The organism is Pseudomonas sp. zfem005 (assembly GCF_032621735.1).
Taxonomy (GTDB): Bacteria; Pseudomonadota; Gammaproteobacteria; order Pseudomonadales; family Pseudomonadaceae; genus Metapseudomonas; species Metapseudomonas solani.
Genome location: NZ_JAVYJE010000012.1, coordinates 165952 through 215416, shown reverse-complemented (window position 1 = coordinate 215416; position 49465 = coordinate 165952). Strand labels below are relative to the sequence as shown.

Sequence of the window (49465 nt, the reverse complement as noted above, 5' to 3'; positions counted from 1 at the left end):
ATGCCGCTCGTCCCCCGGCGCAACGACTGCGTTCGGCCTCCTGGAGGGGCGTTGGCGGCTGCTCCAACTTTCTTCGTCCAGCGCATCGCCACGTGGTGCGCACAGGCTTTCGTAGGATGGTGTAGAGCGAAGCGAAACCCATGGGGTGGCGGTGGCACGAACCCTTGGGCGCCCGGAAAGGGTCGTGCTTGAGCGCCTGCATTAAAACCACAACAGCTAACGCCGACAGAGCCAATGAATTCGCTCCCACAACCCAGGGTGGGCTTCAGCCCACCAGGCCGTCCGCAAAAGAAAACGCCCGCATCTGCGGGCGTTCTCGTTACGGGTGGAGCCGCTTAATCATCACGGTTGGTGTCGTTGTCGCTGTCATGGTCACTGCCACCGAACTGGGCGTCACGGTAACCATCGTTGTCCAGATCATGGTCACTGCCGCCGAACTGCGCATCGCGATAACCATCGTTGTCCTGGTCATGGTCGCTGCCACCGAACTCGGCATCGCGATAGCCGTCGTTGTCCAGGTCATGGTCACTGCCGCCGAACTGGGCATCGCGGTAGCCGTCGTTGTCCAGGTCGTGGTCGCTGCCACCGAACTGGGCATCACGATAGCCATCGTTATCCAGGTCGTAATCCACCGCATGGGCCGTCACCGCCCCAAGCGCCACCACAGTCAAAAGCACGCCCAACACTCGTCTGGTGAAGACACCCGCTTTTGTCGCCATCTCGCGTATCGCTCCTGAAGAGGACATGACGGCCGCAACCCGGGTCACCCTCGGTGAACCGAGGAGCCGTCGCGCAATAGAACGCAACGGCAGGCGCCGGTTCTGTCGCCTCCGGGGCATTATCTTTTGCCATTCATTTCACCCGTGGGAGCGGTTTCAACCGCGATGGGCCAGGCACCCGCCCGCCCCCTTTCGCGCAGGACTCCGCCCCTGGCGAGCAGGCCTCAATACGGCAAACGCCCCTCGTCCTGCACCAGGCTGCCGAGCCCCTCCACCTGGGCGCGAGCCTGGGCACGGTGCTGGAGCTTGTTGCGTGCGGCTTCGGGCAGGTCGGTGTAGCGCATCACGCCACGGTCGACGAGGACACTGACAAGGTCCTCGATCACCCGCACCAGCTCCAGGTCGGAATGCTGCAGCGACATCAGGTGCTCGTGCAGCGAACGGCTGGCCAGCCAGCTCTGCACCTCCGGATCTGCGGCCGGCATGCTGTGGGTCATGTGCTCGAAAGGCTCCGACTCGACCCGCAGCACCCGGCCCCGCTCATCTCGCTGTACGTACACCATGGACTGCTCTCCCCAATCCGCATAAAAAAGGCCCGCCACCCGGAGAGGTGGCGGGCCGCTTCGTTTACAGAGCTTAGACGTCAACCTTCAACGTGCCATCGCCCAGCATGCCGGAGATCACACCGCCAGCATCCGCCACCCCGTAGGAGGTTTGCAGGTTGATGCCGTCGAGCACGATGGTCGGCCCCGTGGCCCCGGCACCGGCGCCATTGGAGTCCACCGTGATGGTGGTGCTGGCCCCGAAGCTGAAGGTCAGGTACTGGCTCAGGCTGCCCAGGTTGGCATGTTCGCCGGAGAGCAGCTGGGACAGGTCCAGCGAATCCACACCCTTGGTGAAGTCGGTGATATGGGTCAGTCCCGTCTCGCCCGCCTGCCACTTGAAGGTGTCGGCCCCGTCGCCGCCACTGAGGATGTCGTTGCCACCGTTGCCGATCAGGGTGTCGTTGCCCGCCAACCCGCTCAGCGTGTTGTCACCTGAGTTGCCGGTGAGCACATCGCCGAAGTTGGAGCCGATCAGGTTCTCGATCCCCGACAGGGTGTCGGTGCCCGCACCGCCGGTGTTCTGCGCAGCAGCCGATGCCAGGCTCACCGTCACGCCGGAGGTGGCGTCGACGTAGCTGGCGGTGTCGATCCCGCCGCCGCCGTTGAGCGCGTCGTCACCGGCGCCCCCTACCAGCAGGTCGTTGCCGTTGTTGCCGTTGAGGGTGTCATTGCCGACCCCGCCGATCAGCACGTCATTGCCACTGCCACCGGCCAGCGTGTTCCCGAGCGCACTGTTGTCGATGACGATCTGGTCGCTGCTGTCACCCGAACTGCCGATCGTGCCGCTGTTGTCCCGGTCGACCTCGACCGCACCGGAGCTGCTGACCGCCCCCTGCTCATCCTTGGTGGTGTAGGTGAACGAGCCACCCACCGAGCCGCTGTCGGTGAAGCTGGTGGTGCCCGCCAGCCCGCTGCCGCTGTGGGAGACCGAACCACCGCTGGCACCGCCGACGCTGTTCAGCGAAAGGACATTGCTGTCTGCATCGCTGTCGTTCCACAGCAGCGCCCAGTCCGGCACCACCACCGAGGCGTTGTAGGCCACCACGTGGTCGGCGTTGGCGACCGGTGCATCGTTCACGGCATTGAGGTGCACGTAGGCGATGGCCGAGGCGCTGTCGACGCCGCCGTTGGCGGTGCCGTCGCCATCCTTGACGGTGAAGCTCAGGGTACGGTCCAGGGTGGACGGGTTGTCGGAGGTGTTGGCGTAGGCGATCTGCTGGATCAGCGCCTGGACCACGGCGAGGGTCGCCAGGTTGTTGGTGAAGCTGATCGTCAGGCTGCTGCCGTTGGTGCCGCCGGCGATGGTGCCGATGTTGGTGGAGCCGAGGCGCAGGTTGCTGCCGCTCACGTTGAGCTGGCCACTACCGGTGCCCTGGTTGACCACCGACAGCTGGTCGGCTGCCGTGCCGTTGGCGGTGAAGGCCACCACCAGCGAGCCACCGTTGAAGTTCGGCGAGTCGACATCGCTCAGCGTGACGCTGCTGTCGATGATCTTCACGCCGGCGTTCTCGGTGTAGTTCAGCGTACCGCCCATGCCACCCAGCACCGGCGCATCGTTCACCGCGGTGACGTTGAAGGTGATGGTGTTGGGGTTCGGGTCGAGGTTGACCCCGCCGTTGGCCGTGCCGCCGTCGTCCTGCACCTGGAAGGTGAACTTGGCGTAGCCGGTGCCGCTGGCATTCGCCGCCGGGGTGAAGACCAGCTTGCCGGCGTTGATATCAGCCACCGAGACGGTGGTCCCGGCACTGATGGCGCTGCCGTTCAGGGTGAGCTGACCGGCGGTGGGCAGGGTGGTGATCTTCACGGCAGCCAAGCTGTCGCCCTCAGCATCGGAGAAGCCGAAGCTGCTCGCACTGAGCACGTGGCTGGCATCTTCCAGCAGGCTGAGGGTCGCGTCCGCACCGGCCGGTGGACTGTTGGCGTCGGTCACGTTGACCGTCAGGGTCGCGGTGTCGGTGGTGCCATCGGAATCCACCAGGCTGTAGCCAAACTGCTCGGTGAGGTTGCTGGTGAGCCCGTCGGGCGCCACGTAGCTCCACGCACCGGTGGCGAAGTTGAAGGTCAGCTTGCCGTGTTCCGGCGTCTCGATACCGGTCAGCACACTGCCGGAAATCGGCGAGCCGCTGCTCGGGGTGATGGTCGAGGTGCCGTTCCAGGTGTAGGTGACGCTGCCGATGGTGACCGACTTGATGTAGCCGGCCCCGTCAACGCCGTAGCTGTCGTCGTCCGCGGTACCGCTGACGCCATCGCTGCCCCAGAGCACGTTGCCGGAGACATCGCCACCGACCACCTGGCCGAGCAGCGCGTCCACCAGCTGGCCGAAGCCGGCCACGTTGAGCGGCGAACCCTGGCCGTCGAGGTCGACGTCCTGCAGGCGGGCATTGTTGATGCCGTCGCCGATGCCCACGGTGGTGACGTTGATGCCATTGCTGTCGACGAAGGTGTTCCAGGCCGTCGAGGTGGCATCCGTCAGCGAGTTGCCACCGGTACCGGTCTGCTCGTTGGGGTTGCCGTCGCTGATGAACACGACCTGGTTGCTCCAGCCCGAGATCGGGGTGTAGGCACTCATGGTCTGCTGGATACCTGCGGTGAAGTCGGTGTTGCCGTCGAACGGACGGACCCCACCGGCATTCGGGTTGAGGCTGTCGATCAGCGAGCTGAAGGCCTCGACGCTGGTGACCGGCACATAAGAGGTGGCGGTCGAGGAGAACGCCACGATCTGCAGCTGCACATGCCCCGAGGTGCCGTCGAACAGCTCGGCGCCCGCCTGCTTGACCGCCGTCAGCATCTGGTTCAGCTCGGTGTTGTCGATGCTGCCGCTGAAGTCGAGGACGAAGACCACATTGAAGTCCTGGCCATGGCCTTCGACCACGTTGGCGACATCGTTCTTGGCATCCGGCCCGTTGTCCACCGCCACCACCTTGATGGTGGTCTGCGCGGTGTTGGAGTCGGTCGCACCGTCGTTGACCACCACCGTCACGTTGCGCGGCGTGGTGCTCGGGTTGGTGCTGGTGCTGGAGTAGCGGATGGTCTCGATCGCCGTCTCGTAGGCCGCCTTGGTGGCGACACCGGTGAGGGTGACGGTGATCTTGCCGGCGACGCTGGTGTCCACCACACCGGTGATGCCGCTCGGCAGGCCGGTGGCGGTCAGCACATCCCCTGCCTGGGCGTTGGTCAGCACGACCTTGGCCGAGGCGATGGTGCTGTTGTCGATATCGGTCACCAGGGTGTCGATATCGGCGATGGCCACCGCGGCAGTGCCTTCGGTGTAGGTGGTCTGGTAACCCGTACCCACCACACCGGCGCTGTCGTTGCCGTCCAGGTCGAGCAGCGGCGCGTCGTTCACCGCCGTGACGTTGATGGTCACCGTGGCCGTATTGCTGTAGAGGCTGCCGTCGCTCACCTGGTACTGGAAGGTGGCATAGGGCGCGCCGTTCTCGTTGCCGTCCGGCACGAACACCAGCTTGCCGGCGTTGATGTCGGCGATGCTGATCACCTGGTTCAGGGTCACCGCCACGCCGTTGAGCTTGAGCACGCCGTCGGTAGCCAGCTGGGTCACCTTGATGTCGGTGAAGGCGCCGGAGTCGACGTCGCTGTCGTTCAGCGGCCCGGTGCCATCGGTACCGAACAGCCCGGTGCTGGTAATGGTCACCGCGTTGTCTTCGGTGGTGGTGAAGGTGTCGTTGACCGCCACCGGCGCATCGTTCACCGCCGAGACATTGATGGTGACGGTCGCCGTGTTGCTGTAGAGGCTGCCGTCGCTCACCTGGTACTGGAAGGTGGCATAGGGCGAGCCGTTCTCGTTGCTATCCGGCACGAACACCAGCTTGTTGGCGTTGATGTCAGCGGCGCTGATCACCTGGCCGAGGGTCACGGCCACGCCGTTCAACTGCAGTACGCCGTTGCTGGCCAGCTGGGTCACCTTGATGTTGGCGAAGCTGCTGGAGTCTACGTCGCTGTCGTTGTCCGGCCCGGTGCCATCGGCGCCGAACAGCCCGGCGGCGGTGATGGTCACCGAGGTGTCCTCGGTGGTGCTGAAGGTATCGTTGACCGCCACCGGCGCATCGTTCACCGGGTTGACGGTGATGGTCACGGTGGCCGTGTTGCTATAGAGGCTGCCGTCGCTCACCTGGTACTGGAAGGTGGCATAGGGCGAGCCGTTCTCGTTGCCATCGGGCACGAACACCAGCTTGCCGGCGTTGATATCGGCGAGGGTGATCACCTGGTTCAAGGTCACGGCCACGCCGTTGAGCTTGAGCACACCGTCGGTGGCCAGCTGGGTCACCTTGATGTTGTCGAAGGCACCCGAATCGACATCACTGTCGTTGTTCGGCCCGGTGCCATCGGCGCCGAACAGCCCGTTGGCGGTGATGGTGACGGCCGTGTCCTCGTTGGTGCTGAAGCTGTCGTCAACCGCCACCGGCGCATCGTTGACCGCCTCGACGTTGATGGTCACCGTGGCCACGTTGCTGTAGGTGCTGCCGTCGCTGACCTGGTACTTGAAGGTCGCATAGGGCGCGCCGTTCTCGTTGCCGTCCGGCACGAACACCAGCTTGCCGGCGTTGATGTCGGCGATGCTGATCACCTGGTTCAGGGTCACCACGGCGCCGTTGAACTGCAGCACGCCGTTGCTCGCCAGCTGGGTCACCTTGATGGTGGTGAAGGCGCTGGAGTCCGCGTCGTGGTCGTTCACCGGCCCGGTGCCATCGGCGCCGAACAGGCCTGCGCTGGTGATGGTCACCGAGGTGTCTTCGTTGGTGCTGAAGGTGTCGTTGACCGCCACCGGCGCGTCGTTCGCGGCGGTGATGTTGATGGTCAGCGTGGCACTGGACGGGTCACCGTCGGAGTCGACGATGGTGTAGCCGATCTGCTCGGCGGTATTGCCGGTCAACCCGCTCGGCGCGGTGTAGCTCCAGGCGCCGGTGGCGAAGTTGAAGGCCAGCTTGCCACCCAGGTCGGTGGTGATGTTCAACTGGGCGGTAGCATTGCTGCCGTTCCAGGTATACACGTCGCCATCGACGGTCAGGGACTTGATACCGCCCTTGCCGTCGGCGCCGAAGCCGTCGTCGTCGGCGGTGCCGGCGACGCCATCGCTGCCATTGAGCACGTTGCCGGAAACCATGCCGGTGCTGACCTGGTCGAGCAGGGTGTCCACCAGGTCGGAGAAGTCCCCGATCAGGATGGGCGAGCCGCTGCCGTCGAGATCGACGTCCTGCAGGTTGTCGTTGTCGATGCCGTCACCGATACCGATGGTGGTGACGTTGATGCCGTTGTCGTTGATGAACTGCTGCCAGTCGGTGGCCGTCTGGTTGAGCAGCGCATTGCCGCTCTGGGTCTGCTCGTTGGGGTTGCCGTCGCTGATGAACACGACCTGGTTGTTCCAGCCCGGAAGCGGGTTGAAGGCATCCATGGTCTTCTCGATGGCCGCAGTGAAGTCGGTGTTGCCGTCATAGGGGCGCACGCCACCGGGCTCGTTCGGGTCGAGGGAGTTGATCAGGCTTTCGAAGGCCGCATAGCTGGTCACCGGCGCGTAGGACTTGGCGTCTCCCGAGAAGGCCACCACCTGCATCTGCACATCACCGGTGTTACCGGTGAACAGCGCCTGGGCAGCAGCCTTCACGGCATCGAGCATCTGCCCGAGTTCGGACTTGCTGATGCTGCCGCTGAAGTCCAGCACGAACACCATGTTGATGTCCGGCGCCACGCTTTCGCCCACGGTCGCCACGTCGTTCTTCGCCACCGGGGTGTCGTCGTCGACGTTGATGTTCAGGGTGCCGTTGGCGCTGTCACCGTCCTTGTCGGTGACCTTGTAGGTGAGCTGGAAGGCCTGGTTGTTCTCGTTGTCGCCATCGGCGTGGTGGATCGGCGCGTTCTGCACCACCGAGTAGGCACCGGTCTGGCTATTGGTCAGGGTCACCGTCAGTACGGTGGTGGTGCCCTGCTTGATCACCAGGTTGTTGCCCGAGGTCTCGTAGGTGAAGCCTGCCGGTGCGCCGGTGTTGACCCAGCTGATGCTGCCCGCACCGTCGTTGCCATAGCTATGGCTGAGGGTGCCGGTGGCATTCTGCGAGTCGGCGTCGTCGCCGGTACCGCCGGGGATGCCGTTGGGCCGTGCGTCGTCGTCCAGCTGCACCGTCTGGTTGGTGCCGGTGGCCGGGGCGTCGTCCTTGAAGCTGATGACCTTGCCGATGTCCAGGTTGCCGGTGGCCGTATCGCCGTCCTTATCGGTGGCGGTGGCACTCAGGCTGATATGGCCCGAGCCAAGGAACTTGGCCTCGTCCGGATCAGAGGTCGGATGGACGATGGAGCGGAGCTGGTCAAGGGTGACCTTGCCGTCCGCACCCACGGTGAGGGTGAACACCAGGTCGTTGCCGGTGGCGGTACGCCCTTCGACCACGCCTGCGCCGTTGACGCTGAGCACCACGTTCTGCCCGCTGGCGGTATCCACCAGGCCGGAGTTGGCGTCCTGCACGGTCAGTTTGTAGGCCAGGCTCTGCAGGCCGTCGGCACCCGGTTGCACGTTGAACAGGCCGCTGAAATCAGCGGTGGCGTTCAGCGCCAGGTTCGACTCGTCCACCTGCAACTGCTGGGTGGCGCCCCAGGTCACGCTGGTGCTGACGTCGTTGTAGTCGTAGTCGGACGAGTTGGTCTGGTCCTCCCAGTTCTGGTTGCCGGCGCTGCCGGTGTCCTGCAGGTGCGAGCCGCCGGGGTTCAGCGTGGCGTCGCTGAACAGCACGTTGGCACCGTCGGCGCCGGTCAGCGGGGTGCTGCCGACGAAGGCCTGCCACTTGCCGCCCACCAGTTGGAAGGTAATTTCCGCACCATTGGCCAGCCCGGCGTTGGCGCCGCCGTTGGGGATGATGAAGAAGCCGGTGTGCGCCGGGTCCAGGCCACTGATGTCGGAGGTGTCGCCAGCGGTCTGGCTGTGCACGTTGGCCCAGATCACCTTGCCGCTGACCGGGGTGCCGTCGTCGCCCTTGATGTAGTAGCCATAGCTGTTGCTGTAGCCGGCCGAGCTGCCGACGAAGGTCACCGAGGAGTTGAGGTCCAGGGCGCCGACCTGGATGGTCGGGGTGTCGTCGTTGATGGTCACGGCCAGGCTGCCGGTGGCCGAGTCATCGTCCTTGTCGGTGACCTTGTAGCCGACGTTGAGGGTGATGTTGTCCTCGGTGCCGTTCACCGTGTGCATCAGCGGTTTCAGCAGGTTGACGGTGTAGGCGCCACTGGCCAGGTCGGTCAGCACCACGGTCATCAGGGCGCCGCGGGCGCTGCTGATGGTCAGGGTGTTGGTCGAGGCGTTCCAGGTGGAGGTCACGCTCTCGCTGCCCAGGCTGGTGGGCCCGGTCAGTTCGATGGACTTCAGCCCGTCGGCGCCGGCGCTGTAGTTCAGCGTGCCGCTGGTGCTGGTGCTGGCGCCGGCCACATCGCCGGGCCCGCCGTTGATGCCGCCGGACAGGCCTTCGTCGTCCAGCACGTTCGGAGCGGTGCTGTTGCCGGCGGTGGGCGCGTCGTCACGGAAGCTGATGGCATTGCCCAGGTTGAGGGTGGCGCTGCTGGCGTCACCGTCCTTGTCGGTGATGGTCGCGGTCAGTTTCACCAGGTCGGCGGCGGAGAGGCCGGTAGGCTGATCCGGGCCGCTGTTGGGGGTGTGCAGCACGGCCAGTTTCTGGTCGAGGGTGACCTTGCCGTCGGCATCCACCGTGACCCTGAAGGCGACGGCACCGGTGTCGCTGCCGACACGGCCGACCACGGCATTGCCTTCCAGGTACAGCTTGATGTCGCTGCCAGTGGCGGAGTCTTTAAGGCCGCTGTCGGCGCCTGCGGCCTTGACGTCCAGGGCGTAGGTGGTGGTACCGGCACCGTCGGCGCCGTAGTTGCGGGTGAAGGAACCGCTGAAGTCACGGGTGGCATCGGTGCCGAGAACGGTTTCGTCCACCTGCAGGCTGCCGGCTTCGACCTGGCCGGCGCTGATGGTCGGGGCGTCGTCCTTGAAGCTGATGGCATTGCCGAGGTTGAGGCTGGCGCTGTTGGCGTCACCGTCCTTGTCGGTGATGGTGGCCACCAGTTTTACCAGGTCGGCCGCAGAGAGGCCGGTGGCCTGGTCCGGCCCGGTGTTGGGCGAGTGGACGATGGCACGCACCTGGTCGAGGGTGACGTTGCCCGAGGCATCCACCGTGACCCTGAAAGCGACGGCGCCGGTGTCGCTGCCGACACGGCCCACCACTTCGCCCCCTTCCAGGTACAGCTTGATGTCGCCGCCGGTGGCGGTGTCCTTCAGGCCGCTGTCGGCGCCGCTGGATTTGACCTCCAGGGTGTAGCCGATGTTGCCGGCRCCGTCGGCGCCGTAGTTCTTGATGAAGGCGGAGCTGAAGTCCGTGGTGCTGTTGCTGTTGAGGAAGGTTTCATCCACCTGCAGGCTGTCCGCCGGAATTTCGGCCGCACGGATGCTGGGCGCGTCATCCTTGAAGCTGATGGCATTGCCCAGGTTCACCGTGGCGCTGTCGGTGTCACCGTCCTTGTCGGTGATGGTCGCCGTCAGTTTCACCAGATCAGCCGCAGACAGACCGGTGGCCTGGTCCGGGCCGGTGTTGGGCGAATGGACGATGGCCAGTTTCTGATCGAGGGTGACCTTGCCGTCGGCGTCCACCGTGACCTTGAAGGAAATGGCGCCGCTCTGGTCGCCGACGCGGCCGACCACCTCCCCGTTCTCCAGGTACAGCTTGATGTCGCTGCCGCTGGCCGTGTCCTTCAGTCCGGTATCGGCACCCGGTGCGCTGATGGTCAACGCATAGGTGATGGTGCCGGCGCCATCGTTGCCGAAGGCGTGGGTAAACGAGCCGCTGAAGTCACGGGTGGCATCGGTGCCGAGGACGGTTTCATCCACCTGCAGGCTGCCGCTGGCGACCTGGCCCGGGTCGATGTTCGGGCCGTCGTCCTTGAAGCTGATGGCGTTGCCCAGGTTGAGGGTGGCATTGCTGGAGTCACCGTCCTTGTCGGTGATGGTCGCCACCAGTTTCACCAGGTCGGCAGAAAGACCGGTGGCCTCGTCCGGGTCGCTGGTGGGGTGGACGATGGCCAGTTTCTGGTCGAGGGTGACCTTGCCGTCGGCGTCCACCGTGACGGTGAAGGAAATCGCCCCGGCCGGGCCGCCCACGCGGCCGACCACTTGCCCGCCCTCCAGGTACAGCTTGATGTCACTGCCGCTGGCGGTGTCCTTCAGGCCGCTGTCGGCACCCGTGGCACTGATGGCCAGCGTGTAGCTGATGCTGCCGGCACCGTCGGCGCCGTAGCTGGAGGTGAAGGCGGTGCTGTAGTCGACGGTCTTGTCCACCAGCAGGTTGGTTTCATCCACCTGCAGCTCGCCGCTGGCGATCTCGCCGGCGCTGATGCTCGGGGCATCGTCGCGGAAGCTGATGACCTTGCCGATGTCCAGGCCGCCGCTGGCGGTGTCGCCGTCGCCGTCGGTCACCGTCAGGTTGAGCTTGACGTGGCCGGAGCCGAGGAAGGCCGCTTCGTCCGGATCGGAGGTCGGGTGCTCGATGGCACGCAGCTGCTCGAGGGTGACCTTGCCGTCCGCGCCCACGGTCAGGGTGAAGACCACTTCGCCGCTGGCGTCGCCGACGCGGCCCACGACCTGGCCGTTCTCCAGGAACAGCACCACGTCATCGCCGGTCTCGGTGTCCACCAGCCCGGAGGCCGGGTTGGTGACTTCCAGCCCGTAGTCCAGGCTGCCCAGGCCATCGGCACCGGGCTGCACGTTGAACAGGCCGCTGAAATCAGCGCTGGCGGTGGCCGTGGCACCCAGCCCGAGGTTGGTCTCATCCACCTGCAGTTGCAGGGTCGAGCCCCAGGTGACGCTGGTGCTGACGTCGTTGTAGTCGTAATCGGAGGTGGCGGTCTTGTCTTCCCAGTTCTGGTTGCCGGCGTTGCCGGTGTCCTGCAGGTGCGAGCCGCCGGGGTTGAGGGTGGCGTCGCTGAACAGCACGTTGGCACCGTCGGCGCCGGTCAGCGGGGTGCTGCCGATGAAAGCCTGCCACTTGCCGCCCACCAGCTGGAAGGTGATGTCGGCGCCGTTGGCCAGGCCGCCATTGGCCCCGCCGTCGGGGATGATGAAGAAGCCGGTGCTGGCCGGGTCCAGGTTGCCCAGGTCGAAGGTGTCGCCGTTGCCCTGGTCATGGACGTTGGCCCAGATCACCTTGCCGCTGAGCGGGGTGCCGTCGTCGCCCTTGATGTAGTAGCCATAGCTGTTGCTGTAGCCGGCATCGGTGCCGACGAAGGTCACCGAGGAGTTCAGGTCCAGAGCGCCCACCTGCAAGGTCGGGGTGTCGTCGTTGATGGTCACCGCCAGGGAACCGTCGGCGGTGTCGCCATCGCCGTCGGTGACCTTGTAGCCGACGTTGAGGGTGATGTTGTCCTCGGTGCCGCTCACCGTGTGCATCAGCGGTTTCAGCAGGTTGACGGTGTAGGCGCCGGTGGCCAGGTCGGTCAGCACCACGGTCATCAGGTCGCCACGGGCGCTGCTGATGGTCAGGGTGTTGGTCGAGGCGTTCCAGGTTGAGGTCACGCTCTCGCTGCCCAGGCTGGTGGGCCCGGTGAGCTCGATGGATTTCAGGCCATCGGCGCCGGCGTCGTAGCCCAGGCTGCCGCTGGTGCTGGTGTGGGCGTCCGCGACATCGCCGGGGCCGCCGTTGATGCCGCCGTTCAGGCCTTCGTCGTCCAGCACGCTGGTGGCGGTCACCTGGGTGGCGGTGGGGCCGTCGTCCTCGAAGCGCACGGCGCCACCGATGCCGACGGAGTCCGTCGACACGTCGCCATCGCCGTCGGTGACGGTGACCACGGCGCGGATCTTGCCGGAGAGGTTCAGGGCGTCGTCATGGCTGGCGGTATCCGGGTGCTGCAGCGGAATGTACTGGGCGACGCTGATGCTGCCGTCCTGGCCGATGGCCACGGCGAACGCGGCCTGGCCGTTGTAGGTGCCGCCGTCCACGCGGCCGACGATCAGCCCGTTCTCCACGGTGAGCACGATGGACGAGCCGTCCAGGGTGGTGAGGCCCGAGTCGGCGTCCTGCACTTCCAGGCTGAGCACGGTGGTCGCGCCCTCCTGGTCTTCACCGGTGCTGCTGCCGGAGGCGTCGACCACCGGGCCGTTGCTGGTGGCATAGCCGGCCGCCAGCGCGGTGCCGGCATCGGCCACGCTGCTGAACAGCGCGATCACGCTGGGGTTGTTGGTGTCGTTGTCATTGGCGTCGTTGCCCGGGGTCGGGGTGGCGGTGCCGTTCTGCAGGCCGGGGGTCTCGTCGTGGGTGACGCGCGCACCTTCGACCGCCTGGATGCTGGCGGTGGGGGCGTCGTCCTCGAAGCGGATGGCTCCGCCGATGTTGACCGTGGCCACGTCCACATCGCCATCGCCGTCGGTGACGGTGACCACGGCCCTGACCAGGCCGCCGAGGTCGACGCCCTCATCGCGGCTGCCGGTGTCCGGGTGGTTCAGCGACATGTACTGGGCAACGCTGATAGTGCCGTCCTGGCCCATGGCCACGGCGAACACCGCGGCGCCGGGGCCCTGGTCGCCACCGTCGACGCGGCCGACGATCAGGCCGTTCTCCATATAAAGGCGGATGACCTGGCCATCGGTGGTGGTGAGGCCCGAATCGGTGCCGTCGCCGCCAGTGATCTCCAGGCTCAATACGGTGGTGGCGCCTTCGTTGTCCTCGCCTGTGCTGGTGCCGGCGGTGCTGACCACGGGGCCGGCACTGGTGGCATAGCCCGACAGGTCGGTACCGACATTGCTCACGCCGGCGAACAGGGCGATCACATCCGGGTTGCTGGTGTCGTCATCCAGGGCATCGCCCTGGGGCGTCGGGGTCGCGGTGCCGTTCTGCAGCCCGGCACTCTCGTCATGGGTGACGCGCACGCCTTCCAGCCGCTCGATCACGGCGGTGGGGCCGTCGTCCTCGAAGCGGATGGCGCCGCCGATGCCCACCTGGGCGGTGTCCACATCGCCGTCGCCGTCGGTCACGGTGACCACCGCGCGGACCTTGCCGGACAGGGTCACGGCATCATCGGCGCTGCCGGTGTCGGGGTGGTTGAGGGAGATGTACTGGGCCACGCTGACGCTGCCGTCCTGGCCGATGGCGATGGCGAAGGCCGCCGCGCCGGGGCCGGTGTCACCACCGTCCACGCGGCCGACGATCAGGCCGTTCTCCAGGTACAGGCGAATGGTCTGGCCATCGGTGGTGGTGAGGCCGGAGTCACTGCCGTTGCCGTCGACGATGGACAGGCTGAGCACGGTGGTGGCGCCTTCGTTGTCCTCACCCGTGCTGCTGCCGGAGATATCCACCACCGCGCCATTGCTGGTGGCGTAACCGGTGCTGGACAGGTCGGTGCCGGTATTGCTCACGCCGCTGAACAGGCTGACCACCGATGGGGCATTGGTGTCGTTGTCGTTGGCGTCGCCGCCGGGGGTGGGCGTGACGGTGCCGTTCTGCAGGCCGGCGCTTTCGTCATGGCTGACGCGCCCGCCTTCGTTGGTCTGGATGCTGGCGGTGGGGCCGTCATCGACGAAGCGGATCAGCTGGCCGATGTCGGCACTGGCCACGGCCTTGTCGCCGTCGCCGTCGGTGACGGTCAGCACCGCGCGGATCAGGCCGCTGAGGTCGATGCTGTCATTGGCATCGCTGCCGTCGGGGTGATGCAGGGACTGGTACTGGGCAACGCTGATGACACCGGTATCCGGGTCGATGGAAATGGCGAACGCGGCGTTGCCGTCGGCGTCGCGGCCGACCACCAGGCCACCTTCCACACTCAGGGTGATGGGGCTGCCGCTGGTGGTGGTGAGGCCGGTGGCCTGCGCCTGCGGGCCCTGCTCGCCTTCACCGCCCTCGCCTTCGATCAGGGCCAGGGAATAGACGGCGGTGGCGCCACCTTCGTCGGCGCCGAATTCATAGGTGGCCACCACCGCAGGCGCGTTGCCCTGGGCATAGGCGCGCATGTCGGAGGAGGGATTGGCAACGCCATCGAACACCGCCAGCGGGCCGCTGACGTCATTGCTGCCCGGCTGCAGGCCGGCGCTCTCGTCGATGATCACCTCGCCGCCTTCGCGGGAGAAGTCCAGGCCGGCGCTGGGGCCGTCGTCGTTGATGGCGATGGTCAGCGGCACGGTGGGCGACACATCGCCGTCGAGGTCGAATACGCGCACGCTGAAGTTATCGAACAGCTGGTCCTCGGCCCCGGTGGCGTTGGGGTTGCTGTGATCCAGGCTGTTGTCGGTGAGGGTGTAGGTCCAGTTGCCGGCGGCATCGAACACCAGCACGCCATAGGTGCCCTGCACGGTGCCCCCACCGGCGACATTGATCCAGTTGCCGGCGGCGTCCAGTACTTCGATGCGGCCGATGCCGTCGGGGGAATTGATGATCAGGGTGCCCGAGGTCCTCTCGGCGTTGCTGCCGGGGTTGCTGCCCGGGTTGCCGCCACCGCTCTCGCCGCCATCCAGTGCTTCTTCGTCCACCACACCGGGGCCGGTGACGACGCTGCCTTCTTCATCGAGGAAGACCACGGTCAGATCAGGGCCGAAGTCGGTGGGCGCGAGAATCTCGGCCTCAGGGAACAGCGGGCCCGCCGTAATGGGGCCGGTGGGGAAGCCGATGGTCGGGTCGAGCGCACCGGCGGTTTCCGACAGCAGCACGAAGGAGTGGCCACCGCCAACCCCCCCTGCACCGCCTGCACCACCGGCACCGGGGCCTGCTGCGGTCGCTTCACCGGTCTGGGTCGGGTCGGCGCCGGCCTCGATCGCGGCCTGCAGTTGCTGCACGTCGGTCAGGTCCTGCTGGCTCGGCGGCTGCGGCTGCTGCGCGTCAGCGGTGGGGTCGACCGGGGCATCGCCGTTGCCGGTAGCCAGCAACTGGGTACTCAGGTTCATGCTGCTGTCGCGTCCCAGGGTCAGCTCGCCGCCATTGGCCAGCGCCACCGAAATCGCACCTTCAGCACCGGTGAGCAATTGCTCGCCGGCGAACAGCCTGTCGCCTTCTACCAGGGGCCGGCGCGTTCCGTCGCCTGCTACCGCGAACACCTCGCCTACTACCCGACTGACGACACCGATTACCGTAGCCATGAATCCTTCCTCCACCACGCTGCCGACCACTGCCGACACCTATCGCAATAGGGCCAAGACCGTTCTGCACCGGGGACTGGAAAAAGGAAAAACTGAAGCGGAATGGAACGACAGTATTCAGGTCAAAAAATTCGCGACAAAAAATCGTCACTCATTCTCCGTGTCGTACTACTCCATCAGAACATCCCCGCCCCTTTGGCTCTGAAACTGGTTTGACCACCCAAGCCGTTCGCCGAAAAGGCCCTGCAGGCCTCAATAAACGCGGCTGACAGGGAAAGAAGATGTGCTCGATTCGGAGGAGTGCATAAGATTTTTTCGGCATAAACCATGTGAAAAAAATTTCTTAGGTTCTCCAAAAGATGTTCTTAGCTCTGATGTTACAAGCCTGAAACGGTTGAACAGGCGATTTCGCCAAAAAAATGGCGATCCGTAAAAAGAGCATCGAACAAGGAGACACCCTCTCATGCGAGCAATGACCCCACTCTGGAGCAGCATGCTGTTGGCACTCGCCAGCGCCCAGGTCCAGGCGATGAACCTCACCGAGGCCATCCAGAGCACTCTCGACAACCACCCGGAGATCCGGGCAGCAGCCAACGCACGGCTCGTCGCCGACGAGGAGAAGAAGGTCGCCAAGGGCGGCTATCTACCGACCGTCGATCTGATAGCCGGCGTGGGCCGTGAAAACACCGATAGTCCGAGCACGCGCGCGCTGGGCGATCACAACACGGAGACGATGAACTACCGCAACGCCGAGTTGCGCCTGCGGCAAATGCTCTTCGACGGCTTCAACACCCCTAACGAGGTGGGCCGTACCGAGGCGGTGATCAACTCCCGCGCCTACTACACCCTGGGCACATCCGAGAGCCTGGCGCTGCGCACCATCGAGGTGTACCTCGAAGTGCTCAAGCGTCGTGAAATGGTGGCCCTGGCCCGCAACAACCTGCAGTCGCACCAGCGCGTGGGCGACCAGATCAACCTGCGCAGCCAGCGCGGCGTCGGCAGCATGGCCGACTCCGACCAGTCCGCCGCCCGTCTGGCCCTGGCCGAGAACAACCTCTACACCGAGGAAGTGAACCTGGCCGACGCCGAGGCCAACTTCCTGAGCGCTGTCGGTCGTCCGGCCGACGAGCTGGAAACCCCGGCGACCATCCGCGGCGAAATGCCGGCGGACCTGCTCGCCGCCCGCCAGACCATGATGGACAACAACCCCTTCCTGAAATCGGCCCAGGCCGACGTGCAGGCGGCGGAGAAGCAATACGAGTCGGCCAAGTCGCCGTTCTACCCGCGCTTCGACGCCGAGCTGGCCACCACCGCCGACGACAACGTGCAAGGCGATGAAGGCCACTACAACACCTGGCGAGCCGCCGTGGTGATGAACTACAACCTGTTCAACGGCATGCGCGACAAGGCCCGCCTGCAAGCGGCGGCGCACTCGATCAACCAGTCCATGGACATCCGCAACAACGCCCTGCGGGTGCTCAACGAGAACCTCTCGCTGGCCTGGAACGCCATGGAAAACGCCCGCCAGCAAACCCCCAAGGCGCGTGACTATGCCGACTACACCCAGCGCGTGCGCGAGGCGTACCAGCAGCAGTTCGGCCTCGGCCAACGCACCCTGCTCGACCTGCTCGACAGTGACAACGAACTCTTCACCGCCAACCGGCGCTACGTCGAGGTGCGCTACACCGAAGAGTTCGCCATGTTCCGCGTGATCTCCGCCATGGGCGATCTGCTGCGCCGGCAGAACGTCGTCGTCCCGGCTGAGGCCATCGCCGCTTCTGAAGTGAAGAGCGAAGCCCGTCTGCCGGAAATGAAGTAACCGCGGTTCGGGAGTAGCAGTAGATGACCACCATGGAAATGGCGGGTGCCACCGTCGACCCTCGGCAGAGCCACGACGACCCGTTGCTGGACGGCTTGCTGATCCTGTGCAGGCTGCATGAGTGCCCCGCCAGCCGGGGCAGCCTCACCGCCGGCCTGCCGCTGGCGAACCAGCGACTGACACCCGACCTGCTGGCCCGTGCCGCTGCACGGGTCGGCCTGCAAGGGCGCCTGTTGCGCCGGGAGCTGGGGGCCATCTCACCGCTCAACCTGCCGGTGCTGCTGCTGTTGAAAGACGGCCGCAGCGCGGTGCTCAACCAGTGGGGCAAGGACGGCCGCGCGCTGATCCTGCCCTGCGAGTCCGACGGTGGCCAGCAGTGGATCGACCCCGAGCTGCTGGCCGCCGCGTACAGCGGCGAAGCCCTCTTCGCCCGCCCCCGCCATGAACTGGAAGAGACCCGCGCGCCCCTGGTGCCCCGGGTCAAATCCTGGTTCCGCGACACCTTGCGGCTGTCGCGCTGGCTCTACACCGATGCGGTACTGGCCAGCCTGCTGATCAACCTGCTGGGCATGCTGGTACCGCTGTTCGTCATGCAGACCTACGACCGCGTGGTGCCCAACCAGGCCACCTCCACCCTCTGGGTGCTGACCATCGGCCTGCTCATCGGCACCGGCTTCGACCTGCTGCTGCGGGTGCTGCGCGCGCACCTGCTGGACACCGCCGGCAAGAAGACCGACGTGGTGCTCTCGGCCACGCTGTTCGAGCGCATCACCGGCATGTCGATGAAGGCGCGGCCCACCACCATCGGCGGCTTCGCCCAGAGCATCCACGACTTCCAGGGCCTGCGGGAATTCCTCACCGCGGTGACCCTGACCAGCCTCATCGACCTGCCCTTCTCCATCCTCATGCTGCTGGTGATCGGCCTGCTCGGCGGCTGGCTGGTGGTGATCCCGGTGTTCGCCTTCCCCCTTACCGCGATCTTCGCCTGGATCATCCAGACCCGCCTGCGCGACACCGTGCAGCGCAGCCTGGCCCTGGGCGCGGAACGCCAGGCACTGCTGATCGAAACCCTCTCGGGCCTGGAAACCCTCAAGGCCTGCAGCGCCGAGAGCGAGCGCCAGCACCGCTGGGAACGTACCCACGGCGCCCTCACCCGCCTGGACAGCCACGCGCGCTTCCTCTCCGCCGTGGTCACCAACGGCACCATGTTTCTGCAGCAGTTCGCCGGCCTGGCGATGATCATCGCCGGGGTCTACAGCATCATCGCCGGCAACCTCAGCGTCGGCGCCCTGGTGGCCAGCTACATGCTCAACAGCCGGGTGCTGGCGCCGCTGGGGCAGATCGCCGGGCTGATCACCCGCTACCAGCAGGCGCAGCTGACCATGAAGAGCACCGACTCGCTCATGGGCCTGCCGCAGGAACGGGAGAACAAGCAGCAACCGCTGGAGCGCACCCACATCAAGGGCGCCATCGACGTGCGCGGGGTGAGCTTCAGCTACCCCGACCAGGCCGCGCCCGCGCTGGCCAACGTCAGCCTGCGGCTGAACGCCGGCGAGCGGGTCGGCATCATCGGCCGCAGCGGCTCGGGCAAGAGCACCCTGGCGCGCCTGGTGATGAACTTCTACAGCCCCGAGCAGGGCCAGCTGCTGCTGGACGGCATCGACCTGCGCCAACTGGACGTCGCCGACCTGCGCCACCAGATCGGCTTCGTCACCCACGACATGCCGCTGATCTCCGGCAGCCTGCGCGACAACCTGACCCTCGGCGCGCGCTACGTGAACGACGCGCGGATGCTGGAAGTGGCCGAGCTGACCGGCGTCACCGAACTGGCCCGCCAGCACCCGCAAGGCTTCGACCGCCCGGTGGGCGAGCGTGGCCAGCTGCTCTCCGGCGGCCAGCGCCAGGCGGTGCTGCTGGCCCGCGCGCTGTTGCTGGACCCACCCATCCTGCTGCTGGACGAACCCACCAGCGCCATGGACAACACCAGCGAAGACATCTTGCGCAACCGCCTGCATGGCTGGGCCCAGGGCAAGACCGTGCTGCTCATCACCCACCGCGCCTCCATGCTCAGCCTGGTGGAACGCCTGGTGGTGCTCGATGGCGGCCACATAGTCGCCGACGGTCCGAAGGACGCGGTGATCGAAGCCTTGCGCAAGGGCCGCGTCGGCCCGGCGGCCGTCTAGGAGCGGATCATGGAAAACACCCGTTCGGTCCGCGACTACTTCGGCGGCATGGGCAGCAAGCCCGACACCGAGTTCATGCCCGAGGTGGACGGCGCGGCACTGGAGGACTCCCCCACCGGCACCCGCATCACCGTCTGGGTGGCCTGCACGCTGCTGATCGTCGCCCTGGTCTGGGCCAAATTCGCCGTGCTGGAGGAGGTCACCACCGGTGAAGGCAAGGCCATCCCCTCCAGCAAGATCCAGGTGATCCAGAACCTGGAAGGCGGCATCGTCTCGGAAATCTTCGTGCGCGAAGGCCAGGTGGTTAGCAAGGGCGATGTGCTGCTGCGCCTCGACGACACCCGTTTCCTCTCCAACAAGGGCGAGACCGAAGCCGACCGCCTGGCACTCATGGCCCGCGTGCAGCGGCTCTCCGCCGAAGCCGAGGACCGCCCCTTCACGGTGCCGGCGGACATCGCCAAGGCCTCGCCGCAACTGGCCGAGGACGAGCTGGCGCTGTACCGCAAGCGCCTGCAGCGCCTGGACAGCGAGCAGCACATCCTCCAGGAACAGCTGCGCCAGAAGCAGCAGGAACTGGCCGAATTCCGCTCCAAGTCGCAGCAGTACGCCTCCAGCCTGGGGCTGCTGCAGCAGGAACTGAACATGTCCCAGCCGCTGGTGGGCACCGGCGCCATCTCCGAGGTGGAAATCCTGCGCCTGCGCCGCAGCGCGGTGGAAATGCGCGGCGAGCTCAACGGCACCAACCTGGCCATCCCCCGGGCCGAGGCGGCGGTGAAGGAAATCGAGCGGAAGATGGAAGAAAGCAAGCTGTCGTTCCAGTCCGATGCCTTCAAGGAGCTCAACGAAGCCCGCACCGAGCTGCAGAAGATCACCTCCACCGGCAAGGCCATCGACGACCGCGTCACCCGCACCACCGTGGTCTCCCCGGTCAACGGCGTGATCAAGCAGCTGAAGGTCAACACCATCGGCGGCGTGGTGCAGCCCGGCAACGACATGGTGGAAGTGGTACCCCTGGAGGACAACCTGCTGATCGAGGCGCGCATCCGCCCGCAGGACGTGGCCTTCCTCCACCCGGGGCAGAAGGCGATGGTCAAGTTCAGCGCCTATGACTACACCATCTACGGCGGCCTCAAGGCCAAGCTGGAACTGATCGGTGCCGACACCATCACCGACGACAAGGGCAACAGCTTCTACCTGATCCAGGTGCGCACCGACAAAAGCCACCTGGGCAAGGACGACCACCCGCTGCTGATCATCCCCGGGATGATCGCCACGGTGGACATCATCACCGGCGAGAAGAGCGTGCTCGACTACCTGCTCAAGCCGGTGCTCAAGGCCCGCTCGGAAGCCATGCGCGAGCGTTGATCCGCCTCACTCGCCGCGCCGCAGGGCGCGGCTCACCTCCAGCTGCCGGGAATAGGCCGGCGCTTCCACCGCATTGAAATCGCGGCTGTAGCGCTGGGCGAAACCGGCGCTGCCCCAGTCCCGGTACTGCTGCACGTGGAACAGCTCGTGGGCCCACAGCGCCACGTCGTGCAAGGCCGCGTCCTCGGTGCGGAAGACGATGATGTCCACCAGGGTCACCGCCTTGATATCGGGGTTCTGCAGCATGGTGCGCGCGGCGTTCATCTCGTCGCTGTCGCCCACCTTGTAGCGCACCGCATCCAGCAGCTCGGCCGGGTACCAGGGCAGCAGGCGCTGGCGTATCTCCGCCGGGATCGGCAAGGTGCCCTGCCGCGCCGCCGACTCCCGCGAACGCAGCAGCCAGCCCTCCAGCGCCGACGCCGCCACCGCGCCGGCCTGCTCCTGATAAGGCGCCAGCACGCCATTGGGGTCGGGCACGCAGATGCAACCGCCGAGGCACACCTCGGTCTCCCCCTCCGCACAGGCGAACGCCAGGTGCGGGGCAGCGGTTACGAACAGGGCCAGCAACAGGGAAACGGGCAAGGCGCGGGGCATGGAGGGTTCTCGAAAGACAAGGCGGCGATGGTGGTGGATAGGCGCTATTCAGACAATGGCAAACGGCGTTATTCGTCACCGCAGGCGCAGTATTTGGGGCGACCTGTTGGGGCCGACCTGTAAGGGCGACTTCAGTCGCCAAGCGGCGCGCAGCGCCGCCCCATCGTAGGAATCATTTGAACGTGGGAAAGCACGTCCTTAGGGCGTGGTCATGAGTCATCGGCTCTGCCTGTGACGATTTGAATTGAGAACCCAGCAGGATGAACGCATGCCGTAGGGTGTGCCGTGCGCACCGCCGCAAGGTGCTGCATGTGACGCCCAGGTGCGCGCAGCACACCCTACGTCCGAAGTGAGTGGCGGCTGCATGTTCCGAGGTCTGATTGCGCCCCCTTCTAGGAGCCAAAAGCAAAGCCACGTTCTAAGAACATGGATGTTTACTCGCGATCGGCCGCGGCTCAATGCCCTTCGCGGTTGAAACCGCTCCCACACCCAGGCCACATCTACTGTCCGTCCTGCCGGGTTTCACCCGACCTACATCCCTGCGCCATACCACCCACGCCACCGGCCGTTGACGGCTCATTCGATTCCGGTAGGCTCTGCGCTTTCTTCAAGAGGAGTCCTGCCATGCCCCGCGCAACCGCCCGCCACATCCTGGTTTCCAGCGAAGCCAAGTGCAACGAACTGAAAGCCGCCATCGAAGGGGGCGCCGACTTCGCCCAGGTCGCCAAGGACAACTCCACCTGCCCGTCCAGCCGTGACGGCGGCAACCTCGGTTCCTTCGGCCCCGGCCAGATGGTTCGCGAGTTCGACACCGTGGTCTTCAGCGCCCCGGTCAACGTCGTGCAAGGCCCGGTGAAGACCCAGTTCGGCTACCACCTGGTGGAAGTCACCAGCCGCCAGGATTGATTCCCGGCCAGGGCGTCGTCATCGCGGCGCCCTTCCCTTCCCTTCCCTTCCCTTCCCTTCCCTTCCCTTCCCTTCCCTTCCCTTCCCTTCCCCGTTACGCCTCCGCTACACCCCACTTCACGGCCACATGGCAGGATTGCCCCCGACCAGGTCGCGAACCTGCGGCAATTTCCCCTAATAGCCTCCTGGCCGGAACCACTGCTAGGCTTGCCCCTCGATGAAAGGAGGCAGGATGAGCGACCCGAACGAGACGACGCCCAGCGTCTTCCCCTACCTGGAGCTGCTGCACCAGCACGCCGGCTCGGACATGTTCTTCAGCGTCGGCGCACCGCCGCACATCAAGATCGAGGGCCACGCGCGCCCCGTGGGCGAGCGTGTGCTGCAGGCCGGCGAAGTGCGCCAACTGGCCGCGCAGCTGATCACCCCGCGCCAGCAGGAAGAATTCGACCGCGAGCTGGAACTCAACCTGGCCATCAGCCTGCCGGGCAGCGGCCGCTTCCGCCTCAACCTCTATCTGCAGCGCGGTGAGGTCTCGATGGTGGTGCGCCTGATCAAGACCACCATCCCCAGCCTGGAAAGCCTCGGCCTGCCGCCACTGCTGGAGAAGCTCGCCCTGCAGGATCGCGGCCTGATCCTGGTGGTGGGCGCCGCCGGCTCCGGCAAGTCCACCACGCTGGCGGCAATGCTCGACCACCGCAACGCCCAACGCAGCGGCCATATCGTCTGCATCGAAGATCCCATCGAATTCCTCCACAGCCACCGCCGCTCGATCATCGACCAGCGCGAGGTGGGCCTGGACACCCACAGCTTCTCCGCCGCCCTGCGCAACGTGCTGCGCGAGGCGCCGGACGTGATCATGCTCGGCGAGGTGCGCGACGCCGAAACCATGCAGCACGCCCTGCACTACGCCGAGACCGGTCACCTGTGCGTGGCCACCCTGCACGGCACCAGCGCCCGCCACGCGGTGGAACGCATCACCCGCTTCTTCCCCGACGAGGCGCGGCGCCAGGTGCTCGGCGACCTCTCGCAGAACCTCCTGGCCATGGTCGGCCAGCGCCTGGTGCCGGCTATCGACCACAAGCGCGTGGCGGCCGTGGAGCTGATGCTGGGCACACCCCATGTGCGTGACCTGATCCTGCGCGACGAGCTGCACGAGCTGAAGGGCGCCATCGAGAACGCCCTGGAAAGCGGCTCCTGCAGCTTCGACCAGAGCCTGTTCAAGCTGGTGGAAGCCGGGCGCATCAGCCTCTCCGAAGCGCTGAAGTTCGCCGACTCGCGCACCGACCTGTCGCTGAAGATCAAGCTCGAACGCGGCTTCGACCCCCAGGACAGCGAGCGCAAGGTGCTGCGCGACCATTGATGGCCGCGCTTTACTACACTCAGCTCATCCGTTGACCCGCCCGGTCTCCGCCCAAAGCCCCCATATGGAGACTTTGAAATCGCCATCCGTCGACGCCTTCCAGCCGTGGCCGCCCTGCTGCTCCTGTTCCAATCCGGCTTCGGCGGCGCTGAGCCATCCCTGCCGTCGCTCCGGGTCAGCTTCATCGACGACTCCACGCTGTTCCAGAAGAACGACGGCAGTCGCGAAGAAATCCGGCACCTGTTCGCCAGTGCAGGCCTGGAGGTGGAACTGGTAACCCTGCCGGCCAAGCGCATCCTCTGGCAGATACAGAACGAGAACCGCGCCCATTGCTCGGTTGGCTGGATACGCCCTGCGGAACGTGCGCGCTTCGCCCACTTCAGCCTGCCCATCCGCCCGCCCCTGAGCCTGGTCGTGGTCACCAGCCGCACCGCCCTGCCCCGGCTCGGCGGCTTCAAGAGCCTGCGCCAACTGATGGCGGACCCGCAGCTGCGCCTGGGCGTGTCCGAAGGCTTTTCCTATGGCGAGGAACTGGACCGACGGATCGCCGGCATGGGCAAGGCCGTGGTGCCCAGCAACCAGCCGCCTATCGACCAACTGCGCCTGCTGGCCTCCAACCGCTTCGACTACACCCTCACCGACCCCTACGACTTCCGCTGGGCCGCAGGCCAGCCCGGCTACGCCCTGCAGGAACTCGTCCGACTGGAATTCCCCGACATGCCCCCGGGTCGCCCGCGCCACCTGATGTGCAGCCATGCGGTGAGCGCCGACACACTGGAGCGGATCGACCAGGCCATACAACGCATCGGCAAAGGCGCCGCCCCCTGAAACAGCCCCTTGCCAAGCACGGCGCTTCCTGCGAAAACGCGGCACCCCAACGGCGAGCGAGCAGCCATGAGCGACGAACTGAAGATCGAGGACATCCATCCGGGCGACGGCAAGGCCGTGGTCAAGGGTGCACTGATCACCACCCACTACAACGGCTGGCTGGAGGACGGCACCCTGTTCGACTCCTCCATCGAGAAAGGCCGCCCCTTCCAATGCGTCATCGGCACCGGCCGGGTGATCAAGGGCTGGGACCAGGGCCTGATGGGCATGCAGGTGGGCGGTAAACGCAAGCTGCAGGTCCCCGCGCACCTGGCCTACGGCGAACGCCAGGTGGGCAGGATCCCGCCGAACTCGAACCTGCTGTTCGAGATCGAGCTACTGGAAGTGCTGACCCGGGACGATTGACCCCACCCTCACGAGACCACGCCATGCCCCCCGCCCCCTACCTTGCCGAGGCCGAAGCCCTTTTCGCCCCCTACCTGCAACGCTGGCGGCTGACGCCGGACGGCGACGCGCTGCTCACCCCCAGCGGCGCGCTGCTGCCGGTGCGCCAGGATGGGCAGGCCGCGATGCTCAAGGTCAGCCAGAACGAGGACGAACGCCTCGGCGCCCAGGTGATGCGGGCCTGGAAGGGTGCAGGCTCGGCGAGGGTGCTGGAGTTCGACGGCGATGGCCTGCTGCTGGAGCGCGGCGGCTGCTGCACGGCGACCTGCACCACGGCAACCTCCTCGACTTCGGCCCGCGCGGCTGGCTGGCCATCGACCCCAAGGGCCTGGTGGGCGACCGCGCGCTGGACTATGCAGTGATCTTCGCCAACCCCGACCTCTGCGACCCCAGCCGCCCGGTGGGCACCGACCCGGCCCGCTTCCAGCGGCGCCTGGCCATCGTCTGCCGCGAATCCGGCCTGGAACGCCAGCGCCTGCTGCAATGGCTGGTGGCCTGGTGCGGCCTCTCCGCCGCCTGGTTCCTCGACGACAATGACCCAGATGCCGATATCGACCTGGCGGTGGGAGCGTTGGCGATGGAGGCGCTGGCGACGCAGTAGCGTTTCTGTGCCGGAGATGGGCAGCCCTACGGGCTGCTTGGCGACTGAAGTCGCCCCTACAGGGACGGTGCATCCGGCGTGTTCGGTGCATCGAGGGCTGTAGGAGCGAATTCATTCGCGAAAAGTGCACCGCGGCCCAGGCGTCGGTCCAGCGCCATCACCCGCTCCGCCTGGTGGATGAGAAGAGCGTCATCCACCCTACACCCCGGCATGCACCGTGCGCTGTAGCACGGTGCTTCAGGCGAGCCCCTGCGTCGGAGATGAGCAGCCCTGCGGCTGCTTGGCGACTGAAGTCGCCCCTACAGGGACGGTGCATCCGGTGTGCATCGAGGGCTGTAGGAGCGAATTCATTCGCGAAAGGCGCAGCGCGGCCCGGGCTTCGGTCCAGCGCCATCACCCGCTCCGCCTGGTGGATGAAAAGAGCGTCATCCACGCACCGGCACGCTTCGCCAACCTACGGTTTCGGCCGCTCGTACGAACCCAAGTCGCAGCGGGCGACGCCGTCGCCATCGCCGTCACGGGGGCGCTTGGAGCCGCGCTGGTCGTGGGCGGTGCAGCTGCCGATGCCGGCGTCCACCGCCGGGCTGCGCGGGCGCAGGGCGTGGGTCTGGGTCAGGCCGTTGTTGTCCGCCAGGGGGTAGAGCACCTTGGTGAAGACGTCGGTCTGTTCCACGTACAGGTCGCCGGTGCAGTTGCCGGGCCCGGTTCCCAGCAACAGGCCGATGGCCCTGTATTGCGCCTGGGCGCCCTGGTTGTCGCAGTTCATCGGCGTTTCCATGCCCTCGTCGAGGTTGCCGGCGATGATGCTGTTGCGCAGGGTCACCGAGCCTGTGTTGATCAACCCGTAGCCACCGCTGTTGTTGGCGATGGTGACGTTGACCAGCAGCGCTTCCGGTGTGGCGCTGATCCAGGGCTGGCCGTTGTTCAGGGTGGCCTGGGCCCGGTAGTACTGGGTGTTGCCGCTGAGGGTCGAGTTGGCGAGGGTCAGCTTGCCGTCGTTGCCGATGGCCGAGCCGAAACTGGACCCGTTGCCGCTGAAGGTGGTCCGCGCCACGTCGGCCGTGCCACGGTTGTAGAGGCCGCCGCCGTAGCCGGCGTCATCGTCGTCGCTGGCGGAGTTGCCCTGCACGCTGCTGTCGCGCAGCAGCAGCTCGCCGGTGTTGTAGATGCCGCCACCCAGGCCGAAGTGGCCCTCTCCGGCCCCGGCGCGGTTGTTGGCGATGACCGAGCGGTGCACGGCCAGGCGCCCGTCGTTGGCGATGCCGCCGCCATTGCCGGGGCTGAAGGCACCGGTGGAGCTGTTGCGGCTCACCTCCACCTGGCGCAACACCACCTCGCCATGGTTCTCCAGGGCGCCACCGTAGGTGGAACTGTGGCCGCCGGTGAGGCGCAGGCGCTCCAGCACCACGCGGGCGCCGTCGAACACTTCCAGCAGGCGGTCGTTGGCCTGGGGGGTGCCGCTGATCACGGTGGCGGCCGGGCCCTGGCCGATGATTTCCAGGGCGTCATGGATGTCGAGGTCGCCATTGAGGTTGTCGTCTTCGTCGACGACGTCGCCCTCCTCGTCGCGGCCGGCCGGCAGGCTCAGGCGGTAGGTCTGCGCCTGCAGGACGATGCGGTCCGGGCCCGGTGCGGCGTTGGCGGCGGAGATGGCGTCGCGCAGCGAGCAGTGGGCATCGCAGACGCCGTCATAGCTGTCTTCGGTCTGGTTGACGATGAAGTCGGCGGCGTGGGCAGCCTGGCTGCCCAGTACCAGGGCGACGAGGGTGGCGGTGGCGAGGGGGGAGATGAGCGGCTTGTGCATGAGCTGTCCTGCGTGTCGAGGACAGGGCGTCCACGGGACGCACGGCGGCCCTGCCCTGTCGATTCCTTGGGGCGCGGACACGACGCGGCTTCCGCTCCAGCCGCGCAACGCCTCGTTACGCGGCTAGTGATGGACCGGGCGTTTTCGACCTTGGTTCCGATGGATTTCGCCCACTGGTCGCTCCGGGTCCTTGAGGAAGGGATCGGGCTCCGGGTCACGGGCGCTGCCACCGTCGGGCAGGGGTTCGGGTGGGCGGCGGGCCGGACGACGGCCGGCTTCGATGGGCGTGGGGTTCATGGCGCTCTCCTCGGGCTCACAGAGGGTGGAGTCCACCGCTGCGCCCGGGGTTCAACCACGCCGCTAGGCGGGCTCCTGATGCTCGCGGCAGATCAGCGCCTCGTCGCCGGCGGCCAGGGGCTCCTCGGTCAGCCCGCAGAAGGGCAGGCCGTCCACCGTGCGGTGGAAGCGGCAGGTGCGGCACAGGCCGAACGAGGGCACGTCGACGCTGCGCTGCACATTACGCAGCAGGTCACCCAGCAGTGCTTCCAGATCCCCGGTGGCGGGGCCCATGCGCGCCGTGGCGGCGGCGAGGAAGTCCGGCGGCAGCACCGCCTCCAGCAGCTCGCGGGCCGGCGCGGTCAGCTCCAGGTGCACGCTGCGGCGGTCCTGCTGGTCCGGCCGCTTGACCAGCAGCCCCTTGGCTTCGAGGGCCTTGAGCGACTGGGACACAGTGCCCTTGGTCAGCCCCAGGTAGTCGGTCACCGCCAGGGGCGTGTCGGAATAGCGGTTGCAGCGGGCCAGGTAGAGCAAGGCGCTGAACTGGATGGGCTGCAGCTCGGCCAGCAGCGGATGCTGGCGGAACCAGACGCGGGTGAGGCTGGAGAGGCGTTCCAGCAGGTCGAACAGCACGGCATTTCCCTCCATTGACTTCGTCGATAGATAGTATCGAATAAAAACTATATCGACAAAACCTCATTGGTCGTAGCCTCGCTCTCGAGAGGTATCGATCCGATACCAACTACCGGAGAAACGCCATGACCCAAGCTCGCTACTACCACGCTGGTTGCCCCGTCTGCGTCGAAGCCGAACGCACCCTCATCGGCCTGCTCGACCCGAAGGTGAAGGTCGAGATCGTCCACCTCGGCGATGTGCCGGCCCGTGTCGCCGAGGCGGAAAGCGTCGGCGTGAAGTCGGTCCCCGCCCTGGTGGTGGACGGCCAGGTGCTGCACCTGAACTTCGGCGCCGCCATCGCCGACCTCAAGTAACCCGCCGGCGGGTCGCGGCCGCCATCGCGACCCGCCTCACCCAGGAGCAAGCCACCATGCAGATCAAGGTATTCGACACCCACGTGCGCACCCGTGACGGACGCTACCTGCACTTCGATGTGCTCATCGACTCGGCCGAGCAACCCCGCGCCGAACGCTTCGCCCGCGACTGGCTGGGCAGCCTCGGCCTGGCCGACGCCGATATCGCCCAGAGCCAGTGCCTGTACTGCCACAGCGAGTCGGCCCCGGAGCCGGTGGCCGCGGCCATCGCGCGCGACGGCTACTTCATCATCCCGCTGCAAGGCTTCGAGGCGGCATCGTGAACGCCTACCAACCGCTGCACTGCGATCTCCACGACTACCTGGAGATCGCCTGCCTGCACGGCTACCGGCTGCGGGTGGAGCTGAGCGATGGCGAGCCCTTCGAAGCCCGCGCCCTGACCACCCGCACCGCCGCCAGCAAGGAGGAATTCCTCCGCTTCGATGACCAGCGCGAGGTGCGTCTCGACCGGCTGCTGGCGATCACCCCGCTGGACCCCGGCGCCAGTTTCGGCCGGGTGCTGCTGGCTGGTGCGGCCTGTTCGATTCCCTGATGCAAGGCCGCATCTCCCAGTAGGTCGGGTGCAGCAACCCGACAGCCTCCTCAACGCCCCAGATTGGCCGCCGCCCAGTCGCGCTGGCGGGCCAGCACCGAGGCGACGGGTTCGCCCACCAGTTCCTCGTAGACCGAGGGGGCGGTGGCGCCTTCGGTGTTGATCAGCAGCACCCGGGCGTTGGCGTCCAGGCCCAGTTCGGCGGCGCGCTCGGGTTCGGCCAGCAGGCGCAGCAGCCCGGCCAGGCCGGCGGCCCCGGATTCGCCGGCGATCACCGGGATGTCCCGTGCGCTGCCGGTGGCGAGCACGCCCATGGCGGTCACCGCGTCGGCGTCCTCGACCTTGAGGAAGGCGTCGATGCTGCCCTCCAGGAAGCGCCAGGCCAGCGGCGAGGTGGCACCGCAGGCGAGCCCGGCCATCACCGAATCCACCGAGCCCGTGGCCCGTGCCGGCGCCCCCGCGAGGGCGCTCTGGTAGAGACAGTCGGCCTGGCTCGGCTCCACCACCAGCAGGGTCGGCCGGGTGGCGCCGCAGCGCTCCCAGTAGTAGCTGGCGATGCCCGCCGCCAGGCCGCCGACGCCACCCTGCAGGATGATGTGGGTGTAGGCGTCGACGCCGGCGGTTTCGATCACTTCCTCGGCGATGATGCCGTAGCCCTGCATCACGTCGCGGGGGATCTCCTCGTAGCCCTCCCAGGAGGTGTCGGCCACCACCTGCCAGCCATAGGCGACCGCCAGGGAGGCGGCCTCTTCCACCGAATCGTCGTAGTTGCCGGTGATGCGCCGCACCTGTGCGCCGTAGGCGGCGATGGCACGCTCGCGCTCCTCGCTGACGTTGGCGTGGAGCACGATCACGCAGTCGCAGCCAATGCTGCGGGCGGCGGCGGCCAAAGCGCGGCCGTGGTTGCCGTCGGTGGCGCTGACCACGGTGAAGCCGGCCAGGCGCGAACGGTGCTCGCCGGCCAGGAGGCTGGCGGCGTCGAAGTCCTGGGCGGGGAAACGCCGCAGGATCAGGCGCACCAGGGCGATGGGTGCGCCCAGGGCCTTGAAGCTGGCCAGCGGCGAGCGCAGGGATTCGTCCTTGATGCACAACCGCGCGATGCCCAGGCGTGCGGCCAGGTCGGGCAGGCTCCACAGCGGCGTGGCGCGGGGGCTCAGTTCGGACCAGTTGGCGAGCCAGGCGCGGTCCTGGCTGGCCTGGTTGATGTTCATCAGCGCGCGCAGGTCAGTGGGGTAGCCGCCATGCACCGCGCGGCGGTTGAGCAGGAGTTCCAGGGGCGCGACCTGCTGTGGGTCCGGCAGCTCGGGGCCGGCGCTCCGGGCCGGGTGGCGCTGGGCCTGGCGGGCAGCGCCGAGGCGGTCGATCACCACGTCCAGCAGCACCTGCGCGCCGGCCAGCAATTGCCCGTCCTCGGTGAACTCGCGGGGGTTATGGCTGACACCGCCACGGCTGGGCACGAAGATCATCGCCGCCGGGGCGATGCGCGCGATCATCTGCGCGTCGTGCCCGGCGCCGGAGGTCATGCGCCGGTAGCTGAGCCCCTGGCGCTGCACGGCGGCCTCGATCGCCGAGACCAGCTGCGGGTCGAACACCACCGGTTGGGTGCGGGCCAGGAGCTGGCTGTCGATCTGCACGCCACGGTGCTCGGCGAGGGTGGTGAGGTAGCCCTGCAGGCGCCGCTCCACGCTCTGCAGGCGCTGCTCGTCGGGGTCGCGCAGGTCGACGCTGAAGCTGGCCAGCCGTGGGATGACGTTGATCAGGTTGGGCTCGAAGCGCATGCAGCCGACCGTGGCCAGGGTGGTGCCGGCCTCGTCGGCGATCAGCCGCAGCTGCTGGACGATGGTGGCGGCCACCAGCCCGGCGTCGTAGCGCAGGCGGGTCGGCGTGGTGCCGGCGTGGTTGGCGTGGCCGCGCACCGTGACCTGCTGCCAGGAAATGCCCTGGAGGTTTTCCACCACGCCGATCTCCAGGTCTTCCGCCTCCAGCACCGGGCCCTGCTCGATGTGCAGCTCCAGGTACTCGTGCACGGGGATGGCGCCGGGCTCCATGTCGCCGGCATAGCCGATGCGGCGTAGCTCGTCGCCCAGGTGGCTGCCGTCGCTGCCGGTGATGTCCAGCGCCTGCTCCACGGGCAGGCCGCCGGCGTAGACCAGGGAGCCCAGCATGTCCGGCTGGTAGCGCACGCCTTCCTCGTTGGTGAAGGCGGCCACGGTGATCGGCCGCACCGGCTCGATTCCCGCTTCGCGGAAGGCCCGCGCCACCGCCAGCCCGGCAAGCACGCCGTAGCAGCCGTCGAGGGCACCGGCGTTGGCCACGCTGTCGATGTGCGAGCCGATCATCAATGTCGGCGTCCCCGCCGCACCGCCCGGCAGGGTGCCGAAGATATTGCCGATGCGATCGATGCGCACCTCCAGCTCCAGCTCGCGCATCCAGCCCACCACCCGGTCACGGCCGGCCTTTTCCGTGTCGCTGAGGGCGATGCGGGTACGGCCGCCGCTGTCGTCCGCGCCCACCTCCCCCAGTTCGGCCAGTTGTGCCAGGAGCCGCTCGCCATCGAGGCGGGGCAAGGGGGCTTCGCGGTGTGCTGGCATGTGTGGGTGCTCCGGGTTGGGTGGGAAATACCGAGGTGGTGAAATAATATTTCCCACTCACCGCCGTTCTTTTGCGTTATCAGCCGCTCAAGTGGAATTTCATTTCACCTGCCGGCGCTTCCTGACTAAGGAATTGCAACCATGACCCTCGATGACTATGACCACCGCCTGCTCGCGGAAATCCAGCGCGATGCGACGCTGCCGCAAAGCGAGCTGGGCGAGCGGGTGAACCTCTCCGCCGCCGCGGTGAACCGACGCCTGAAGCGCTACCGCGACGAGGGCATCGTGCGTGGCCAGGTGGCGCTGGTGGAGCCGGAGCAATTGGGCCACCCGCTGACCCTGGTGGTGCAGGTGGAGGTGGAGAGTGAGCGCATCGACCTGCTGGATGCGATGAAGCGCAGCTTCGCCCGCTGCCCCCAGGTGCAGCAGTGCTACTACACCGCCGGCGAGTGGGATTTCGTGCTGATCCTGGCGGTGCGCACCATGGAGCAGTACACCGAGCTGACCCGCAGCCTGTTCTTCGAGAGCAACAACGTGCGGCGCTTCAAGACCCTGGTCTCCATGAGCAACGTCAAGGTGGGGCTGGAGATCCCCACCGGGTTCGACGCGCCTCAGGGCGCGGCGCGCTCGTAGGCGCCCAGGTCGCAGCCGGCGACGCCGTCGCCATTGCCGTCCTGGGGGCGCGGGAGCTTGCGCTGGTCGCTGGCGGTGCAGGTGCCGACCCCGGCGTCGATGGCCGGGCTGCCCGGGCGCAGCGGGTGCAGGGCCGGCGCGCCGGGTGCGGCGCTCAGCGCCTCGAGCACCTCGGTGAAGGTGCGCGCGTCGTCCAGCGGCAGGTCGGCGCTGCAGCCGTGGCCGTCGCTGCCCAGCATCAGGCCGCGCACATTGAAGTAGCTGCCCTGGTTGAGGCAGTTGCGCACGAACACCTCGCTGTCGTCGTTGATGTAGCGGTTGCCGGCCACCAGGCTGTTGCGCACCGCCATCGAGGCGAAGTTCATCAGCCCGTAGTTGCCGTTGTTGGCGACGGTGACATTGCCCAGCAACGCCTGGGCGCCCTCCCCGCCCTGGCCCTGGGGCCGGCCGTTGACCAGCACGCCGCGGCCGAAATAGGTCTGGTTGGCGCTGAGGGTGCTGTTGACCAGGCGCAGCACCCCGGTATTGAGGATGGCCGCGCCAAGCCCGCCTTCGCCCTGGCTGTTGCGCACCAGGGCGCTGCGGGCGATATCGGCATGGCCCTGGTTGTAGAGGCCACCGCCAAAACCGTTGTCGACGCCGTTGGAGCTGCTGTTGTGCTCCAGGGTCGAGTTGCGCATGCGCAGCTGGCCGGCGTTGTAGAGGCCGCCGCCACGAACTTCATCGGTGGTTTCGGAGAAGGCCTGGTTGTCGATGAGCCGCGAGGAGCGGATGTCCAGCCAGCCATAGTTGGCGATGGCGCCGCCCCAGCCATGGTCGGGGCCGGAGTCGATGGCGTAGACGTGGTTGTCGCGCAACTCGACGTGCTCCAGGGTCGTCTCGCCCTGATTGAGCAGCGCGCCGCCCCGGCTGGCGCTGCGGCCGTTGCGCAGGCTCAGTTGCTCCAGGTGCAGGCGCGCACCCTCGGTGACGCTGAACAGGCGGCCGTTGCTGCCGCCGTCGATCACGGTGCTGCCGGTGCCGGCGCCGATAAGGGTCAGCTCGCCGCTGACCACCAGGCCCTCGTCGCCCGCGGCCCGGGCCGCATTGCCGGCATCAAGGACGTAGCGCCCCTCCGCCAGCTGGATGCGGTGGCTGCCGGGTTGCGCGGCGGCATAGGCAAGGGCTTCGCGCAGCGAGCAATCGGCGTTGCAGACGCCGTCGTCGCTGTCGCCGGTCTTGCTGACGCGGATGTCTTCGGCCAGGGCCGCCGGGGAAGCGAGGCCAAGTAGCAGGGAAAGGAACGCGGTGCGGGTGGACGGATCGGTCGCCATGGAGGAGTCCTTCTTCAGGGGCTGGAATCGTGCGGAGCCGCCCTTCCCTGGGCCGATCTGGAATGGACCGCGCGACGCTGCGGTTATCCCCCCTGGTGGTGCGACGCGCCGACGACAGGTCATCACGTGCACGCCACCCGGCTCCTCGACGGTCTTGAACCCACCGTGCGACTTGTTCAGAATCGCCGCCTTTCGAAAACCGAGCAGTACCTACAATGAAAAAAAACCTGAGCCTGATCGCCCTCTGCATCGCTGCCTCTGCCCCCGCCTTCGCCAATGAGCAGGCGCAATCCAAGGGCTTCGTCGAAGACAGCAGCCTGAACGTGCTGCTGCGCAACGCCTACATGAACCGTGACTACAAGCACACCAAGTCCGACCGCATGGAGTGGGGCCAAGGCTTCATCGGTAACTTCAGCTCCGGCTTCACCCAAGGCACCGTAGGCTTCGGCGTCGACGCCTTCGGCCTGTACGCCCTGCGCCTGGACGGTGGCAAAGGCCGCGTCGGCGCTGCCGGCATCGACTTCTTCAAACCCGGTGACAGCGGCCACGCCCAGGACGACATCGCCCGTGCCGGCGCCGCCATCAAGGCGCGCATCTCCAACACCGTGATCAAGGTCGGCGACCAGATGCCCGCCCTGCCGGTACTGAGCTACGACGACTCCCGCCTGCTGCCGGAAAGCTACACCGGCACCCTGATCACCTCGAAGGAGATCGAAGGCCTGGAACTGAACGTCGGCCGCTTCAACGCCGAAGCCCAGAAGAGCGCCGAGGCCCGCGACAGCGGTGGCCTGAAGCGTATCGACGTGTACGGCGGCAGCTACAAGTTCAACGACCAGTTCAGCACCTCGCTCTACGCCTCCGACGTGAAGGACGTGCTGAAGAAGCAGTACCTGAACCTGAACTACATCATCCCGGTGGCTGACGACCAGTCCGTGACTCTGGACTTCAACGGCTACAAGACCCGCCTGGACAAGGAATTCGCCGCCAGCGACGCGCGCGACAACCGCATCTGGAGCCTGGCTGCCACCTACGCCCTGGGCGGCCACTCCTTCACCCTGGCGCACCAGCGCAGCAGCGGTGACATCGGCTACCTGTACGGCGGCTACCAGAGCGGCGACTACATCGGCGACGGCGGCACCACCATCTGGCTGGCCAACTCCTACTGGTCCGACTTCAACGGCAAGGACGAGAACTCCTGGCAGGTTGCTTACGGCCTGGACTTCGCCGAATACGGCGTACCCGGCCTGAGCTACCGCGTGGCCTACGTGCGCGGCGACAACATCGACGCCGGCCAGGGCGGCCGCGGCCAAGAGCGCGAAATCTTCAACCAGGTGCAGTACGTGGTCCAGGAAGGCCCGGCCAAGGACCTGAAGATGAAGCTGCGCGGCTCCATGCTGCGTGCCTCCAACAACATCAGCAGCTACGTCGACGACGGCAACGAAGTCCGCGTATTCGTCGAGTACCCGGTCAACATCTTCTGATCGAGCCCTCATGAACAAGAAGCCCCGGCGTGAAAGCGCCGGGGCTTTTTTTGTGGGGGTGGGAGCGCCAGGCAAGCGTGCTACCTGCACCACCCTCTTCCAGTGGGAGCGAATTCATTCGCGATCAGCTCTTCGCGGTTGAAACCGCTCCCACCGGGCCGGCGGAGCTTCGCTTTCGTAGGTCGGGTGCAACCCGGCATGGGTGCAGGGGGGCTGCTCGGCAATAGGCTGACGCTCCAATAAGCGGTGGGCTGAAGCCCACCCTACGCCCACCCGATGCATGTCCCTTGAAAGCATCGCGGATGAATCCGCTCCCACAAAAGAGCGGAGGTCGGCGCAGCGGGGCTTGCGGCTCCCCGCTTCAACCTCGACCGGCGCACAAAAAAGCGGCCGATCGGCGGCGCAACCGACTAATGGCCTGGCGCCATCAGCGAAAGATGGGCAACATGCGCGCCCGGCGGCCTGGCCGCCCTGGATGAAGTCGTACCCATAAAGGAATGGATGTGAAGATGTTCAAGCGCACGGCCGCCATCGTCGCGGTGGCCCTGGTCGCGGGGGGTTGCTCCACCCGTACCTATTTCAAGCTCCCGGAAGACACCAAGGTTTCCGTCTACGAGCGTCCCCAGCAGTTCAGCCAGGGCATGGTCACCACCCGCCCGTTCTTCTGGAGCTCCGCCGGCGGCATCCCCTACAAGCTGACCGACAGCCACGGCACGCTGGTTCAGCAGGGCAAGCTGCGCGCGCGCTTCCGCGTGGCGTCGATCTTCTGGCCGCCCTTCGCCATCATTTACTGGCCCATGGGCTTCGGTCAGCGTTGCTACGACCTGACCTCCGCCCAGCCGCAGCAGTGCACCAAGGGTGACCTGCTGCAGCTGCGCCGCGACCAGCGCCTGGCGGACTGATCCACCCAGGCAACGAACAAGGGAGCCCCAGGGCTCCCTTTTTCATGGGCGCGCGCCGGGCGTCACCGCGCCTGGCCGATGGACGCGCGATAGAGCGTGGCCTCCTCGTCCAGCCAGCGACCGAAGTCCTCGTGCTTCTGGCCCACGCCCTCGCCCGGCTGCCACACCAGCCAGTAGGGAAAGGCGTAGGGCACGCTGATGCCGGTGAGCTGCACCAGCTCGCCCCGCGCCAGTGCGCCCTGTACCAGGCTGCGGCGTTCCAGGGCGATGCCCTGGCACAGGCGCAGGGCCTCCAGCACCAGGTTGGAGTCGTTTATCCACAGGCCCAGGTCCGCTGGCGGCTCGTCCACGCCGGCCGCCTGGCACCAGCGCAGCCAGGGTTCGGCGGTGCGGATCAGGGGCAGGCGCAGGGCCTGCTGGGGCGTCTGCGGCAGGTCGCCGCCATTGAGGCGCGGCGAGGCCACCAGCAGCAGTTCGTCGTCGAACAGCCGGCGCCGCTCCAGCCCCTCCCAGTTGCCCTGGCCCATGCGGATGGCCAGGTCGACCCCCGACTGGCGCAGGTCCTGCAACCCGAGGCTGGCTTGCAGGTGGATGCGGTAGAGCGGGTGGCGCGCCTGGAAACGCGGCAGGCGCGGCAGCAGCCACTGGGCGCCGAAGGACGGCATCACCGCGATGGTCAGCGCCTCGCGCTCGGGGCGGTCGCGCACCAGGCGGGTGGCTTCGCCGATGTCCTCCAGCGCCCGGCGGATCTGCAGGGCATAGAGGCGGCCATCCTCGTTCAGGCGCAGGCCGCGCCCTTCGCGGACGAACAGCGGCAGGCCGAGCAGCAGCTCCAGCTGCTTGATCTGCTGGCTGATGGCCGAGTGGGTGACGTGCAGCTCGGCGGCGGCCCGGGTGATGCTGCCCAGGCGCGCGACCGCTTCGAAGCTGCGCAGCGAGGCCAGTGGAGGCATGTGATTCATGTAAGGAAAACTAACAGGAATCGGCAGAAAGTATCGATATTCACCGCCCCGGCGCACCGCTATTTTTTGCGAGCCGCCCACCTGGTCGGGGCGCCTCTTCCAATCCGTCGCCAAGGAACCTGTTAATGAAACTGATCGGTATGCTGGATTCCCCTTATGTACGCCGGGTCGCCATCAGCCTGCGCTCGCTCGACATCCCCTTCGAGCACGAGGCGGTTTCGGTGTTTCGTCATTTCGATGCCTTCAAGGCGATCAACCCGGTGGTCAAGGCACCGACCCTGGTGCTCGACGATGGCACCACGCTGATGGATTCGAGCCTGATCCTCGACTACCTGGAAACCCTCGCCGGGCGCAGCCTGCTGCCCGCAGCACCGGCCCCGCGCGCCCATGCCCTGCGCGTGGTCGGCCTGGCCCTGGCGCTGTGCGAGAAGGCGGTGCAGATCGTCTACGAGAAGGAGCTGCGCCCGCAGGACAAGCAGCATGCGCCCTGGCTGGAGCGGGTGCGCTACCAGTTGCACGCGGCCTGCAGCGAGGTGGAAGCGGAACTGGCCCGCCGCCCCCTGGGCGAAGGCGCCGGCATCGGCCAGGACGGCATCAGCCTGGCGGTGGCCTGGGGCTTCGCCCAGCTGGTGATCCGCGAGGAACTGGAGCCCGCCGGCTATCCGCTGCTGGCGGCCTTCGCCGAACGCGCCGAGCGGCTGCCGGCATTCCTCGCCACGCCGATGGCTTAACAAACCTTCACAGTTCCACGACAAAGCAGGCAATATTCGCCGCCGGTGGCTGCCTAGGATGGGCAGCTCCGACGGCCTGCCGCTCGCGACAGGCGACCACCATTCCGACAGGGACAGTCGCCATGACACTCACCCGACTCTTCGATTCGCTGCTCGCCCTCGCCGGCGTGCTGGCGCTGGCCGGCACCCTCGCGGCGGCCGACTGGCAAGCCCTCGCACGCCTCGACACCAGCCATGCCCAGGACCTGTTCCTGCCGCTGGCCGCCAGCGACAAGCGCCCGCCCCTGGCCCTGCCGGCCAGCCTGGAGCTGCCCCGGACGGGGCCGCTGGCACGGTCACTGCTTGGCAATCCGGCGCGCTATGTGTTCTGAGCCGGCGACCGGCGGGAGTCGAAGGCCCGTGGCGCGAAACCCGGAACATGCCCTGGCGGACCTCGGTCAACTGCTGGCAGCGATCAGGAACTGGCCGTGCATCAGCGAGCCCCGTCCCGGCAGCTTCTACCTGGGGCACCGGCCGTTCTGCCACATTCGGGTGCGCGGCGCCCGGCGCTGGGTGGATATCCGCATGCGGCGCGCCTGGCTGCCTCGGTTCGATTTGCCGCCGAACGACGCGCAGAGCCGCCTGGCGCTGCGTATCCTGCTGCACCAGGCGTACCGGATGGACCGGCAACCCCTGCATTCAAGGAGAGAAGGATGAAGATGTTACGCAGTGCCCTGTTGGCCTTCGGCCTGCTGGCCTGCACCCTCGCCCAGGCCACGGAGGCGCAGAAGATCGAGCAGGCCAAGGCCGCCGCGCGCGCCTGGCTGGTCCTCGCCGACAGCGAGGACTACCTGCGCAGCTGGCAGCAGGCGGCGAGCCTGTTCCGTCACTCGGTGACGCGCTACGACTGGATCAACCTGGCGGTGGACCTGCGCTCGCCCCTGGGGCCGGTGCGGGCGCGCACGCTGCAGTCGGCTACCTACGCGACCCAGTTGCCGGGCCTGCCGGACGGCGAGTACGTGATCCTCGAATACCGCAGCAACTTCGAGCACCACAGCGAGGCGGTGGAGACGGTGACGCCGATGCGCGACGCCGACGGCCAGTGGCGGGTGGCCGGTTACTACGTCGATTGAGAGAGGCCGACCCGGGCGGGTCGGCCAGGCACGCGGCCTACAGAACGAACTTCGCGACCACCGCCGCCACGCCGAGGACGGCCAGGACGATGCCGCCGATCAGCACCAGGCGCCCGGTGCGATCCTCAGCGGAGGCGGCCACTGCCGGAGCCTCGGGCGCCGGCGCGGCGGCGCGCAGCGGGTTGGCCACCGCCGGCTGGCTGGCCGGGCGCGGGGCAGCGACCGGCTTGGGCAGGTCGATCACACGGACGAACTGGGTGGCGTCCTCGTCGGCGGCCTGGCGCACCTCCACCTTGGGCCCGATCACCAGCAGCGTCACCGAAGCCATGCGCACCTGGTCGCCCGGCGCCAGCACGGCGGTGCCGACCTTCTGCTGGTTGACGAACACGCCGTTGGCCGAGGCCAGGTCCTTGATCTCCAGCACGTCGTCCTTGAGGAAGAACTCGGCATGGCGACGGGAGAGCTCCAGGTCGCTGAAGCACAGCTCGCACTTCACCGAACGGCCGAAGGTCATGGAGCCGGTGACGTGGTACTTCTGCCCCTCGTGCTCGCCCTTGATCACCTGCAGGAACCAGCGCGCGGTGGGCGCGGCCTTGGGCTTGACCTTGGCCGGGTCGACCAGCAGCAGCTCCAGGGTGCCGATGCGCACGCGGTCGTCGGAGCGCAGCTGGTAGCGCGCGCCGATGCGCTCGCCGTTGACGAAGGTGCCGCTGCGGGTGCCGCAGTCGGTGAGGTAGTAGAGGCCGTGGTCCTGGCGGATTTCCGCATGGAAGGGGCTGACCTCGGCCTCGTTGAGTACCAGGTTGTTGCGCGCGTCCTGGCCGATGGTGAAGCGTTCGTCCACCAGCCAGACCGGCTCCTGGCGATTGTCTGCGAAGTGAATCCTGAGCATGTCCGAAATCCTTGATCCTGGTTGCGCCAAGCCGATCGCCCAGCTGACCTGTTAACGCGCATCAGTCGAAGATGCGGTTCCATAAACGCTTGACCGGGTTGGCGGTCTGTTGCTGCTGCCGCGACTGGCTGCGTACCACCTGGGCCTTGCGCACGCGCATGGCGTGGTCGGCCTGCAGCTGCAGCAGCTGCGGATCTTCCGGCGCCACCGCGAGGCCACCCTTGATGTATTCCTGGGCCAGGGCGAATTCCCGATGGCCGTAGGCTTCCTCGGCCAGCAGGGCGAAGCGCCGCGCCACCTGTTCGAGGCCCGCGAATGCGCGCGGGTTCTCGGGTTGCAGGGCCAGCGCCTGCTGGTAGTAGGCCACCGCGCTGTCGCCCTCGGGCTGCAGCAGGCGGTCGTCGGCCAGGCGCTCATCGCCCAGGGCCACCAGGGCGTCGACCCGGGCCTGCAGCACGCGGGCCAGGCCCTGGGTGGCGGCGGCGTTGCCGGCATCCAGGGCCAGCACCTGGTTGAAGTAGTGCTCGGCGCTGTCGCCGGCCGGCTCCACCAGGCTGCCGGCGTTCAGGCGCAGTTCGGCCCGGGCCAGCAGGTCGTCGATCTTCTTCTGTTGCAGCAGGTGGTAGCCGAGGCCGCCGCCCAGGGCGAGCAGCAGCACGCCCAGCAGGGCCCAACCCCAGATCGGCACGCCTCGGCGCGGGGCCGGCTGCGCGGGAGCCGCCGGTGCCGCCTTCGCCTTGCGCGTGGGGTTGGCGTCGCGGGGGGCGGCCTTGGGGGCGGGGGTCAGGCGGGTGTTGTCGAGCTCGCCCTCGTTGAGTTCGGCCAGGCTCGCCAGCAGCACGCGGCAGTCGGCGAAGCGCTCGTCGGGGTCCTTGGCCAGCATGCGGTCGAGCAGGAACTGGTAGCGCTCCAGGGCGCCGTGCAGGCGCGGGGGCTCCTGCTGCACGTGGTTCATCACCGTCTGGGTGTAGCTGGAGCCACGGAAGGGATTGGTGCCGGTAAGCATCTCCAGGAGGATGACGCCCAGGCTGTAGATGTCGCTGCGCGCGTCCAGCGGCTGGCACTGGGCCTGCTCGGGGCTGCTGTAGGCGGGGCTGCCGACGGCGACGTTGTACTGGGTCAGCTCGCTGTCGAGCTCCAGCTCCTTGGCGATGCCGAAGTCGCTGAGCACCGCGGTGCCGTCTTCGCGGAAGAGGATGTTGGCCGGCTTGATGTCGCGGTGGACCATGCCCTTGTCATGCACCACCACCAGCGCGGCGGCGATCTGCCGGACGATGTCCAGCGCCCGCTGCGGCTCGAAGCGCTCGCCCCGGTGCTGGGCCAGGTCGCCGCCGGCGACGAACTCCATGGCGATGTAGTAGCGCCCGTCGGCGAGCTGGCCGATGTCGTGGATGGTGATGATCGAGGGGTGGTGCAGGGAAGCGACCAGGTGCGCTTCCTTGACGAAGCGCTTGGCGAAGGCTTCGTCGTCCAGGCGCTGCAGCACCTTGATCGCCACCTGGCGATGCAGCGACTCCTGGGTCGCGAGGTAGACCTCGGCCATGCCGCCCTTGCCCAACCGGCCGTGCACGCTGTAGCCGGGTATTTCTAGCAAGCTGTCATTCATAGGGAGTCGATGCGCGTCGGATTCATCGGGGTTTTCGGGGGTTGAACAAACGGCTGAGGAAGGAACGCGGGGGTGGGGCCTTGGCCGGTTCCTGCTCCTGCGCGGGCAGGCCCAGCACGATGCAGGAGATATTGTCCCTGCCGCCATGGCTATTGGCTAGTACGATCAGCTGATCGACCATACCGTCCAGCGTCCGGGCCTTGTTGCACTGGGCATGGATCTCCTCGTCGTCCAGCTCGCCGCTGAGGCCGTCGCTGCACAGCAGCAGCAGTTCGCCGGGGAGCAGGCTGCCACTGAGCAGGCCGACTTCCAGGGCCTGGTCGTCGCGCCCCAGGCACTGGGTGATGACATTGCGCCGCGCATCGGTGCGCGCCTGCTCGGGGGTCATCTGGCCCGCGTCCACCAGCGCCTGGACCCAGCTGTGGTCGCGGCTGATCTGGTGGATGCCGGCGGCGTCGATGCGGTAGGCGCGGCTGTCGCCGACCCAGGCCAGCTCGAAGTCGCTGCCCTGGAAACGCACGGCCACCAGGGTGGTGCCCATGCCCCGGCGTTCGTCGTCGAGGCCGGCGGCGGCCTCCAGCACGGCACGGTTTGCGCCGTGCACGGCCACTTCCAGGGGCAGGCCGGCGGCCAGTTCGCGCTCCAGGGTTTCCAGGGCGATGGCGCTGGCCACCTCGCCGCAGCTGTGGCCGCCCATGCCGTCGGCGACCGCCCAGAGGCCGAGCGCCGGCCTGCACAGCAGTGCATCTTCGTTGTGATCGCGCACCCGTCCTGCGACCGATTGCGCCGCATAGCCCAGGGGTTCCTGGCCAGGCGTCATTCCCATGCTGTTCCGTCCGTACTGCCGCCGCGTGAAGTCATCCGGCGCGGTTCCGAGAGGCTCGCCCCCGGCCCGCCACCGCAACCCGGCATGATGCGACCCCGGGCGGGCGCTGTCGCGGCTTTCCATGCCCAAGTGTTAAACAGTCGAGGCTTTGTCGCGGCCTGCAGAGCGCCACTTCCCGACTATGCTTTCTGGGTGTAGCAGCAAATGGCCGGCTCGGGCAGCCGAAGGAGGTGCGGGTGATCAAGAGCGTTCCATGGCATGGATGCGTCACCCCGACCACCTGACGGAGAAGCGACATGAGCAAAGGCATGAATGCGAAGAAGGAAAGCAAGAAGAAGCCGCTGAAGAGCGCCCATGAGAAGCGCATGGCCAAACGCGACAAGAAGCATGGTGACGGCCTCCTGGGCAGCCATGCGGCGTTGCCTTAGGTTGTCAGCAGGCAGGGGGACGGCGGGCTGAGTGAACACAGCCGCCATCCACGGGTACAACACCACCAGCGCTCGGTACCGGAACTCCGGTGCCGGGCGCTTTCGCATGGCGGCGAACCCAGCGCGGCGGCGGGGGTCGAAGCACCTATTCTCCGGGGTCCGAGGACGATCGATGGTCTACCAACGTGTCAACGCATGGATGCTCGCGCTGGGCCTGCCGCTGCTGCTGGCCGGCTGCGCTTCCCAGTCCTGTGATGAGCCGATGTCCGGCGAGCAGTGCCGCGAGGAGCGCCTGCTGTACCAGAACGACATGCTGCAGGCGAAGATCCTGGTCGCCTCCGGCGAGCCGGACAACTTCGAGCTGGCCTCGGCCCTGCTCAGCCGTGCCGAGGCCGAAGACCGGCGCGGCGAAGTGCCCTTCTACCAGGCGGTGCTGAAGATCCACGAAGGCCCGCAGGTGGACGAGGTGCTCAGCCTGCTGGAACGGGCCGCGGCGAAGCACCACCCCCACGCCACGGCGCTGCTGTACAAGATCTACGCCGAGCCCTTCCTGATCACCGAGGCCGACCCGCTGAAGGCCGAGCTGTACCGCGCCGACTACGCCAACCTGGATGTCGCCAAGAGCGGCTACCCCTCCTTCGAGAAAGCCCTGGCGGTGGTCAATGCCCTGGTTGCCCCGCCACCGCCGCCGCCCGCAGCGCCGCCGGAAGAATGAACCCCGGCCGGCGGCGGCCTGCGGCAATACGCCGTCCTCCCGCCTGGCCCTTCCTGCTGCACAATCCCTCGCCGAGCCCGGCGCCAGACCGGGCCATCGCTTCGCCTGCGCGTGTAGACCAGACCCGGGTCCAAGGACCCTCCAGCGAGGTTTACCCATGAGCATCACCTCCAGCGGCATTTGCGCCGCCGCCGATCAGCTGGCCGGCTTCGTCGGCTTCAACACCAAGACCGGGCGGCACATCGTGCGCTTCAGCGAAGACTCCTTCGGCATGGACGTGGACAACGACAGCATCATGCCGGCCTGCGAATTCGTCTGGCAGCCCCACGGCGACCGCACCATGACCCTCAAGCGCGAGCTGATCCAGCTGCTGCTGGAACAGAACATCGACGACCGCCTCAACGTCACCGAACCGTTGCGCGTGTACATGCGCCGCAAGGACCTGCCGGAAATCACCGCCGAGCGCTGCCTCAAGCCCACCACACTGGAGGCCTGAAGCCTGCGTCCCGGCTCAGGCGCAGCGCGTTTCCGCCCGCCGCTGTTCCAGCCGGGCGCAGAGCCGCGCGGCGATGCGGTGCATATCGGTGCCCACCAGCAGCACGGTGCCGCCCCCAGATCCCGACCTAGACCTTGATCACCACCGCCGGCCGGGGCACGCCCTCGGCGTCCAGCTCGTAGCAATAGGCCTCCTTGAGCTCAGCCTTGCCGCTGTCGGTGTAGACCAGCAGGCGCTTGCCGTCGGTGCGGGTCTTGACCAGGCCATAGGCGCTGCGGCTGAAGGCATAGAAGTCGCCGCGCTTCTCCGCCTTTTCCTTGTTGCTGAGGTGCGCCCAGCCCTCCAGGCGGAAGAAGGCCACCAGCTCGGTGACGAACACCAGCGGCTCGTCCACCCGCGAGTAGCGCCCCAGGGCGCCCATCAGGGTGGCGCGGGGGTGGATGTATTCGTTCATCGGGTCGTCGCCGCTGGAGACGATGTTGACGATGGGCTCGACGCGCTTGAAGAAGCCGCCGGAGAAATCCGCCGAGCCGTGGTGGGGCACCTTGAATAGTTCGGCGCGCAGGCTGATCTCGCCCTTGTCGTGCTGCCGCGCCAGGGTACGCCCGGCCTCGTCATTGAGGTCGCCGCAGAACAGGTAGCTGAAGCCGCCGTAGCGCAGGCGGAAGACGATGGAGTGGCCGTTGATGGTGTGGGACGCGGAATAGCCGGCGAAGCCCTCGGCGCCGATGTCCAGCGACTCGTGGCCGATACGCGGGCCGGAGGGCGGGCTGCCGAGAAAGGGCAGGCCACTGGCGCCGCCGGCCTCGCTGAGCAGGGGGCCGAGCACCTGCGCGTCCAGCCCCTCGTCACGGAGGAAGTCGAAGGCATCGTGCTGCCCCTGGGACAACCGGCGGAACTCGATGGGGGCACTCCCCAGCCGCTCGGCCCGCGCCTGCCAGGCCTCCAGCGCCTTGCGCCAGGCGCGGAAGTCGGTGTTCATCTCCTCCGCCGGCACCTGCAATGGGCTGTCCAGCAGCGGGGTGAGCAGCTTGAGGCCGTCGGCGTCCAGGGTCGGGCCGAGTAGTTCGGTTTCCTTGCGCCCGCTCTTCGAACGCTTCACCAGGCCGTTGTGGTAGATGCGCCGGGGCTCGATGAACAGCCGCTTGCGCGGCTCGGCGTTGGTTTCGGAACGCTGGATCTGGGTCAGGCCGGAGAAGTGATCGGCATCGCCGTGGGTCACCAGGATGCAATCGATCGGCCGCGGCGCATCATCGGAGGTGCCGCGATAACGCGCCGCCAGGTAACGGGCGAACATCTGGTTGTCGCCGCCATCCACCAGCATCACCTTGCCGCCGGGGCTCTCGACCACCGCGCCATCACCCTGCTGCACGTCGACGAAGTTGACCTTGAGTACGCGGTTTTCCGCGCGCGGCAGCACCAGGTCGGCCGGTTTGAGGCGACCACCCTTCGCCCGTCGCGCGGATTTCGGCGGCACCAGCCAGGCCTCCGTGGCTACCGGCAGGATGCTGCCGTCGGAACGCTCCTGGTAGGTGTGGGTGGCGATGCGCAGGTGGGTGTCGGTGACCTCCAGCACATCGACATAGTCACCCCAGGCCAGGGTGTAGAGCAGCTTGCCGCCCTTGGGGGCGTCGTAGACGTTGGCCAGGTCGACGGCAAGCACGGCAGCGGTGGTGGTCATGCTCAGGCTCCTTTTGCGCATGGTCGGGCGCGCAGGAGCATAGAAGAGGTCACGCCGGGTTGCCGGGCGCAGCGGCGCTTCCCGACCAAGGTCGGGCGGCGCGGTCAGTCGTCGGCGGCGGGATCGAGCCCGGGGAACAGCACCTCGGTGAAACCGAACTTGGCGAAGTCGGTGATGCGCGACGGATAGAGGCGGCCGATCAGGTGGTCGCATTCGTGCTGCACCACCCGCGCATGGAAGCCTTCGACGCGGCGGTCGATGACATTGCCCTGCGGATCGACGCCCTGGTAGCGGATGGCCCGGTAGCGGTTCACCGCGCCGCGCAGGCCGGGAACCGACAGGCAGCCCTCCCAACCCTCCTCCAGTTCCTCGCCCAGGGGCGTGATCACCGGGTTGATGAGGATGGTCGGCGGCACCGCCGGCGCATCGGGGTAGCGCTCGCTGCGCTCGAATCCGAAGATCACCAGCTGCAGGTCGACGCCGATCTGCGGCGCGGCCAGGCCCACGCCACCGACGTGGTGCATGGTCTCGAACATGTCGTCGATCAGGCGTTGCAGTTCATCGCTGCCGAAGAGTTCGGCGGGGACCGGAGGCGCCACGCGCAACAGGCGCGGGTCCCCCATCTTGAGGATTTCTCGGATCATCGGTGAGCGCTCGACGAGGTCAGGGCAAAAGTGGATGAAGCCTGTAACCACGCGGCGTTGCAAGGCATCCGCGAAGCGCGGCGGGAAAGCGGAGCGACAGACGGAAGGAGCCTTTTTCGCCGATGCGAATAAAACGATAGGCAATCCCCGCGCGGACGGGTATGGTGTTGCGCACTGTGCTGCATGTGTCACCGTAAATCGATCCACGGTTTCAAGCCTTCGATTTATCCACTCTTTGCGCTCAGTCCGGCCTGGAAAGTTCCAACGCCGTGTCAACTTTGTTCAAGGAGTTTCAAAATGGCTGATCGTCAAACTGGCACCGTCAAGTGGTTCAACGATGAAAAAGGCTTCGGCTTCATCACCACCGATAACGGCCCGGACCTGTTCGTTCACTACCGCTCCATCCAGAGCGCCGGCTTCAAAAGCCTGAAGGAAGGCCAAAAGGTTTCCTTCATCGCTGTGCAGGGCCAGAAAGGCATGCAAGCCGACGAAGTACAAGTGATCTAATCACTGCCGTACAAAGAAACCGGCCTTCGGGCCGGTTTTTTTTTCAGGGTATTTATTCCACCGCCGAGCCCTGCGGCACTGTCCTGATAAGGAGCCCCCAATGCGCATCAAGAACTCCCACAGCAGCAAGCCCAAGCCTCCGCCCGCCGTCGAAACCAGCGAATCGATCGCCGAGCAGGTTTCCGCCTTCCTGAAGTCCGGTGGCGAAATCCAGAAGATCGCCAAGGGTGTCAGTGGCCAGGCAGCTCCCAGCCGCCACATCCGCATCGGCAAGTAACGCCCTCCGCGCCCCCTGGCGAGTGAGATGACTCATTCGCCGGGCGCAGCTCCACCCTCGCAGCACCTCCCTCGCTTCCCTCGCCTTTCCTGCCTGCCGCGACCCGCCTGGGTCAGATATCGGCGGCGCTGTTACGTGCCTCTGCCACCAGCCAATCGATCAGCCGTCGCAGCCGCTCACCGGGCGTGGCCTTGCGGCTCCAGGCCAAGCGGTATTCCCAGGGCGTGGTGATGCGGCACGCCTGGCCGAAGGGCAGCACCAGGCGACCCTGGGCGATGTCATCCCCCGCCAGGGCCGTGGAGCCCAGGGCGAACCCCTGGCCGGCGACCGCCCCCTGGATCGCATGGCCGATCAGGCCGAAACGCATGCCCGCCGACGCGTCCACGCCGGGGCCGACATGCTGGTCGAACCAATCCCCCCAGCTGGGAATGCTCAGCTTCGACGCACTCTTCCAGGTGGCGTGGATGAGCCGCGCCCCCACCAGGTCGGCAGGTTCGCGCAGCGGGTGCTGTTGCAGATAGGTCGGGCTGCACACCGGGAAGAACGCCTCGCGAAACAGCAGCTCGCTCGACGGCAAGCGAGTGCCGGCGGTTACGAAGCGGATGGCCAGGCTGGCCTCGCCCCGCTCCAGGTCGATGAGTTCCTCGGTGGACTCCAGGCTGAGGGTCACGTCCGGGTGCACGGTGGAAAACTGGTTCAGGCGCTTCATCAGCCAATGGGTGGCGATGGAGGGCGCGCAGGTTATGTGCACCGGTCCCTCGCGCTGCCCACGCAACGCATCGGCGCCGTGCGCCAGCAGTGCAAAGGCTTCAGACACGGTGGCCGCCAGGCGCCGGCCATTGTCGTTGAGGGTCACCGTGTTGCGGGTGCGGTCGAACAGGCTGACGCCGAGCTCTTCCTCGAGCAGGCGGATCTGCCGGCTGACGGCGCCGGGGGTGACCGAAAGCTCGCTGGCCGCCTCGGTGAAATTGCGGCAACGGGCAGCGACCTCGAAGGCGCGCAAGGCGATGAGCGATGGCGTACGCATGGATTCTGCTTTGAGTTGAAATCAAAGCATGATGACAAAACATCGTTTGAATGCAAGGCGGCGTGAAGCGATTCTGCCCGCCTTGGCCGCCTGCTTCGCGGCCCCTGCCTTGCGAGACCATCGATGAAAGCCCGCCGCCTGCCCCTGGATCTGTTCGCCTGCAGCCTGATGCTGGTGCTGTGCCTGATCTGGGGCTTCCAGCAGGTGTCGATCAAGCTGGTGGACGACGACGTCTCCTCGATCATGCAGTTGGCCATCCGATCCGGCGTCGCTGCCCTGGTGCTCGGCCTCATCACCCTGTGGCGCGAAGGCCGTGGCGCCTTCAGTGACGGCACCCTGCTGCCGGGCCTGGGCGTGGGCCTGCTGTTCGCCCTGGAATTCCTCTTCATCTCCGAAGGCCTGGTGCGCAGCACCGCCTCGCACATCGGCGTGTTCCTCTACACCGCCCCGATCTTCGCCGCCCTCGGCCTGCACCTGATCCTGCCGGAGGAACGTCTCTCGCCGGTGCAATGGCTCGGCGTAATGGTGGCCTTCGGCGGCATCGCCCTGGCCTTTCTCGGCAACCCCGGAAACGACAGCGGCGCCACCCTGCTGGGCGATGCCATGGGCGTGATCGCCGCGATTGCCTGGGGGGCCACCACCGTGCTGATCCGTGGCTCCTCGCTGTCCGAGGCGGCACCGGTGAAGACCCTCTTCTACCAGCTCGCCGGCGCCGTGGTGCTGCTGCTCAGCGTGGCCTTCGCCACCGGCAAGACGCAGCTGCACCTGAGCGACAGGGCCCTGCTCAGCCTCGGCTTCCAGGTGCTGGTGGTGGCGCTGTTCAGTTACGTCGCCTGGTTCTGGCTGCTGCGTCGCTACCTGGCCTCGCGCCTGTCGATGCTGTCGTTCATGACCCCGCTCTTCGGCGTCGGCTTCGGCGTGCTGGTGCTCAACGAGCCGCTGACCTCCAGCTTCGTCTTCGGCGCTGCGCTGGTGCTGGCCGGGCTGCTGCTGGTCAGCGGCGCCGAGCTGCTGCGCGAGCGCCTGGCCCGGCGGCGGGCGGCGAACGCCGGCGCCTGAGCCCTTGCGGCGAGTTGCCACCTCTTTCGTGCGCATCGGCCGGCTGCTAGCCTGTCGGCCGTTTCGAACGAAGTGAGGGAAGCACTTTGAGATCCGCCCTGTTCGGCCTCTGCCTGCTGCCGGTCCTGGCACAGGCCCAAATCTTCAAATGCGTCGGCAACGACGGCACCACCAGCTACTCCGCCGTTCCCTGCCCGGCCAGCGAAGGCCAGTCCACCCGCATCATCGAACCCGCTGCGCCCTCTGGCGTGGCGCCGCCCCCGGTCAACCTGCCCCAGGTCGATATCCAGGGCAGCGCCGAACAACCGCGCCCGCGCAACGAAGAGCGCGACGAAGACAGCCACTCCTCGGGTCGGGGCTCACGCGTCACCGTGATCGAAGACAGCG

40 protein-coding genes and 2 pseudogenes (1 of these 42 cut by a window edge) are annotated in these 49465 nt (G+C 67.1%); 25 read left to right on the top strand and 17 right to left on the bottom strand.

The annotated features are described in order from the left end of the window. Positions 1–335 precede the first annotated feature (335 nt). From RTW82_RS25880 to RTW82_RS25870, 3 genes are all read right to left on the bottom strand, one after another. Positions 336–677, bottom strand: a complete 342-nt coding sequence (locus tag RTW82_RS25880; RefSeq protein ID WP_228723558.1) for a hydrolase — start codon at positions 675–677, stop codon at positions 336–338. A 266-nt stretch (positions 678–943) separates the two neighbouring features. Next, the gene (locus RTW82_RS25875; RefSeq protein WP_111259521.1) at positions 944–1282 is read right to left on the bottom strand and encodes a tryptophan synthase subunit beta; all 339 of its coding nucleotides are present in this window, start codon (positions 1280–1282) and stop codon (positions 944–946) included. Between the two features lie 73 nt (positions 1283–1355). After that, entirely contained in the window at positions 1356–15434 is a 14079-nt protein-coding gene (locus tag RTW82_RS25870) for a retention module-containing protein (protein ID WP_316926874.1), read from the bottom strand. A gap of 463 nt (positions 15435–15897) precedes the next feature. On the opposite strand from RTW82_RS25870, the gene RTW82_RS25865 reads away from it, so the two are divergent. Genes RTW82_RS25865 through RTW82_RS25855 form a run of 3 tightly spaced genes read left to right on the top strand, consistent with a single transcriptional unit; the run spans position 15898 to position 20801 of the window. Continuing rightward, complete coding sequence (locus RTW82_RS25865; RefSeq protein WP_263403270.1) at positions 15898–17253, top strand: TolC family outer membrane protein; 1356 nt, start codon at positions 15898–15900, stop codon at positions 17251–17253. A gap of 23 nt (positions 17254–17276) precedes the next feature. Further along, positions 17277–19436, top strand: coding sequence for a type I secretion system permease/ATPase (locus RTW82_RS25860; protein WP_316926873.1), 2160 nt, complete (start codon positions 17277–17279; stop codon positions 19434–19436). Positions 19437–19445: 9 nt separating this feature from the next. Further along, complete coding sequence (locus RTW82_RS25855; protein WP_316926872.1) at positions 19446–20801, top strand: HlyD family type I secretion periplasmic adaptor subunit; 1356 nt, start codon at positions 19446–19448, stop codon at positions 20799–20801. Positions 20802–20807: 6 nt separating this feature from the next. On the opposite strand, the gene RTW82_RS25850 is transcribed toward RTW82_RS25855, so the two are convergent. Next, a complete protein-coding gene (locus RTW82_RS25850) occupies positions 20808–21395 on the bottom strand; it encodes a DUF4157 domain-containing protein (RefSeq protein WP_316926871.1) in 588 nt (195 codons plus the stop codon). Between the two features lie 624 nt (positions 21396–22019). Here RTW82_RS25850 and RTW82_RS25845 point away from each other — a divergent pair. The 5 genes and pseudogenes from RTW82_RS25845 (at position 22020) to RTW82_RS25825 (ending at position 25534) form a co-directional block, all read left to right on the top strand. Beyond that, positions 22020–22301, top strand: coding sequence for a peptidylprolyl isomerase (locus RTW82_RS25845; RefSeq protein WP_111264017.1), 282 nt, complete (start codon positions 22020–22022; stop codon positions 22299–22301). 232 nt (positions 22302–22533) lie between these two features. Further along, a complete protein-coding gene (locus tag RTW82_RS25840) occupies positions 22534–23661 on the top strand; it encodes a PilT/PilU family type 4a pilus ATPase (RefSeq protein ID WP_316926870.1) in 1128 nt (375 codons plus the stop codon). A gap of 105 nt (positions 23662–23766) precedes the next feature. Beyond that, the gene (locus RTW82_RS25835) at positions 23767–24489 is read left to right on the top strand and encodes a hypothetical protein (protein WP_316926869.1); all 723 of its coding nucleotides are present in this window, start codon (positions 23767–23769) and stop codon (positions 24487–24489) included. A 66-nt stretch (positions 24490–24555) separates the two neighbouring features. Then, complete coding sequence (locus tag RTW82_RS25830; RefSeq protein ID WP_111264020.1) at positions 24556–24894, top strand: FKBP-type peptidyl-prolyl cis-trans isomerase; 339 nt, start codon at positions 24556–24558, stop codon at positions 24892–24894. Positions 24895–24917: 23 nt separating this feature from the next. After that, a pseudogene (locus tag RTW82_RS25825) lies at positions 24918–25534 on the top strand (aminoglycoside phosphotransferase family protein). 454 nt (positions 25535–25988) lie between these two features. Here RTW82_RS25825 and RTW82_RS25820 read toward each other — a convergent pair. The 3 genes from RTW82_RS25820 to RTW82_RS25810 form a co-directional block, all read right to left on the bottom strand. Beyond that, entirely contained in the window at positions 25989–27338 is a 1350-nt protein-coding gene (locus RTW82_RS25820) for a CSLREA domain-containing protein (RefSeq protein WP_316926868.1), read from the bottom strand. A 123-nt stretch (positions 27339–27461) separates the two neighbouring features. Continuing rightward, complete coding sequence (locus RTW82_RS25815; protein WP_236234929.1) at positions 27462–27635, bottom strand: hypothetical protein; 174 nt, start codon at positions 27633–27635, stop codon at positions 27462–27464. 63 nt (positions 27636–27698) lie between these two features. Further along, a complete protein-coding gene (locus RTW82_RS25810) occupies positions 27699–28262 on the bottom strand; it encodes a MarR family winged helix-turn-helix transcriptional regulator (protein WP_316926867.1) in 564 nt (187 codons plus the stop codon). A 110-nt stretch (positions 28263–28372) separates the two neighbouring features. Between RTW82_RS25810 and RTW82_RS25805 the strand changes: the two genes are divergently transcribed. From RTW82_RS25805 to RTW82_RS25795, 3 genes are read left to right on the top strand one after another with little or no spacing between them, the layout of a single operon-like run. After that, positions 28373–28603: a glutaredoxin domain-containing protein gene (locus RTW82_RS25805; RefSeq protein WP_271660380.1), complete on the top strand. Its 231-nt coding sequence runs from the start codon at positions 28373–28375 to the stop codon at positions 28601–28603. 56 nt (positions 28604–28659) lie between these two features. Next, entirely contained in the window at positions 28660–28926 is a 267-nt protein-coding gene (locus RTW82_RS25800; protein ID WP_043245903.1) for a DUF2024 family protein, read from the top strand. After that, a complete protein-coding gene (locus RTW82_RS25795; RefSeq protein ID WP_021216896.1) occupies positions 28923–29195 on the top strand; it encodes a Rho-binding antiterminator in 273 nt (90 codons plus the stop codon). The genes RTW82_RS25800 and RTW82_RS25795 overlap by 4 nt, the downstream gene beginning before the upstream one ends. 50 nt (positions 29196–29245) lie before the next feature. On the opposite strand, the gene RTW82_RS25790 is transcribed toward RTW82_RS25795, so the two are convergent. Beyond that, positions 29246–30469: a diaminopropionate ammonia-lyase gene (locus RTW82_RS25790; RefSeq protein WP_410478852.1), complete on the bottom strand. Its 1224-nt coding sequence runs from the start codon at positions 30467–30469 to the stop codon at positions 29246–29248. A 66-nt stretch (positions 30470–30535) separates the two neighbouring features. Continuing rightward, positions 30536–31786 (bottom strand): annotated as a pseudogene (locus RTW82_RS25785) (Zn-dependent hydrolase); the annotation flags it as partial. A gap of 141 nt (positions 31787–31927) precedes the next feature. Between RTW82_RS25785 and RTW82_RS25780 the strand changes: the two are divergent. Then, a complete protein-coding gene (locus RTW82_RS25780) occupies positions 31928–32419 on the top strand; it encodes an Lrp/AsnC family transcriptional regulator (RefSeq protein ID WP_271660377.1) in 492 nt (163 codons plus the stop codon). Here RTW82_RS25780 and RTW82_RS25775 read toward each other — a convergent pair. Beyond that, entirely contained in the window at positions 32398–33732 is a 1335-nt protein-coding gene (locus tag RTW82_RS25775; protein ID WP_316926866.1) for a CSLREA domain-containing protein, read from the bottom strand. The two genes, RTW82_RS25780 and RTW82_RS25775, sit on opposite strands and share 22 nt — an antisense overlap. A 215-nt stretch (positions 33733–33947) precedes the next feature. Between RTW82_RS25775 and RTW82_RS25770 the strand changes: the two genes are divergently transcribed. Together RTW82_RS25770 and RTW82_RS25765 are read left to right on the top strand one after the other, a co-directional pair. Beyond that, positions 33948–35213: an OprD family porin gene (locus RTW82_RS25770; protein WP_021216892.1), complete on the top strand. Its 1266-nt coding sequence runs from the start codon at positions 33948–33950 to the stop codon at positions 35211–35213. A 509-nt stretch (positions 35214–35722) separates the two neighbouring features. Beyond that, positions 35723–36115, top strand: coding sequence for a hypothetical protein (locus RTW82_RS25765; RefSeq protein ID WP_031286856.1), 393 nt, complete (start codon positions 35723–35725; stop codon positions 36113–36115). 62 nt (positions 36116–36177) lie between these two features. On the opposite strand, the gene RTW82_RS25760 is transcribed toward RTW82_RS25765, so the two are convergent. Further along, positions 36178–37077, bottom strand: a complete 900-nt coding sequence (locus RTW82_RS25760) for a LysR substrate-binding domain-containing protein (RefSeq protein ID WP_316926865.1) — start codon at positions 37075–37077, stop codon at positions 36178–36180. 125 nt (positions 37078–37202) lie between these two features. Between RTW82_RS25760 and RTW82_RS25755 the strand changes: the two genes are divergently transcribed. The 4 genes from RTW82_RS25755 to RTW82_RS25740 all read left to right on the top strand — a co-directional run bounded on the left by RTW82_RS25755 (position 37203) and on the right by RTW82_RS25740 (position 38920). Further along, positions 37203–37808, top strand: a complete 606-nt coding sequence (locus RTW82_RS25755) for a glutathione S-transferase (protein WP_316926864.1) — start codon at positions 37203–37205, stop codon at positions 37806–37808. A 122-nt stretch (positions 37809–37930) separates the two neighbouring features. Beyond that, positions 37931–38179 carry a hypothetical protein gene (locus tag RTW82_RS25750; protein WP_316926863.1) on the top strand — a complete coding sequence of 83 codons (249 nt, stop codon included), beginning with the start codon at positions 37931–37933 and terminating at the stop codon, positions 38177–38179. 28 nt (positions 38180–38207) lie between these two features. Next, positions 38208–38504 (top strand): hypothetical protein, encoded by a 297-nt coding sequence (locus tag RTW82_RS25745; RefSeq protein WP_178083021.1) that lies wholly within the window; start codon positions 38208–38210, stop codon positions 38502–38504. Beyond that, entirely contained in the window at positions 38501–38920 is a 420-nt protein-coding gene (locus RTW82_RS25740; protein ID WP_111264034.1) for a DUF4019 domain-containing protein, read from the top strand. Before RTW82_RS25745 ends, RTW82_RS25740 begins: the two co-directional genes overlap by 4 nt. Before the next feature lie 37 nt (positions 38921–38957). On the opposite strand, the gene RTW82_RS25735 is transcribed toward RTW82_RS25740, so the two are convergent. From RTW82_RS25735 to RTW82_RS25725, 3 genes are all read right to left on the bottom strand, one after another. After that, on the bottom strand, positions 38958–39812 hold the full coding sequence (locus RTW82_RS25735; protein ID WP_111264035.1) for an FHA domain-containing protein: 855 nt from the start codon (positions 39810–39812) through the stop codon (positions 38958–38960). 61 nt (positions 39813–39873) lie between these two features. Then, positions 39874–41418: a serine/threonine-protein kinase gene (locus RTW82_RS25730; RefSeq protein ID WP_316926862.1), complete on the bottom strand. Its 1545-nt coding sequence runs from the start codon at positions 41416–41418 to the stop codon at positions 39874–39876. A 22-nt stretch (positions 41419–41440) separates the two neighbouring features. Then, positions 41441–42244: a PP2C family protein-serine/threonine phosphatase gene (locus tag RTW82_RS25725; protein WP_316926861.1), complete on the bottom strand. Its 804-nt coding sequence runs from the start codon at positions 42242–42244 to the stop codon at positions 41441–41443. 296 nt (positions 42245–42540) lie between these two features. On the opposite strand from RTW82_RS25725, the gene RTW82_RS25720 reads away from it, so the two are divergent. The 3 genes from RTW82_RS25720 to RTW82_RS25710 all read left to right on the top strand — a co-directional run bounded on the left by RTW82_RS25720 (position 42541) and on the right by RTW82_RS25710 (position 43883). Continuing rightward, on the top strand, positions 42541–42672 hold the full coding sequence (locus tag RTW82_RS25720) for a hypothetical protein (RefSeq protein WP_021216910.1): 132 nt from the start codon (positions 42541–42543) through the stop codon (positions 42670–42672). A 172-nt stretch (positions 42673–42844) separates the two neighbouring features. Further along, positions 42845–43387: a hypothetical protein gene (locus tag RTW82_RS25715; protein ID WP_316926860.1), complete on the top strand. Its 543-nt coding sequence runs from the start codon at positions 42845–42847 to the stop codon at positions 43385–43387. Between the two features lie 157 nt (positions 43388–43544). Further along, entirely contained in the window at positions 43545–43883 is a 339-nt protein-coding gene (locus RTW82_RS25710) for a DUF2025 family protein (protein ID WP_043244381.1), read from the top strand. Between the two features lie 127 nt (positions 43884–44010). On the opposite strand, the gene RTW82_RS25705 is transcribed toward RTW82_RS25710, so the two are convergent. Then, positions 44011–45564, bottom strand: coding sequence for a ComEC/Rec2 family competence protein (locus RTW82_RS25705; RefSeq protein WP_316926859.1), 1554 nt, complete (start codon positions 45562–45564; stop codon positions 44011–44013). Positions 45565–45668: 104 nt separating this feature from the next. Beyond that, positions 45669–46208 carry a peptide deformylase gene (gene def / locus RTW82_RS25700; protein ID WP_043244388.1) on the bottom strand — a complete coding sequence of 180 codons (540 nt, stop codon included), beginning with the start codon at positions 46206–46208 and terminating at the stop codon, positions 45669–45671. Between the two features lie 297 nt (positions 46209–46505). Here def and RTW82_RS25695 point away from each other — a divergent pair, with 297 nt between their 5' ends. Together RTW82_RS25695 and RTW82_RS25690 are read left to right on the top strand one after the other, a co-directional pair. After that, positions 46506–46715 carry a cold-shock protein gene (locus tag RTW82_RS25695; protein ID WP_021216916.1) on the top strand — a complete coding sequence of 70 codons (210 nt, stop codon included), beginning with the start codon at positions 46506–46508 and terminating at the stop codon, positions 46713–46715. 100 nt (positions 46716–46815) lie between these two features. Continuing rightward, a complete protein-coding gene (locus RTW82_RS25690) occupies positions 46816–46992 on the top strand; it encodes a hypothetical protein (protein ID WP_021216917.1) in 177 nt (58 codons plus the stop codon). 112 nt (positions 46993–47104) lie between these two features. On the opposite strand, the gene RTW82_RS25685 is transcribed toward RTW82_RS25690, so the two are convergent. Beyond that, positions 47105–48019, bottom strand: a complete 915-nt coding sequence (locus RTW82_RS25685) for a LysR substrate-binding domain-containing protein (RefSeq protein ID WP_316926858.1) — start codon at positions 48017–48019, stop codon at positions 47105–47107. Between the two features lie 123 nt (positions 48020–48142). Here RTW82_RS25685 and RTW82_RS25680 point away from each other — a divergent pair, with 123 nt between their 5' ends. After that, the gene (locus RTW82_RS25680; RefSeq protein ID WP_021216919.1) at positions 48143–49078 is read left to right on the top strand and encodes a DMT family transporter; all 936 of its coding nucleotides are present in this window, start codon (positions 48143–48145) and stop codon (positions 49076–49078) included. 86 nt (positions 49079–49164) lie between these two features. Further along, positions 49165–49465, top strand: the 5' portion of a protein-coding gene (locus tag RTW82_RS25675) for a DUF4124 domain-containing protein (RefSeq protein ID WP_316926857.1). Its footprint extends 158 nt past the window's final position; only the first 301 of its 459 coding nucleotides appear in the window; it begins with the start codon at positions 49165–49167; its stop codon lies beyond the right edge, outside the window.

Coding starts and splice junctions, on each gene's coding strand:
- RTW82_RS25875 (WP_111259521.1), bottom strand. CDS start 1,282: ATGGTGTACGTACAGCGAGATGAGCGGGGCCGGGTGCTGCGGGTCGAG.
- RTW82_RS25865 (WP_263403270.1), top strand. CDS start 15,898: ATGCGAGCAATGACCCCACTCTGGAGCAGCATGCTGTTGGCACTCGCC.
- RTW82_RS25860 (WP_316926873.1), top strand. CDS start 17,277: ATGACCACCATGGAAATGGCGGGTGCCACCGTCGACCCTCGGCAGAGC.
- RTW82_RS25855 (WP_316926872.1), top strand. CDS start 19,446: ATGGAAAACACCCGTTCGGTCCGCGACTACTTCGGCGGCATGGGCAGC.
- RTW82_RS25850 (WP_316926871.1), bottom strand. CDS start 21,395: ATGCCCCGCGCCTTGCCCGTTTCCCTGTTGCTGGCCCTGTTCGTAACC.
- RTW82_RS25845 (WP_111264017.1), top strand. CDS start 22,020: ATGCCCCGCGCAACCGCCCGCCACATCCTGGTTTCCAGCGAAGCCAAG.
- RTW82_RS25840 (WP_316926870.1), top strand. CDS start 22,534: ATGAGCGACCCGAACGAGACGACGCCCAGCGTCTTCCCCTACCTGGAG.
- RTW82_RS25830 (WP_111264020.1), top strand. CDS start 24,556: ATGAGCGACGAACTGAAGATCGAGGACATCCATCCGGGCGACGGCAAG.
- RTW82_RS25820 (WP_316926868.1), bottom strand. CDS start 27,338: ATGCACAAGCCGCTCATCTCCCCCCTCGCCACCGCCACCCTCGTCGCC.
- RTW82_RS25815 (WP_236234929.1), bottom strand. CDS start 27,635: ATGAACCCCACGCCCATCGAAGCCGGCCGTCGTCCGGCCCGCCGCCCA.
- RTW82_RS25810 (WP_316926867.1), bottom strand. CDS start 28,262: ATGGAGGGAAATGCCGTGCTGTTCGACCTGCTGGAACGCCTCTCCAGC.
- RTW82_RS25805 (WP_271660380.1), top strand. CDS start 28,373: ATGACCCAAGCTCGCTACTACCACGCTGGTTGCCCCGTCTGCGTCGAA.
- RTW82_RS25800 (WP_043245903.1), top strand. CDS start 28,660: ATGCAGATCAAGGTATTCGACACCCACGTGCGCACCCGTGACGGACGC.
- RTW82_RS25780 (WP_271660377.1), top strand. CDS start 31,928: ATGACCCTCGATGACTATGACCACCGCCTGCTCGCGGAAATCCAGCGC.
- RTW82_RS25775 (WP_316926866.1), bottom strand. CDS start 33,732: ATGGCGACCGATCCGTCCACCCGCACCGCGTTCCTTTCCCTGCTACTT.
- RTW82_RS25770 (WP_021216892.1), top strand. CDS start 33,948: ATGAAAAAAAACCTGAGCCTGATCGCCCTCTGCATCGCTGCCTCTGCC.
- RTW82_RS25765 (WP_031286856.1), top strand. CDS start 35,723: ATGTTCAAGCGCACGGCCGCCATCGTCGCGGTGGCCCTGGTCGCGGGG.
- RTW82_RS25760 (WP_316926865.1), bottom strand. CDS start 37,077: ATGAATCACATGCCTCCACTGGCCTCGCTGCGCAGCTTCGAAGCGGTC.
- RTW82_RS25755 (WP_316926864.1), top strand. CDS start 37,203: ATGAAACTGATCGGTATGCTGGATTCCCCTTATGTACGCCGGGTCGCC.
- RTW82_RS25750 (WP_316926863.1), top strand. CDS start 37,931: ATGACACTCACCCGACTCTTCGATTCGCTGCTCGCCCTCGCCGGCGTG.
- RTW82_RS25740 (WP_111264034.1), top strand. CDS start 38,501: ATGAAGATGTTACGCAGTGCCCTGTTGGCCTTCGGCCTGCTGGCCTGC.
- RTW82_RS25735 (WP_111264035.1), bottom strand. CDS start 39,812: ATGCTCAGGATTCACTTCGCAGACAATCGCCAGGAGCCGGTCTGGCTG.
- RTW82_RS25730 (WP_316926862.1), bottom strand. CDS start 41,418: ATGAATGACAGCTTGCTAGAAATACCCGGCTACAGCGTGCACGGCCGG.
- RTW82_RS25725 (WP_316926861.1), bottom strand. CDS start 42,244: ATGGGAATGACGCCTGGCCAGGAACCCCTGGGCTATGCGGCGCAATCG.
- RTW82_RS25720 (WP_021216910.1), top strand. CDS start 42,541: ATGAGCAAAGGCATGAATGCGAAGAAGGAAAGCAAGAAGAAGCCGCTG.
- RTW82_RS25715 (WP_316926860.1), top strand. CDS start 42,845: ATGGTCTACCAACGTGTCAACGCATGGATGCTCGCGCTGGGCCTGCCG.
- RTW82_RS25710 (WP_043244381.1), top strand. CDS start 43,545: ATGAGCATCACCTCCAGCGGCATTTGCGCCGCCGCCGATCAGCTGGCC.
- RTW82_RS25705 (WP_316926859.1), bottom strand. CDS start 45,564: ATGACCACCACCGCTGCCGTGCTTGCCGTCGACCTGGCCAACGTCTAC.
- def (WP_043244388.1), bottom strand. CDS start 46,208: ATGATCCGAGAAATCCTCAAGATGGGGGACCCGCGCCTGTTGCGCGTG.
- RTW82_RS25695 (WP_021216916.1), top strand. CDS start 46,506: ATGGCTGATCGTCAAACTGGCACCGTCAAGTGGTTCAACGATGAAAAA.
- RTW82_RS25690 (WP_021216917.1), top strand. CDS start 46,816: ATGCGCATCAAGAACTCCCACAGCAGCAAGCCCAAGCCTCCGCCCGCC.
- RTW82_RS25685 (WP_316926858.1), bottom strand. CDS start 48,019: ATGCGTACGCCATCGCTCATCGCCTTGCGCGCCTTCGAGGTCGCTGCC.
- RTW82_RS25680 (WP_021216919.1), top strand. CDS start 48,143: ATGAAAGCCCGCCGCCTGCCCCTGGATCTGTTCGCCTGCAGCCTGATG.